56 protein-coding genes and 1 rRNA gene (1 of these 57 running past the window's edge) are annotated in these 57,671 nt (G+C 44.4%); 16 read left to right on the top strand and 41 right to left on the bottom strand.

Annotated elements, in window-relative coordinates:
• Positions 1–44: 44 nt before the first annotated feature.
• The 5 genes from KJ365_RS15420 to rluD form a co-directional block, all read right to left on the bottom strand.
• A 16S ribosomal RNA gene (locus KJ365_RS15420) occupies positions 45–1,580 on the bottom strand.
• 426 nt (positions 1,581–2,006) lie between these two features.
• Positions 2,007–2,840 carry a CDP-diacylglycerol--serine O-phosphatidyltransferase gene (gene pssA / locus KJ365_RS15425; protein ID WP_214452578.1) on the bottom strand — a complete coding sequence of 278 codons (834 nt, stop codon included), beginning with the start codon at positions 2,838–2,840 and terminating at the stop codon, positions 2,007–2,009.
• Between the two features lie 131 nt (positions 2,841–2,971).
• The gene (gene clpB, locus KJ365_RS15430) at positions 2,972–5,542 is read right to left on the bottom strand and encodes an ATP-dependent chaperone ClpB (protein ID WP_214452579.1); all 2,571 of its coding nucleotides are present in this window, start codon (positions 5,540–5,542) and stop codon (positions 2,972–2,974) included.
• Positions 5,543–5,687: 145 nt separating this feature from the next.
• Positions 5,688–6,482: a peptidoglycan editing factor PgeF gene (gene pgeF / locus KJ365_RS15435; RefSeq protein ID WP_214452580.1), complete on the bottom strand. Its 795-nt coding sequence runs from the start codon at positions 6,480–6,482 to the stop codon at positions 5,688–5,690.
• Positions 6,479–7,465, bottom strand: coding sequence for a 23S rRNA pseudouridine(1911/1915/1917) synthase RluD (gene rluD, locus KJ365_RS15440; RefSeq protein WP_214452581.1), 987 nt, complete (start codon positions 7,463–7,465; stop codon positions 6,479–6,481). The genes pgeF and rluD overlap by 4 nt, the downstream gene beginning before the upstream one ends.
• A 138-nt stretch (positions 7,466–7,603) precedes the next feature.
• On the opposite strand from rluD, the gene KJ365_RS15445 reads away from it, so the two are divergent.
• A complete protein-coding gene (locus KJ365_RS15445) occupies positions 7,604–8,368 on the top strand; it encodes an outer membrane protein assembly factor BamD (protein WP_214452812.1) in 765 nt (254 codons plus the stop codon).
• 52 nt (positions 8,369–8,420) lie between these two features.
• Here the strand turns inward: KJ365_RS15445 and KJ365_RS15450 are convergent, their stop codons facing one another.
• The 3 genes from KJ365_RS15450 to KJ365_RS15460 all read right to left on the bottom strand — a co-directional run bounded on the left by KJ365_RS15450 (position 8,421) and on the right by KJ365_RS15460 (position 10,410).
• The gene (locus tag KJ365_RS15450) at positions 8,421–9,107 is read right to left on the bottom strand and encodes a ChrR family anti-sigma-E factor (protein WP_214452582.1); all 687 of its coding nucleotides are present in this window, start codon (positions 9,105–9,107) and stop codon (positions 8,421–8,423) included.
• Positions 9,100–9,714: a sigma-70 family RNA polymerase sigma factor gene (locus KJ365_RS15455; protein ID WP_214452583.1), complete on the bottom strand. Its 615-nt coding sequence runs from the start codon at positions 9,712–9,714 to the stop codon at positions 9,100–9,102. Before KJ365_RS15455 ends, KJ365_RS15450 begins: the two co-directional genes overlap by 8 nt.
• Before the next feature lie 129 nt (positions 9,715–9,843).
• Positions 9,844–10,410 carry an LON peptidase substrate-binding domain-containing protein gene (locus KJ365_RS15460; protein ID WP_214452584.1) on the bottom strand — a complete coding sequence of 189 codons (567 nt, stop codon included), beginning with the start codon at positions 10,408–10,410 and terminating at the stop codon, positions 9,844–9,846.
• A 64-nt stretch (positions 10,411–10,474) separates the two neighbouring features.
• Here KJ365_RS15460 and KJ365_RS15465 point away from each other — a divergent pair, with 64 nt between their 5' ends.
• The 5 genes from KJ365_RS15465 to KJ365_RS15485 are packed head-to-tail and all read left to right on the top strand — an operon-like array spanning position 10,475 to position 15,001.
• Complete coding sequence (locus KJ365_RS15465; RefSeq protein ID WP_352109430.1) at positions 10,475–10,984, top strand: nuclear transport factor 2 family protein; 510 nt, start codon at positions 10,475–10,477, stop codon at positions 10,982–10,984.
• Positions 10,984–11,715, top strand: a complete 732-nt coding sequence (locus tag KJ365_RS15470; protein ID WP_214452585.1) for an SDR family NAD(P)-dependent oxidoreductase — start codon at positions 10,984–10,986, stop codon at positions 11,713–11,715. Before KJ365_RS15465 ends, KJ365_RS15470 begins: the two co-directional genes overlap by 1 nt.
• 1 nt (position 11,716) lies before the next feature.
• The gene (locus KJ365_RS15475; RefSeq protein WP_214452586.1) at positions 11,717–12,997 is read left to right on the top strand and encodes an NAD(P)/FAD-dependent oxidoreductase; all 1,281 of its coding nucleotides are present in this window, start codon (positions 11,717–11,719) and stop codon (positions 12,995–12,997) included.
• Positions 12,998–13,000: 3 nt separating this feature from the next.
• On the top strand, positions 13,001–13,729 hold the full coding sequence (locus KJ365_RS15480; RefSeq protein ID WP_214452587.1) for a DUF1365 domain-containing protein: 729 nt from the start codon (positions 13,001–13,003) through the stop codon (positions 13,727–13,729).
• A gap of 15 nt (positions 13,730–13,744) precedes the next feature.
• A complete protein-coding gene (locus KJ365_RS15485) occupies positions 13,745–15,001 on the top strand; it encodes an SAM-dependent methyltransferase (protein ID WP_214452588.1) in 1,257 nt (418 codons plus the stop codon).
• A 23-nt stretch (positions 15,002–15,024) separates the two neighbouring features.
• On the opposite strand, the gene KJ365_RS15490 is transcribed toward KJ365_RS15485, so the two are convergent.
• Entirely contained in the window at positions 15,025–15,954 is a 930-nt protein-coding gene (locus KJ365_RS15490) for a flagellar motor protein MotB (protein ID WP_214452589.1), read from the bottom strand.
• Positions 15,954–16,718 carry a flagellar motor protein PomA gene (gene pomA / locus KJ365_RS15495; protein ID WP_214452590.1) on the bottom strand — a complete coding sequence of 255 codons (765 nt, stop codon included), beginning with the start codon at positions 16,716–16,718 and terminating at the stop codon, positions 15,954–15,956. The genes KJ365_RS15490 and pomA overlap by 1 nt, the downstream gene beginning before the upstream one ends.
• A 233-nt stretch (positions 16,719–16,951) precedes the next feature.
• Between pomA and KJ365_RS15500 the strand changes: the two genes are divergently transcribed.
• Genes KJ365_RS15500 through dxs form a run of 3 tightly spaced genes read left to right on the top strand, consistent with a single transcriptional unit; the run spans position 16,952 to position 19,994 of the window.
• Positions 16,952–17,182 carry an exodeoxyribonuclease VII small subunit gene (locus tag KJ365_RS15500; protein WP_250884286.1) on the top strand — a complete coding sequence of 77 codons (231 nt, stop codon included), beginning with the start codon at positions 16,952–16,954 and terminating at the stop codon, positions 17,180–17,182.
• Positions 17,179–18,090, top strand: a complete 912-nt coding sequence (locus KJ365_RS15505; RefSeq protein WP_250884287.1) for a farnesyl diphosphate synthase — start codon at positions 17,179–17,181, stop codon at positions 18,088–18,090. Before KJ365_RS15500 ends, KJ365_RS15505 begins: the two co-directional genes overlap by 4 nt.
• 47 nt (positions 18,091–18,137) lie before the next feature.
• Complete coding sequence (gene dxs / locus KJ365_RS15510; protein WP_214452591.1) at positions 18,138–19,994, top strand: 1-deoxy-D-xylulose-5-phosphate synthase; 1,857 nt, start codon at positions 18,138–18,140, stop codon at positions 19,992–19,994.
• Here dxs and KJ365_RS15515 read toward each other — a convergent pair.
• The 10 genes from KJ365_RS15515 to lpxD all read right to left on the bottom strand — a co-directional run bounded on the left by KJ365_RS15515 (position 19,991) and on the right by lpxD (position 28,364).
• Positions 19,991–20,485 carry a phosphatidylglycerophosphatase A family protein gene (locus KJ365_RS15515; RefSeq protein ID WP_214452592.1) on the bottom strand — a complete coding sequence of 165 codons (495 nt, stop codon included), beginning with the start codon at positions 20,483–20,485 and terminating at the stop codon, positions 19,991–19,993. The genes dxs and KJ365_RS15515 overlap by 4 nt on opposite strands.
• A 6-nt stretch (positions 20,486–20,491) precedes the next feature.
• Positions 20,492–21,466 (bottom strand): thiamine-phosphate kinase, encoded by a 975-nt coding sequence (thiL, locus tag KJ365_RS15520; RefSeq protein WP_214452593.1) that lies wholly within the window; start codon positions 21,464–21,466, stop codon positions 20,492–20,494.
• Between the two features lie 2 nt (positions 21,467–21,468).
• A complete protein-coding gene (gene nusB, locus KJ365_RS15525; protein WP_214452594.1) occupies positions 21,469–21,891 on the bottom strand; it encodes a transcription antitermination factor NusB in 423 nt (140 codons plus the stop codon).
• Positions 21,891–22,367, bottom strand: a complete 477-nt coding sequence (ribH, locus tag KJ365_RS15530) for a 6,7-dimethyl-8-ribityllumazine synthase (RefSeq protein ID WP_214452595.1) — start codon at positions 22,365–22,367, stop codon at positions 21,891–21,893. The genes nusB and ribH overlap by 1 nt, the downstream gene beginning before the upstream one ends.
• Positions 22,368–22,466: 99 nt before the next feature.
• Positions 22,467–23,567, bottom strand: a complete 1,101-nt coding sequence (gene ribBA, locus KJ365_RS15535; RefSeq protein WP_214452596.1) for a bifunctional 3,4-dihydroxy-2-butanone-4-phosphate synthase/GTP cyclohydrolase II — start codon at positions 23,565–23,567, stop codon at positions 22,467–22,469.
• A 26-nt stretch (positions 23,568–23,593) separates the two neighbouring features.
• Positions 23,594–24,253: a riboflavin synthase gene (locus KJ365_RS15540; RefSeq protein WP_214452597.1), complete on the bottom strand. Its 660-nt coding sequence runs from the start codon at positions 24,251–24,253 to the stop codon at positions 23,594–23,596.
• A gap of 18 nt (positions 24,254–24,271) precedes the next feature.
• Positions 24,272–25,402, bottom strand: coding sequence for a bifunctional diaminohydroxyphosphoribosylaminopyrimidine deaminase/5-amino-6-(5-phosphoribosylamino)uracil reductase RibD (ribD, locus tag KJ365_RS15545; RefSeq protein ID WP_214452598.1), 1,131 nt, complete (start codon positions 25,400–25,402; stop codon positions 24,272–24,274).
• Positions 25,403–25,861, bottom strand: a complete 459-nt coding sequence (gene nrdR, locus KJ365_RS15550; protein WP_214452599.1) for a transcriptional regulator NrdR — start codon at positions 25,859–25,861, stop codon at positions 25,403–25,405.
• Positions 25,862–25,936: 75 nt separating this feature from the next.
• The gene (gene glyA, locus KJ365_RS15555) at positions 25,937–27,193 is read right to left on the bottom strand and encodes a serine hydroxymethyltransferase (protein WP_214452600.1); all 1,257 of its coding nucleotides are present in this window, start codon (positions 27,191–27,193) and stop codon (positions 25,937–25,939) included.
• A gap of 157 nt (positions 27,194–27,350) precedes the next feature.
• Entirely contained in the window at positions 27,351–28,364 is a 1,014-nt protein-coding gene (gene lpxD / locus KJ365_RS15560; RefSeq protein WP_214452601.1) for a UDP-3-O-(3-hydroxymyristoyl)glucosamine N-acyltransferase, read from the bottom strand.
• Between the two features lie 151 nt (positions 28,365–28,515).
• Between lpxD and ettA the strand changes: the two genes are divergently transcribed.
• The gene (gene ettA, locus KJ365_RS15565) at positions 28,516–30,180 is read left to right on the top strand and encodes an energy-dependent translational throttle protein EttA (RefSeq protein ID WP_214452602.1); all 1,665 of its coding nucleotides are present in this window, start codon (positions 28,516–28,518) and stop codon (positions 30,178–30,180) included.
• A gap of 102 nt (positions 30,181–30,282) precedes the next feature.
• On the opposite strand, the gene KJ365_RS15570 is transcribed toward ettA, so the two are convergent.
• Positions 30,283–31,632, bottom strand: a complete 1,350-nt coding sequence (locus tag KJ365_RS15570; RefSeq protein ID WP_214452603.1) for a M24 family metallopeptidase — start codon at positions 31,630–31,632, stop codon at positions 30,283–30,285.
• Positions 31,633–31,726: 94 nt separating this feature from the next.
• On the bottom strand, positions 31,727–33,091 hold the full coding sequence (gene radA / locus KJ365_RS15575) for a DNA repair protein RadA (protein ID WP_214452604.1): 1,365 nt from the start codon (positions 33,089–33,091) through the stop codon (positions 31,727–31,729).
• 148 nt (positions 33,092–33,239) lie between these two features.
• Between radA and KJ365_RS15580 the strand changes: the two genes are divergently transcribed.
• On the top strand, positions 33,240–35,684 hold the full coding sequence (locus tag KJ365_RS15580) for a PilZ domain-containing protein (protein ID WP_214452605.1): 2,445 nt from the start codon (positions 33,240–33,242) through the stop codon (positions 35,682–35,684).
• A 45-nt stretch (positions 35,685–35,729) separates the two neighbouring features.
• Here KJ365_RS15580 and KJ365_RS15585 read toward each other — a convergent pair whose 3' ends face one another.
• The 3 genes from KJ365_RS15585 to serB form a co-directional block, all read right to left on the bottom strand.
• On the bottom strand, positions 35,730–36,335 hold the full coding sequence (locus KJ365_RS15585; RefSeq protein WP_214452606.1) for a thioredoxin family protein: 606 nt from the start codon (positions 36,333–36,335) through the stop codon (positions 35,730–35,732).
• Positions 36,325–38,406: a protein-disulfide reductase DsbD family protein gene (locus KJ365_RS15590; RefSeq protein WP_214452607.1), complete on the bottom strand. Its 2,082-nt coding sequence runs from the start codon at positions 38,404–38,406 to the stop codon at positions 36,325–36,327. Before KJ365_RS15590 ends, KJ365_RS15585 begins: the two co-directional genes overlap by 11 nt.
• A gap of 95 nt (positions 38,407–38,501) precedes the next feature.
• Positions 38,502–39,587 carry a phosphoserine phosphatase SerB gene (gene serB, locus KJ365_RS15595; protein ID WP_214452608.1) on the bottom strand — a complete coding sequence of 362 codons (1,086 nt, stop codon included), beginning with the start codon at positions 39,585–39,587 and terminating at the stop codon, positions 38,502–38,504.
• 129 nt (positions 39,588–39,716) lie between these two features.
• Between serB and KJ365_RS15600 the strand changes: the two genes are divergently transcribed.
• The gene (locus KJ365_RS15600) at positions 39,717–40,310 is read left to right on the top strand and encodes a hypothetical protein (protein WP_214452609.1); all 594 of its coding nucleotides are present in this window, start codon (positions 39,717–39,719) and stop codon (positions 40,308–40,310) included.
• Here the strand turns inward: KJ365_RS15600 and KJ365_RS15605 are convergent.
• From KJ365_RS15605 to rpoE, 10 genes are all read right to left on the bottom strand, one after another.
• Positions 40,274–41,065, bottom strand: coding sequence for a TatD family hydrolase (locus tag KJ365_RS15605; RefSeq protein WP_214452610.1), 792 nt, complete (start codon positions 41,063–41,065; stop codon positions 40,274–40,276). The genes KJ365_RS15600 and KJ365_RS15605 overlap by 37 nt on opposite strands.
• Positions 41,066–41,073: 8 nt before the next feature.
• The gene (gene pdxH / locus KJ365_RS15610; RefSeq protein WP_214452611.1) at positions 41,074–41,715 is read right to left on the bottom strand and encodes a pyridoxamine 5'-phosphate oxidase; all 642 of its coding nucleotides are present in this window, start codon (positions 41,713–41,715) and stop codon (positions 41,074–41,076) included.
• 18 nt (positions 41,716–41,733) lie between these two features.
• Positions 41,734–42,639: a GTPase Era gene (gene era, locus KJ365_RS15615; protein WP_214452612.1), complete on the bottom strand. Its 906-nt coding sequence runs from the start codon at positions 42,637–42,639 to the stop codon at positions 41,734–41,736.
• A complete protein-coding gene (rnc, locus tag KJ365_RS15620) occupies positions 42,636–43,322 on the bottom strand; it encodes a ribonuclease III (RefSeq protein WP_214452613.1) in 687 nt (228 codons plus the stop codon). The genes era and rnc overlap by 4 nt, the downstream gene beginning before the upstream one ends.
• A gap of 2 nt (positions 43,323–43,324) precedes the next feature.
• The gene (gene lepB / locus KJ365_RS15625; RefSeq protein ID WP_214452614.1) at positions 43,325–44,191 is read right to left on the bottom strand and encodes a signal peptidase I; all 867 of its coding nucleotides are present in this window, start codon (positions 44,189–44,191) and stop codon (positions 43,325–43,327) included.
• On the bottom strand, positions 44,191–45,987 hold the full coding sequence (gene lepA, locus KJ365_RS15630) for a translation elongation factor 4 (protein WP_214452615.1): 1,797 nt from the start codon (positions 45,985–45,987) through the stop codon (positions 44,191–44,193). Before lepA ends, lepB begins: the two co-directional genes overlap by 1 nt.
• Before the next feature lie 224 nt (positions 45,988–46,211).
• Positions 46,212–46,688, bottom strand: a complete 477-nt coding sequence (locus tag KJ365_RS15635) for a SoxR reducing system RseC family protein (protein ID WP_214452616.1) — start codon at positions 46,686–46,688, stop codon at positions 46,212–46,214.
• Complete coding sequence (locus KJ365_RS15640; protein WP_214452617.1) at positions 46,681–47,742, bottom strand: MucB/RseB C-terminal domain-containing protein; 1,062 nt, start codon at positions 47,740–47,742, stop codon at positions 46,681–46,683. The genes KJ365_RS15635 and KJ365_RS15640 overlap by 8 nt, the downstream gene beginning before the upstream one ends.
• 12 nt (positions 47,743–47,754) lie before the next feature.
• Positions 47,755–48,330, bottom strand: coding sequence for a sigma-E factor negative regulatory protein (locus tag KJ365_RS15645; RefSeq protein ID WP_214452618.1), 576 nt, complete (start codon positions 48,328–48,330; stop codon positions 47,755–47,757).
• A 109-nt stretch (positions 48,331–48,439) separates the two neighbouring features.
• On the bottom strand, positions 48,440–49,018 hold the full coding sequence (gene rpoE, locus KJ365_RS15650) for an RNA polymerase sigma factor RpoE (RefSeq protein WP_214452619.1): 579 nt from the start codon (positions 49,016–49,018) through the stop codon (positions 48,440–48,442).
• Positions 49,019–49,208: 190 nt separating this feature from the next.
• Between rpoE and nadB the strand changes: the two genes are divergently transcribed.
• Positions 49,209–50,807: an L-aspartate oxidase gene (nadB, locus tag KJ365_RS15655; RefSeq protein ID WP_214452620.1), complete on the top strand. Its 1,599-nt coding sequence runs from the start codon at positions 49,209–49,211 to the stop codon at positions 50,805–50,807.
• A gap of 12 nt (positions 50,808–50,819) precedes the next feature.
• Here nadB and KJ365_RS15660 read toward each other — a convergent pair whose 3' ends face one another.
• Together KJ365_RS15660 and KJ365_RS15665 are read right to left on the bottom strand one after the other, a co-directional pair.
• A complete protein-coding gene (locus tag KJ365_RS15660) occupies positions 50,820–51,725 on the bottom strand; it encodes a MaoC family dehydratase (protein ID WP_214452621.1) in 906 nt (301 codons plus the stop codon).
• A 470-nt stretch (positions 51,726–52,195) separates the two neighbouring features.
• Entirely contained in the window at positions 52,196–52,456 is a 261-nt protein-coding gene (locus KJ365_RS15665) for an FAD assembly factor SdhE (RefSeq protein ID WP_214452622.1), read from the bottom strand.
• Positions 52,457–52,616: 160 nt separating this feature from the next.
• On the opposite strand from KJ365_RS15665, the gene ygfZ reads away from it, so the two are divergent.
• Entirely contained in the window at positions 52,617–53,555 is a 939-nt protein-coding gene (gene ygfZ / locus KJ365_RS15670) for a CAF17-like 4Fe-4S cluster assembly/insertion protein YgfZ (protein WP_214452623.1), read from the top strand.
• Positions 53,556–53,591: 36 nt separating this feature from the next.
• On the top strand, positions 53,592–54,077 hold the full coding sequence (locus KJ365_RS15675) for an FKBP-type peptidyl-prolyl cis-trans isomerase (RefSeq protein WP_214452624.1): 486 nt from the start codon (positions 53,592–53,594) through the stop codon (positions 54,075–54,077).
• A gap of 21 nt (positions 54,078–54,098) precedes the next feature.
• On the opposite strand, the gene KJ365_RS15680 is transcribed toward KJ365_RS15675, so the two are convergent.
• Together KJ365_RS15680 and nadE are read right to left on the bottom strand one after the other, a co-directional pair.
• Positions 54,099–54,440, bottom strand: a complete 342-nt coding sequence (locus KJ365_RS15680) for a P-II family nitrogen regulator (protein WP_214452625.1) — start codon at positions 54,438–54,440, stop codon at positions 54,099–54,101.
• A gap of 7 nt (positions 54,441–54,447) precedes the next feature.
• Complete coding sequence (nadE, locus tag KJ365_RS15685; protein WP_214452626.1) at positions 54,448–55,278, bottom strand: NAD(+) synthase; 831 nt, start codon at positions 55,276–55,278, stop codon at positions 54,448–54,450.
• A gap of 136 nt (positions 55,279–55,414) precedes the next feature.
• Here nadE and KJ365_RS15690 point away from each other — a divergent pair, with 136 nt between their 5' ends.
• The gene (locus KJ365_RS15690; RefSeq protein ID WP_352109432.1) at positions 55,415–55,978 is read left to right on the top strand and encodes a GspH/FimT family pseudopilin; all 564 of its coding nucleotides are present in this window, start codon (positions 55,415–55,417) and stop codon (positions 55,976–55,978) included.
• Between the two features lie 866 nt (positions 55,979–56,844).
• On the opposite strand, the gene KJ365_RS15695 is transcribed toward KJ365_RS15690, so the two are convergent.
• Complete coding sequence (locus tag KJ365_RS15695; protein ID WP_214452627.1) at positions 56,845–57,312, bottom strand: type IV pilin protein; 468 nt, start codon at positions 57,310–57,312, stop codon at positions 56,845–56,847.
• 61 nt (positions 57,313–57,373) lie between these two features.
• A protein-coding gene (locus KJ365_RS15700; RefSeq protein ID WP_214452628.1) for a PilC/PilY family type IV pilus protein crosses the window boundary here: on the bottom strand, positions 57,374–57,671 show its 3' portion. 3,797 nt of this gene lie beyond the right edge of the window; the window shows 298 of its 4,095 coding nt (coding positions 3,798–4,095); the start codon falls outside the window, past its right edge — the gene reads right to left on this strand; its stop codon occupies positions 57,374–57,376.

The following is a 57,671-nucleotide window of genomic DNA, read 5'->3' on the forward strand; positions in this document are numbered from 1 at the left end:
AATCTGTGTGAGCACGTCGTCAAAAACATCTACTAACTTTGTGGTAAGGAGGTGATCCAACCCCAGGTTCCCCTAGGGTTACCTTGTTACGACTTCACCCCAGTCATGAAACACAAAGTGGTAACCGTCCCCCCGAAGGTTAGACTAGCTACTTCTTTTGCATCCCACTCCCATGGTGTGACGGGCGGTGTGTACAAGGCCCGGGAACGTATTCACCGCAGTATGCTGACCTGCGATTACTAGCGATTCCGACTTCATGGAGTCGAGTTGCAGACTCCAATCCGGACTACGACGAGCTTTAAGGGGTCCGCTTACTATCACTAGTTCGCTTCCCTCTGTACTCGCCATTGTAGCACGTGTGTAGCCCTACTCGTAAGGGCCATGATGACTTGACGTCGTCCCCACCTTCCTCCGGTTTGTCACCGGCAGTCTCCTTAGAGTACCCAACTTAATGCTGGCAAATAAGGACAAGGGTTGCGCTCGTTGCGGGACTTAACCCAACATCTCACGACACGAGCTGACGACAGCCATGCAGCACCTGTATCTGGATTCCCGAAGGCACTAATGCATCTCTGCAAAATTTCCAGTATGTCAAGAGTAGGTAAGGTTCTTCGCGTTGCATCGAATTAAACCACATGCTCCACCGCTTGTGCGGGCCCCCGTCAATTCATTTGAGTTTTAACCTTGCGGCCGTACTCCCCAGGCGGTCTACTTAGCGCGTTAGCTTCGCTACTCACGGATTAAATCCACAAACAGCTAGTAGACAGCGTTTACGGTGTGGACTACCAGGGTATCTAATCCTGTTCGCTACCCACACTTTCGCACATGAGCGTCAGTCTTTGGCCAGAGAGTCGCCTTCGCCACTGATGTTCCTCCAGATATCTACGCATTTCACCGCTACACCTGGAATTCCACTCCCCTCTCCAAAACTCTAGTCTGCCAGTTCTAAATGACCATCCCACGTTGAGCGCGGGGCTTTCACATCTAGCTTAACAGACCGCCTGCGTGCGCTTTACGCCCAGTAATTCCGATTAACGCTTGCACCCTCCGTATTACCGCGGCTGCTGGCACGGAGTTAGCCGGTGCTTCTTCTGTTGCTAACGTCACAGCTAGCAGGTATTAACTACTAACCTTTCCTCACAACTGAAAGTGCTTTACAACCCGAAGGCCTTCTTCACACACGCGGCATGGCTGCATCAGGGTTTCCCCCATTGTGCAATATTCCCCACTGCTGCCTCCCGTAGGAGTCTGGACCGTGTCTCAGTTCCAGTGTGGCTGATCTTCCTCTCAGAACAGCTAGAGATCGTCGCCTTGGTGAGCCTTTACCTCACCAACTAGCTAATCTCACCTGGGCTCCTCTTCACGCGGGAGGAACTAGTCCCCCCTTTGACCCGTAGGTATTATGCGGTATTAGCCATCGTTTCCAATGGTTATCCCCCTCGCAAAGGCAAATTCCCAGGCATTACTCACCCGTCCGCCACTCGACATCATCTAGCAAGCTAGACATGTTTCCGTTCGACTTGCATGTGTTAGGCCTGCCGCCAGCGTTCAATCTGAGCCATGATCAAACTCTTCAATTAAATATCGAAATGTTCTTATTAAAAAGAACCAAATAAATTGTCGGTAGACACTCTTAACGAGTGCCCACACAGATTGTCTTGTTATAAATTGTTAAAGAGCAGTGCAACCTAACTTTCGTTCGTTGCCACTTAAGCACATCGAGTGTCTCTCAAGCGGGATGCGCATTCTACTTAAATGGCATTGAGTGTCAAGAAAATAATCTACTAAATGATAAAATAAATTTCCTTGCAACCCGCTTCACTAAAGACTTTTGCATCACTGGGTGAATGTGTAAACAAATTCAATTCAATGCCGCTTTGATTTGTCTTTGCGGTGAAGCGAGCGCGCATTCTACAGACATCTAATGATGGGTCAAGCTTCTTTTGAAAAAAAACATAAATTCTTTATTTAACGCTTATTTTTCGCTCAACCACATAAAATAAACACTACTTTGGGTCTTTCGATGCTTCATCATCGGTTTGCTTTTCCTGCACGACTTGCTTCGTGCTTTGTTCAGCCTCAAAATCAGCATCGACCTCTGCTTCACCGATAACATCTTCGAGTGTCACTTTATCAACGCTTCTAAATGTATTGAAAGGGCCGGCGACCGCGTAAAGTATAAATACGATAAACAATACTAACGAAGGCGCAGTAGCAACAATGATGAATACAAGAATAACCAGCAAAATTGCTACGAAAGGTACTTTCCCATTCCAGTCAACTTCTTTAAAACTATTGTATTTAAAGTTACTCACCATGAGCAGTCCAGACGCACCGGTTACCAGTGCTATAATGATTCCATAATCGTCACCCGACAGACCATAGTCCATACCGCACCATACCATGCCCGCGACAAGCGCCGCGGCAGCCGGTGAGGCAAGCCCTTGGAAAAAGCGCTTATCGGCGGTTTCTACCTGAGTGTTAAACCGCGCTAGGCGAAGTGCTGCGCCCGCTACATATATAAATGCAGCCAGCCAACCTATTTTGCCAAGATCTGTCATGCCGTAGTTATAAGCAACTAAAGCAGGCGCTACACCGAACGACACCATGTCTGCCATGGAGTCATACTCTGCTCCAAAAGCAGACTGCGTATTGGTGATTCGGGCTACGCGGCCATCTAAGCCGTCAAATATCATCGCAACGAAAATAGCCACAGCGGCACTTTCAAAGTTTCCGTTCATCGACATCACGACGGCATAAAAACCAGAAAACAAACCAGCGGTAGTCAACAAGTTTGGTAACAAATAGATGCCGCGGGGTTTATTTGTGGGTTCAGTCATAAATTCTCCTTTTCTATATTCTACCTTAAGTTGCTTCGATAGTTCACCTAGATGCGAGAACTTTATGATGCATTACTCAGATACGACTTATTGAATATAGTATAAACCCACTTTTGCTCAACCTACGCGTATTACTTTATTATCAACTTTTCATCTTCTACATCGATAGAAATAGTGTCAGACAACATCTCTTTATTAGACAGTAATTGCTCCGCTAAAGGGTTTTCAATATGCGTCTGTATCGCTCTTTTAAGCGGTCTAGCGCCAAACACAGGATCAAAACCAGCTTGCGCAAGCTTGTCGAGTGCTTTGCCAGAAATCTCCAACTTATATCCCATTTCATGTAAACGCTTGCGCAGACCCGCGAGCTGTATTTTAGCAATAGATCTAATTTGCTCTTGCTCAAGTGGGTGGAAGACGACTATGTCATCAACTCGGTTAATGAACTCAGGTCTAAAATGACTGCCGACCACTTCCATAACGCTGCCTTTCATCGCATCGTAGTTAGCTTCACCTGCTTGCGCTTGGATAATGTCTGAGCCTAAATTTGAGGTCATAATTATCAGCGTATTTTTAAAGTCTACGGTACGCCCTTGTCCGTCAGTTAAACGCCCATCATCAAGTACTTGTAGGAGAATATTGAAAACATCTGGATGGGCTTTTTCTACCTCATCTAACAGTATGACAGAGTAAGGCTTGCGTCTGACTGCCTCCGTAAGATAGCCACCTTCCTCGTATCCAACGTATCCAGGAGGAGCCCCCACTAAACGTGCAACAGAATGCTTTTCCATAAATTCAGACATATCGATGCGAATCAGTGCCTGCTCGGTGTCAAACATAAAGCTTGCTAAGGCTTTACAAAGCTCGGTTTTACCTACGCCTGTTGGGCCTAAGAATAAGAACGAACCAGTCGGTTTGTCTGGATCTGCTAGCCCAGCTCGTGAGCGCCGAATCGCATTTGAAACGGCCTTGACCGCTTCTTGCTGACCAACCACTCGCTTACCTAAGACTTCTTCCATGCTGACTAGTTTTTCTTTTTCACTTTCCAGCATTTTGTTGACAGGTATACCCGTCCAGCGCGACAGTACGTCTGCAATTTCCACATCGGTAACCTTATTTTTTACCAGTGTGTTTTCACTCATCTCATTCTCTGAGGCCTTTTCTAAACGCTGCTCTAACTCTGGGATCTTTCCATACTGCAGTTCAGACATTCTATTGAGATCAGATGCTCGACGAGCTATTTCCATATCAAGCTTTGCTTGTTCGAGTTCTGCTTTAATACCTTGCGTACCTTGCATCGCATCTTTTTCTTGCTTCCAAACCTTTTCTAACTCGGCAAATTTAAACTCTAGCTGCTCCCTTTCCAGCTCAATGGTTTGTAAACGCTTCAGGCTCGCTGCATCGGTTTCTTTTGCTAACGCTTGCTCTTCAAGTTTTAATTGAATGATACGGCGTTCGAGTTTATCCATCTCCTCTGGCTTTGAATCCATCTGCATACGAATACTCGACGCAGCTTCATCAATCAAATCAATGGCTTTATCTGGCAGTTGTCTATCACTAATGTAACGATGAGACAGTGTGGCGGCAGCAACGATCGCTGGGTCGGTAATATCAACCGAGTGATGCAATTCATATCGTTCTTTTAACCCCCGCAGGATAGCGATAGTGTCTTCAACAGAAGGTTGGTCAACCAATACCTTTTGAAAACGACGCTCAAGCGCGGCATCCTTTTCAATATATTGTCGATATTCATCAAGGGTTGTCGCTCCAACACAATGGAGCTCACCGCGAGCTAGCGCAGGTTTAAGCATGTTGCCGGCATCCATTGCACCCTCACCTTTTCCTGCACCTACCATGGTGTGCAACTCATCAATAAAGAGGATAACGCGGCCTTCTTCTTTCGCTAACTCATTTAATACAGCTTTTAAGCGCTCTTCAAACTCACCACGGTATTTCGCACCAGCAAGTAACGCGCCCATATCTAATGACAAGACTCGTTTATTCTTTAAGCCTTCTGGTACTTCGGAGTTGATAATACGTTGAGCTAGGCCCTCTGCAATAGCTGTTTTACCCACGCCAGGCTCGCCAATTAATACAGGATTATTTTTTGTTCTGCGCTGGAGCACTTGAATCGTGCGGCGTATCTCATCATCACGACCAATCACTGGGTCAAGGCGCCCTTGCTCAGCACGCTCAGTCAAGTCCATGGTGTATTTTTCGAGCGCTTGACGAACATCTTCCGCATTCTGGTCTGTCACTTTTTGACCGCCGCGGATTTTCTCAATACCCGCTTCTATTTGCTTTTTGTCGAGGTTAAGCTGCTTTAAAATGGTACCAAGTTGCCCTGTATCATCGACAGCCGCTAATACAAAGACTTCAGATGTAATAAAATCATCCTTTCTTTGCTGCGAAATTTTATCGCTCATGTTTAACAATTTAACCGTATCGCGACCAAGTTGCACATCACCACCAAAGCCTTGTATCTTTGGTAACTTATCAATTGCTTCAGCAAGTGCTGAGCGTAAACTATTCACATTCACCTTGGTTTGATCGAACAAAGGGCGCACACTACCGCCTTGCTGGTTTAGCAAAGCAGACATTAAATGCACGGGTTCTATGTATTGATTGTCGCGACCTAACGCTAGAGACTGCGCATCTGAGATCGCCAATTGAAATTTGCTCGTGAATTTATCTAATCGCATTTATGTTTCTCCAAAATACCTATACAGAAATAATGGGTACTCAAGGGTGTCATTTCAAGACAAAGGACTTGATTTCGATCAAATAATAAACGCGAAAGATTAAAAAGATATGCAATAGCGACCTTCCTCTAGCCGCACAATGCCTTTATAAATGCATGATTATAGAGGCCATACGACCGCACTCTTTATGACCTTTATGTTTGCTTTGGCGATATGAGAAAAGGTCATCTGAGCAATAGGTACATTGATCAGATAACTGAATGTTAGTTACGCCCAAACCGGTGAGTATGTCTGTAGCAATGCCTTGCAAGTTGACGTGAAACTTTTCAGTCTTGTCATTAAAACTTACATGCTTATTATGCTCAGCAAACATATATAAAATATCCTCGCCTATTTCGAAATGTTTCTGGCAAATGCTGGGACCAATCCAAACCGACAAATTATTTGGGTTTGCTTTGAGGCTGGCGATGGTATTTTGAATAATGCCCTCGGTAAGCCCGCGATAGCCCGCGTGAATTGCAGCCGTTTCAAACCCTTCTACATGAGCAATCATAATCGGCAAACAGTCGGCAGTTAAAATTGCTAGTGGTCTTCGCGCCTCAACTGCAAATACCGCATCGCATGGATTCGGGTAGTTGCCACTTTCGCTGTAAGGACTGACAACGGTTGAATGATTTTGAGCAATGAAGTGCAGAGGCTTCATTGGGCCTGTGTAGGCGTTTGCTTGAATCGTCGATGTGCTGTTATTGAGCGCAAAATCGCTTTTTTCTAAAAACGCTAACAAGCTGGCTCTATTTCTCTCTACTTTTGCTTCATCATCAGCAACATGAGTGGCCAAATTTAATGACGCATACGCGCCCGAACTCGCGCCATGATATCGAGTCGTGGTAAAACACAAAACGTTTTTTGCGAGCAAACGTTCAGGGTGTAACACTATCACGCGTTTTCTCCAAAACCATTTTCAATGCCATCTTCATTAAGTGCTGCAAGTAATGATGAAAAGTCTTCTGGTAGCGGGGCCTGCCATACCATAGTTTCACCCGTGGTTGGATGAACTAACGACAATTGAATTGCATGGAGCGCTTGGCGTTTAAATTCGCGCAACATACTGACAAAGGATTCGCTTGCATGTTTAGGTAATCGAGCTCGTCCCCCATACTGAATATCGCCCACTAGTGGGTGCTTAATATATGCCATATGGACTCGAATTTGATGTGTTCGCCCCGTTTCAAGCTTGAGTCGCAAATAAGTATGGGCTCTGAATTTCTTTTTCACTCGGTAATGAGTGACTGCGGGTTTGCCACTAGATGTTACTGCCATCAAGGTTCTTTTTGTTGGGTGGCGGCCAATATTTTCATCTACGCTTCCACCTGCGATGAGCTTGCCCATGACAACCGCTTCGTACTCGCGCCCCATGCTTCGAGCTTGCAGTTGGGCTACTAAATGCGTTTGTGCGGCCAATGTTTTAGCAACTACCATCAATCCAGTGGTCTCTTTATCAAGCCTATGCACAATGCCGGCTCGAGGAATATGCTCAAGTTCTGGAGCGTGCGCCAATAGTGCATTTAGTAAGGTACCGGACTGATTACCAGCACCAGGGTGCACGACAAGACCCGCTGGCTTATTGAGCACCAATATTTCAGAGTCCTCATAAACGACATCTAGCTCAATATCTTCTGCAGTATGATTGACCTGAACTTGCTGGTGGGCATTTATTGTGATGAGCTCACCGCCTTTCACTTTGTGTCGGGGGGTGTCTATCACATTTTCATCCACGCTCACGCTCCCAGCTAAAATCCACTCCTTTAATTTTGAACGTGAATAATCTGGGAACAATTGCGCAATGCATTGGTCTAGTCTTGTGTTAAATGCTTCTAATGGTATTTCGCCACTTAGCGAAATAGATTTGACTTGCTGATTCATAAACAACATCATTCGAGAACGTAGAGGCATTATAACAAGCAACGCGAATAAAAGTAGAAGTAAGTTTCTATGCCTGTTCGCACATAAATGTAGTAAAATATGCGAAAGCTTTCGCGGTATGAGAAAAACACTAAAATGATGGATTTGAAAAACTGGACGCTTGCCACCTGCATTGTAAGCGTTATGACACTTTCGGGCTGCAGTAGCTCGGATATGGATGAGCGTGAGATTATTGCTAATCAAGGCGCAAACGCTTTATACCAGCAAGCAAAACGCAATATGGATGTTGGCAATTTTTCTGCGGCGGCAGCTACTTTAAGTGCGATTGATTCACGCTTTCCATTTGGTCCGCTGTCTCATCAGGTGCAACTTGATTTAATCTACAGTTATTACAAAACTGGCAATGTTGAACAAACATTAGCCACCATTGACCGTTTTATTCGTCTAAATCCAAATCATGCTGATGTCGACTACGCAATGTATATGCGCGGCATTTCAAATATGGAGCAAGACAACAACCTGTTTCAAACCATGCTCAATGTAGACCGCTCTGATCGTGACCCTTCAAAATCGAGAGAAGCGTTTGAAGACTTTAGAAATTTAATCGAAAAGCACCCAGAATCAGAATATGCTGTTGATGCCAAGCAACGCATGCTCGCAATAAAAAACAGATTAGCGAAATATGAAATAGCGGTAGCGCGATTTTATATGAGACGCGAAGCATACGTTGCGGCTGCGAACAGAGGGCGCTATGTATTAGAAAATTATCCTGACACGCCTCAAATTCAGCCAGCGTTGGAGATTATGGTAGCAAGCTATGATGAGCTAGGTTTGGCAGAACTAAGAGAGAATGCCGTTAAAACACTTCGTTTGAACTTCCCCGAAAGTGAGTTTATAAGGTAGTGTACTTCCCTATTAAAAAAACCGCCTTCAGGCGGTTTTTTTCTTTCAATAATTATACTTTCGTAGACACTTTAAAATACAAATGACTTAGCGGGTTTATCAACTTTGCCCACCCTGACGTAAACTGCAACGGTTGGTCGATAACGCTAAACACTAAACATCCATCATCAGAATCCGACACCGGCGCATGGGTATTATCTTGGTTTAAGGACAAATAATCGCCTGAATCATAATGGTGAATGCCGTCAGAAAATGTTCCATCTATCACCAGCGTCAATTCATTGCCTATATGTGTATGCTCAGGAACTCCACCACCGTTTTCCATGTATATGAAATTTGCTAGGTTTTTGCCGCCCAAGGACACGGGAGCTTGCCAAAGTTTGCCCACTAAATGAGACCATGTACCAATGCTAGAGGCAACTCGTTGAAGACTCGGCGGAAGCGAGAATTCTTTACCATCAATGGAAACGACCTTTTGCGTGGCAGTAAATTTACGTTCTAGAGAGGTATGAGGTCTGCTGGTAATGGCGTCGAACATATTGCCCAACGCATTATCAATTTGCGCTTCGGTTTCTTCGCTAAAGGCTTGCTCAGCACAAGAGTTAATAAGCGCATCGACTTTTCGCCGACAGTGCGCGCACATATCGCAATGTGCTGAAACCAGCAGTCCTTCGTTTGGCGGAATTAGGCCTTCAGCAAAACTAACCAGCTTTTGGTTAGTTGGGTGAAATCTAATCATATTCTTTGAGCATTTCCTTTAAGCGCTGTAGTGCTAAGCGAGTTCTAGATTTAACGGTCCCAAGCGGGATTTCGAGTTCGTCTGCTACTTCTTGTTGCGATTTTCCAGCAATGTATATCGCCTCAACAACGGCTTTTTGTTTAGCAGGCAGGTTATCAAAGTACTGCCCTACTTGCTCAAGCGTGACTTTTTGATCCAGCGACGTTTCGTTTGGATCAGCGGTTTGCTCACACAGGACTGGCCATAAGTCATCAGAACATACATCTTCTTTACGATTTTGCAATTTGCGAAGCATGTCGAACCGTATGTTACGTGCAATTGTAAAAATCCACGTTGACGGAGAACCTTTATCAGAGTTAAACAAATGCGCTTTTTGCCAGACGTTAGACATTGTGTCTTGCACCAATTCCATCGCTAGCGCTTCGTTACCCATTTGTTTAAGTGCGTACGAGCGAAGACGTGGCGCGAAGTATCCAAACACCTTCGAAAAGGATACTTTGCAGCGCTTGGTTGCAACAGTATCGAGGTATGCAGACATCTCTGCAGCACAATCTTTAGGTTTAACAGTATCGCGTTTCTTGTCGTCCAACGGAATTCCAATAAGCATTAACTTCACCTTGTCGTATGCACTAATATAGTTTGGAATTGAGTATAGCGAAAGTTTTCACACCAAATAGTGAAATATATTTAATGTAAGTAATGTTGTGAATATCAACCTATGGGTTATGCGCTTGGACTATTCAATTAGCTGAGATAAATATTTAACCACCTTATCGCAATCTTGCTGGGCCATAAAGTGTTGTTTCTGCTCTGCATCAACAGGCAGTAACTCTAACCAGCGATTGACTACCCAAACCGGATCATCAAACTTCGTCGTGTCATACAAATCACTGACTTCTGGATATTTTTCGAAAATCTCTCTTAAGCGATCGTTCATAGGAGAGAGGTCTTCAATCAAGGATTCGCACGTCCATATGGTACTTGGCTCACACGTTGCGACACGTAGGTCATCAAATTGCGTCTCAACGTCATTAATCGCTACACAATGCTTTCCTTCAATAGTCACGCCTAACAAGCCGTCGTCGAGAATATCAAAGTCAATGACCTTACAATATGTACCAAGAGGAAAAATATGCGTGTTATTCGATTTATCCCCCGAATGATTAATCATACAGACTACAAACCCACCATCGGACTCACACACTTCTTTAACCATACGCGTGTAGCGAGGCTCAAAGATTCTTAACGCCATTCGACCCTCAGGTAGCACATGAGAAGACAAGGGAAACAGCGGGACTTTCATAGTTTCTGACCTAATTTGACATTTCTACCATTTGTACTAGTTGCATTGCGCTTTAGATCGTTAAGTGTCTCAATTAAAAAAAGTTAATTTGCTGATCTGGACTATACTGGCTGTAGTAAAAAATTTACACCATCCTAAAACACAGTATCTAATGAGTATTATTGACCAATTCAGCCGATTTTATACGGACCTCGCTACTATGCAAGTGTCTGAATTAGAAAATATTTATAGCACAGACGTCGTTTTTATCGACCCCATCGCTGAACACAACGGACTTGCTGCTGTAGAGCAGTATTTCTCAAAGCTACTCAAGAACGCGAAATATTGCGAATTTGACATACACTATAAAAATCCAGTCGCCGAACAAGGGTACGTAGTGAGCTGGACAATGAAGTTTACCTCGAAACGCATTAACAAAGGACGCCCTGTTGCGGTGGACGGTCTTACAATCATAAACATCCAAAATGATAAAATCGTGTTCCATCGGGATTACTATGATCTTGGGCAAATGTTGTATGAGCACATCCCGATGTTAGGCCGAATAATTAAAAAAATAAAAAGGAGCATGGGTTAATGAAACGAATACTCATCACGGGGGCAACCTCTGGAATTGGAGAGGCGCTAGCAGTGCATGCAGCGCAGCAAGGTCATACCGTCATTGCCTGCGGCAGAAATGAAGAAAAGCTAGCCGAGCTCGCTAAGCTAGACAGAATAGAAACGTGTAAATTTGATGCCAGTGACGAACAGGCAACGCGCGAAGCGCTTAAAGATATGCACTTTGATATAGCCGTAATTAACGCTGGAACCTGCGAATATGTTGACATTAGAGACGTTGAGCCTGACATGTTTAGACGCGTTTTTGAAATCAATGTATTTGGCGCAATCAACGTGACTTCAGCACTCTTGGAAACGGCTAAAAAAGGCGACAAAATAGTATACGTAGACAGCCTTGCACGCCTTCTCCCATTTACCCGCAGTCAGGCATACGGTGCAAGTAAAGCTGCCTTGAATTACATTGCCAAAAGTTTTGAAGTGGACTTGGCATCAAAGGGAATTTCCGTGCAAAGCATTTCACCTGGTTTTGTTAAAACCCCGCTCACTGATCGCAATGACTTTGCAATGCCCATGGCCATTAGCGCAAAACGAGCTGCACAGTACATGCTTGATGGCATATTGGGCAATCGCTCTAGCGTTTACTTTCCAAGAAGATTCAGCGCCTTTATCCGTATTCTCAACCTATTACCTGAATTCGTGCAGCGCAAGATGTGTATTAGCATGAAACAACAAACGAAAAGAAGCAAATAGAATGACAAAGAGAATTGCGATAATAGGGACAGGCATTTCCGGGCTGACATGTGCAAGACTGCTAAACGATGTAGCAGATATAAAAGTATTCGAAGCGAATGACTATGTAGGCGGCCACACCGCAACCAAGCAAGTCACCGTAGATGGAAAACAATATTCCATCGATACTGGATTTATAGTCTATAACGATTGGACCTATCCTAACTTTATCAAACTCATGACAAGTTTAGGGGTGCAAAGCCAAGAGAGTGAAATGAGCTTTAGCGTTAAAAATGACGCAACGAGATTAGAATATAATGGCAATACTCTAAATAGCTTGTTTTCACAGCGACGAAACCTTTTATCACCCTCTTTCTACCGACTCGTGTTAGACATTTTGAAGTTTAACAAAGTCTGCAAGCAAGCGATTGAAGATAAAATAGATACTGAAAACATCACGCTCATAAAATTTATTGAGCAGCACAAACTCAGCGATCAATTTATTCAAAACTATATTTTGCCAATGTGCGCAGCGATTTGGTCCACTAGCCTTGAGTCTTCAGCTAACTTCCCATTGAGCTTTTTCCTCAAATTTTTCAATAATCATGGCTTGTTGAATGTGACTAATCGTCCACAATGGTATACGTTGATTGGCGGTTCTAGCCAGTATATCGAGCCACTGACTGCTACCTTCAGAGATAAGATATTATTGCAGTGTCCAGTGACAAAGGTGTCTAAAACAGATACTGGATATCAGGTAAGTTCTACTGATGGCGTGCGGGAGTTTGAAGAGGTCATATTTGCGTGCCATAGTGATCAAGCATTAAAAATGTTGGACCTGAAAAGCTTCGAGGGTCCTCGCGCAAACGATTATGTAGAGGTGTTAGGAGCAATACCTTACTCCATGAACGAAGTGGTTCTGCATACCGACACTTCCGTATTACCTAAACGTCCATTAGCTTGGGCAAGCTGGAACTACAGTATCAAAGGGCAAAGTAACGAACAGCGCGCACCTGCCGCGGTTACCTACAATATGAACATACTACAGAGACTGCAAAGCGAAACTACATTTTGCGTAACGCTTAACGATACTCCCCGTATTGATGCCGACAAAATTTTAGGCACTTATTATTATGCCCATCCTCAATTTAGTCCGAGCATGGTATCTGCCCAACAAAAACGAGAGTTAATTTGTGGCAAAGATGGCATACATTTTTGCGGTGCATATTGGTACAACGGGTTTCATGAAGACGGTGTACGCAGCGCATTAGATGTTACAAAACGATTTGGGCAAGAGTTATAAACTATGATTGACACTGAAAGCGCAATTTACGAAGGTAGAGTCGCACACCGACGTGTTTACCCCAAAGTGCATGCTTTTGACTACCAAATTTACTTGTTTTGGCTAAAGTTATCGGAGCTCGACGTATTGTCTGAACAGGTAAAAGGGTTTTCTGCATCTGCAACAAAACGCGCGATTGTCAATTTCAAAAGGGAAGACTATTTAGGCGATGCCTCGATGCCACTCGAACAAGCGGTCTTGCAGCGCATCTCTGAGCTAAATGGTGCGCCCCTTGAAGGAGAAGTGTTTTTTCTCGGTCAAGTCAGAACCTTTGGTCTATATTTTAGCCCTGTGAATTTCTATTACTTGAGAGATGCTTCCGGTAAATTTACGCATATGCTAGCCGAAGTATCGAATACACCTTGGAATCAGCGTCATCACTACTTAGTTGATTTGAATGAACAAAACGACTGTGACAAAGCATTCCATGTTTCGCCGTTCAATCCTATTGATATGACCTATCACTGGAGAGTGGCGCAGCCAAATGAGCATTTACGTTTATTACTGAGCTGCAGCAAAGAAACTAAGCACTTTGAAGCGGCTCTAGATATGAAAAAGATACCTTTGACCAGTAAATCGCTACGAAACAGTTTATTGGTGATACCAAGTATGACAATCAAAACGATTGCCGGCATTTACTGGCAAGCATTAAAGCTATTTGTAAAACGCGTACCCATATATACGCATCCATGAACTAAGGAATAATCAATGTCACATGGTGAACAAACCTTTCAACCAGCTGAATCACTCTCTTTATGGGAGAAGACCTGCCGTTCGTTGTTTATAGGTGCACTGAAAGACCTGCCAGAAGGCTGTTTGACGATACAAGAGCACGGGCAGACCGTCGCGGTTCTCGGAGATAAGAACGCTGACCTTCAGGCGATTGTAAATATTTTAAACCCAGCAGCTTATCCTAAGTTGTTGTTAGGTGGGAGTATCGCATCTGGCGAAACCTACACTGACAACCTGTGGAACACTCCGAACCTAACCAATGTCATACGGATTTTTGCACGTAACTTACCCACGCTTGATGTATGGGAGAAACGTTTTAAATGGCTGACTATGCCAATGAATAAGCTAAAGCACATTGCGAACAACAATTCCCAAGCTCAAGCTAAGAAAAATATTGGCGCGCATTATGATTTAGGCAACAAGCTATACGTGAAGTTTTTAGACCAGTCGATGATGTATTCATCTGCGATTTATCCTGATCCCGACGCTTCATTGGCGCAGGCACAGCAAAACAAGCTCAAAACCATTTGTGATAAATTGCAATTACAGCCTAGCGACCATCTTTTAGAAATTGGCACTGGCTGGGGTGGATTAGCGGTTTATGCGGCTAAACACTATGGTTGTAAGGTAACCACCACTACTATCTCAGAAGAGCAATATGCCTGGGCGCAAGAGTGGGTACAAAAAGAACAGCTTACAGAACAAGTAACACTCTTAAAGAAAGACTATCGTTTGTTAGAAGGTACGTATGACAAGTTGGTGTCAATTGAGATGATTGAAGCGGTGGGCAAGAAGTATTTGTCTAACTTTTTCAGCAAATGCTCATCACTGCTAAATGAAAATGGCCTGATGTTGCTACAATCTATTACTATTGATGACCGAAGATATGACAGCTATGGCGACAGCGTAGATTTTATTCAAAAGCATATTTTCCCTGGTGGTTTTTTACCCTCTCAACTGGCGATAAACCAGCACCTTAAAAAATATACTGACTTCTCAATCCGCGATGTTCATGACATTGGTCTAGACTATGCGCAAACACTGAAAGATTGGTACGAAGCGTTTAGCCAACAAAAATCAGCTCTGCAAGAAGACGGTTACGACGAGCGTTTTATGAGAATGTGGCAATACTATCTGAATTACTGCGAAGGTGGCTTTTTAGAGCGTGTTATTAGCACTGTGCAGTTAGTGATGGCAAAACCTCAGCATAGAGACTACATGTCACGCGGCTAAGGTTTTCGCTCACTCAATAGACCCTATGTACTAGGGCCCATGATGGATATTGGGTCAGAGTATTTAGGGTCCCCTTGCGTGATGGTGATTTCAACCCTTCTATTGCGCGCTCTTGCATCTGCCGTATCTTCAAGATCAACCGGCTCGTTCGACGCTTTGCCAATCACGCGCATGCGAGATTCGTCAAAGTTAGGCGCTAAACGCAATTCTTCTGCTACTGCAACCGCTCTTTGAGCAGACAAGTCCCAGTTTGAGCGATACAACTCATTGGATATTTGAACGCCATCACTGTGCCCAGAAATTTCAATCTGTCCAGGCATGTCATTAACCAAGGTGCCTAACTGACGAATAACAGGCACAAATTGGGGCTGCAAAAAGGCTGAGCCCGCCGAAAACGAACCATTTTCACGTATTCGGATAACGATTTGCTGACCTAAATTCTCCACATCAACAGCACCGTCTTTTATTTCTTTTTGCAATAGTTCTTGGACTTTTTTGAGCTGCTCTTCAAGCTGTTCTTTATCGCTTGCTGCTGCGCCCGCAGACGCCTGTTGATTTGCAGTATTTGGCGCTTGTCCACCACGCAACTCACCAGGCTGAGTTTGACGTCCACCGGCAGAGTCATCTTCACCTTCTTGGAAGTTCAGCATCGGCTTAGTAATTTCTTGCGTGACCTGTTGTACCGTTTCAATGGGTGTTGGATCGGGTTTGCCGGGCCTAAATTCTAAGGCAACAATACTCGTACCCTTGGGAATATCTTTTAACTCTATTTTATTTTGAACACCAAACGCGAACTTCATTGAGCCCGCTATTTGCTTAAACTTTTTCACATCCATTTCAGAAAATGATAGGAGCAATACGAAAAAGCACATTAGAAGTGACATTAAGTCAGCGAATGTTCCCATCCATGCAGGCAGGCCTTCCGGCGGGCATTTAGGGCATTCGTCTTCCACTACTCTTTCTCCTCAGTCGAGCCGCGCTTGCCTTCAGCTAGATAGCCTTTAAGTACACCTTCAATTACACGAGGGTTTTGACCATCAGCGATGCCTAAGATGCCGTCAAGAATGAGGCATTGATTGAGTTTTTCTTCTGCCGCACGCACTTTCAGTTTAAATGCAATCGGCAAACATACGATATTCGCTAACATTGCACCATATAAGGTAGTTAATAGTGCTACCGCCATGGCAGGACCGATTGCTTTTGGGTCATCCATGTTTGAAAGCATCGCAACTAATCCAATCAGCGTACCAATCATTCCCATCGCGGGTGCAACATCCCCTAGGGATTTAAAAATAACGGCGCCCGCATCGTGGCGTTCACTGGTGTTAGAGATATCTTTTGCCATTGTGGTGCGAACCACCTCAACATCATGGCCGTCAACCAGCATGTCTACGCCTTTTTGCATGAAGCTGTTGTCGATTTCTGCTTCTTCGAGCGCTAAAAAACCGCCTTTGCGAGCGGCATCAGCCATTTCTACGACTTTTTGAATAAGTTCTTCCGGTGACTGAATTTTAAACGCAAAGGCTTTACCGGCTATTTTTCCGGCACCTAAAAATTGTGCAAGGGGATATTGCATGAGCACAACAAAGGTAGAGCCACCAAATACAATAAGTACAGACGGTACGTTAAAGAATATATTTAGGTCGCCACCAAGGACCATCGCCATGACGACAAAAGCAAGCGCGCCTATTAGGCCGATTAGCGTTGCTAAATCCACGGTTTACTCCTCTGCCAATTACAAATGCTTGAATGATGTATTTCTGTGTTAATGTTAACGGCAAGTCTGCTTGATACTTTATGTCAATTTAGATTCCATTTAATATTTTGACGATTCACAGTTGATGCATCGCTTGAGTTACACATAAACACCGCATATCAGCCTTTTGATATTGAATTTACCCCCTAGGTTCGGTATTGTTCACGGCAATTAAATAAAGGTATATTTCAACGATGAGCGCCGAAGAATTAAGCTTTGAACAAGCAATGGAAGCACTAGAAGATATTGTCAGTAAAATGGAACAGGGCGACATTACACTAGAGCAGTCTTTACAAAGCTTTGAGAAGGGGATCGCCCTTGCAAGAAGAAGCCAAACACTGCTTGAGCAAGCGCAACAAAAAGTGAAAATTCTTACCCAAGACGGTCAAGTCGAAAAGCTTGATGACTTTCAAGTACCCGATTGACCGCACTACTCATGCAAGAAAGCCTTCAATTCCTGCAAACACAGTCAAAGACTGAACTTATTGAAACGTTCAGGGATTATGTGCGCATAAATGATTTGCCTGAATCTAAATTACTTGATGCCATGCACTATGCATTGCTAAATGGTGGCAAACGTATGCGTCCACTATTAGCGAATATTGTTGGCACAATGCTCAATGCACAAAACCAAGACATTAATGCAGTGTCGCTCGCGATTGAATGTATTCATGCCTACTCGCTGGTGCATGATGACCTGCCAGCCATGGACGATGATGCGCTCAGGCGAGGCGAACCCACATGTCATATTAAATTTGATGAAGCCACCGCTATACTCGCCGGCGATGCCTTACAAACAAGTGCATTCGAAGTACTAGCCACCTTGCCAATGAGTGATTTTGCCTCGGGTAAACGCGTTGAAATGGTGCGAGAGCTAAGTCAAGCAAGTGGCGCGAAAGGCATGTGTTTAGGCCAAAGCCTAGATCTTATTGCCACCAATGAGACTATCGATTTTGATGCGCTTACTACCCTTCATCAACTCAAAACAGGTGCTTTGCTTGCCTGTGCAGTGCGCATGGGTGCGATGATAAGCCCCATAACAACCGAAGAAGATTTATTAACGCTATCGACATTTGCAGCTCATATAGGCATTGCGTTTCAAATTCAAGACGACATACTAGATGTCACCACCGATACCGCTACCCTTGGCAAACAGCAAGGCTCTGATGAAGCAAATAATAAAAGTACCTTTGTCACCCAGCTCGGACTCGATGGCGCAAGAAAGGCTTTGAATGAACATCATCATCAAGCCAAACAAGCTTTGACATCGTTACCGTACGATACCCATTTACTTGAAATGTTCAGCGATTATATGATCACGCGAACTTTCTAGTTACTTTAACCATATAAGAATTTAACGAAGTAGAAGATAACCCTTAAATGACCCTTGATCTAACGCATTACCCACACTTGGCAAAAGCAAATATTCCCAGTGAACTTCGCCAGCAGCCAAGACATAAGCTCACACTAATTGCCGATGAGCTTCGTCGCTTTTTACTAAACTGCGTAAGTCAAAGTAGTGGTCACTTTGCATCTGGATTGGGTACGGTCGAACTAACTGTGGCGCTGCACTATGTATACAACACGCCCTTCGATCGACTGATTTGGGATGTGGGTCATCAGGCCTATCCTCATAAAATCCTCACGGGGCGTCGTGAACGAATGACGACCATAAGGCAAAAAGGCGGTTTACATCCTTTCCCTTGGCCCCCAGAGAGCGAATATGACACCTTCGCGGTTGGGCATAGCTCTACTTCTATTTCAGCTGCATTGGGAATGGCAATTGCGGCTGAAAAAGAAAACAAAAATCGTAAGGTCGTTGCCGTGATTGGTGACGGTGCATTAACAGCCGGCTTGGCATTTGAAGCGCTCAACCATGCAGGTGATATTAATAAAGATTTAGTTGTGGTTTTAAACGACAACGAAATGTCTATTTCAGAAAATGTCGGCGCGCTTAACAGTCACCTAGCTCGATTACTTACCGGATCGTTTTTCAATTCTATCCGTGATGAAGGCAAAAAGATTTTAAGTAACTTACCTCCCATTAAAGATTTAGCAAGCCGTGCAGAAGAACATATCAAGGGCATGGTTGTGCCGGGTACAATCTTTGAAGAATTGGGCTTTCGCTATATTGGACCAATAGATGGTCACGATGTCGATACCATGGTTGAGACTTTAAGCAACATGCGTAAGATTTCTGGACCACAAATTTTGCATGTGGTGACTAAAAAAGGGAAAGGATACGAACAAGCTGAACAAGACCCAATAAAATGGCATGCAGTACCTAAATTTGATCACACTACCGAAGCATTCCCGCCTAGCGCACCGAGTAAACCTAGCTTCTCCGCTATTTTCGGAAGTTGGTTGTGTGATATGGCGCAAGCCGACAAAGACTTAGTGGCTATTACCCCAGCCATGCGCGAGGGGTCTGGACTGGTTTCGTTTTCACAACGCTTCCCAGACCAATACTTCGACGTGGCAATCGCTGAGCAGCATGCCGTTACGCTCGCTGCTGGATTGGCAAGAGAAGGTAAAAATGCCGTTGTTGCTATTTACTCCACGTTTTTACAGCGTGCCTACGATCAACTGATTCATGATGTTGCCATCCAAAACTTACCTGTCTTATTTGCCATTGACCGCGCTGGTATTGTGGGGGCCGACGGACCAACCCACCAAGGCGCGTTTGATATTAGTTATTTAAGATGTATACCAAACATGATCATCATGACGCCAGCAGATGAAGCGGAATGTCGCAATATGCTGTATACCGGCCATAAAGCAAATCAACCTGCTGCCGTTCGTTATCCGCGCGGCGCTGGTATCGGTACTAAGCCCGGCATAGGCATGGAAGAAATTCCTCTTGGAAAGGCGAGAGTAATTCGCAAGGGCGAGAAAACCGCCATTCTTAACTTTGGTACCCTGTTTGGTGAAGCAGAAAAGGCTGCCGAAGTACTCAATGCCAGTTTAATTGATATGCGCTTTGTTAAGCCCATTGATGAACATGCCATCTTAGAAGCAGCAAAAGAGCACGACTTACTGGTAACCTTGGAAGATGGGGCTATTGCAGGTGGCGCGGGGAACGCGGTTACGCAAGTTTTACAAGAACATAAGACACTATGTCACGTTCTTCATTTGGGCTTACCTGATGAGTTTATTATGCAAGGGACGCAGCAACAAATGTATGCAGAGTTAGGCCTAGATGCAGATGGAATAGTCGCAAAGGTAAAAGCGTTCTAGAAAAGTGGAAGATAGCCTGTTGAGACAATAAGATGCAAACAAAGACAGGCTAGTGCACCAGCAATAATGTCGTCAATCATGATTCCAAAGCCACCATGGACTTTTTGATCTAAGACTCGAATCGGCCATGGCTTTAAAATATCAAAAAAGCGAAACAGTAAAAAGCCTAGCAATAGTGTTAACGGAGTAATAGGCAGCGCGATAAACACGACCATCATTCCAGCAATTTCATCCCATACGATTGAACCGTGATCATGTAATCCAAGAGCGTCAGACGTTTTTTGACAAAACCTCACCCCAATTACGCAACAAAATACCGTTACCGCTAGGTAGCCCACTTCAGGTAAGAACGACATTGCGATCAGCAAAGGCACGGCAGCAAGAGAGCCCCACGTGCCCGGCATAAAAGGAATTAACCCGCTTCCAAACCCTAGACCTAAGAAATGGTCAGGCTTTAACAATGATACTCGCTGTCGGAGTTGCTTATCCATATGTCATCAAAAGTGTAAATATCCCTTTTCTTCAATATTCGCAAAAGAAAAGGGTTGCTCGTTTAAACGAAGGTCAATTTTACCCTGAGCTCCAGTTATTTGACCGATACAAGTACACGGTAAATTGTAGCTTGCCATGGCACTTTCCATACTCACGCGTTGCTCTTCAGGAACAGTAAACAACAGCTCATAATCGTCACCGCCAGTGCATGCAAACTCTAGAGCCTGCTCGAGGTTTGATATACTTTTCCCCAATGCTTCTGAAATCGGTAGCTTATCTAGATGCACCAGCGCTCCTACTTCAGAAGCCTTAATGATATGCCCTAAATCTTGTAGCAAACCATCTGAGACATCGATACAGGAGGTAGCGATGCGACGTAGCGTTGTTCCTGCTAATATTCTTGGAGTTGGAAAATAGTGACGAGTTGTCAAATCTTCAGCATATTGACTAGAGGCCGCTTCTATTTTCCCCTGCAAAACAGCCAGTCCTGCTGAGGCATCACCTAACGTTCCGGTGACAAACAACCAGTCGCCGGCTTGGGCACCCGAGCGGGTTAACACACTTTCTGGGGGTACAAAGCCTTGAGCGGTGATAGTGACCGCAAGAGGACCCTTTACAGTGTCGCCACCGATGAGCTGAATCGAGAAGTATTCAGTCAGTTTTTTAAGTTCATCTGAAAATGCCAATATCCATTTTTCATCAGCATTGGGTAAGGAAAGAGATAGACTAATCCATGAGGGCTCTGCGCCCATTGCAGCTAAATCACTGAGGTTTACTGCAATCGCTTTGTGAGCAATGGCTTGTGGTGTTGCATCCGCAAGGAAATGCACCCCTTCAAGAAGGGTATCGGTGGTAGTTACTAAGTACTGCCCAGGCGGCACCATGGTGATTGCCGCATCGTCACCAACCCCAATGATAACGTCTTTTCTGACATAGTTGGGGCTTGAAAAGTAATCACGTATCAAGCTAAATTCGTTCAAACCTATCTTCTTTCGTCTTTTCTAAGTGTTTTTACGGCTTTATCTAATGCGCCGTTAATAAATTTGTGACTCTCTTCGGCGCCAAAGGTTTTGGCAAGCTCTATCGCCTCATTGATCACCACTTTAAATGGTGTGTCGATACGTTCGATTAACTCAAAAGTAGCTAAGCGCATAATAGACTTTTCGATAGGATCTAGCTCTTCTGGCAGCCTACCTAAATACGGCTTGTAGGCGGCATCTATTGCTTCAGGATCAGCATCTACGCCATGAAGAATGGCTTGGAAGTATTCCATGTCGACTTGAGACATGTCATTTGAGGTTGCCATAGCAAGCTCAACCTGACGCATCTCATTGCCACTCATTAGGTAGCTATATAATGCTTGTAAGGCCAGTGTTCTGGCCTTTTTTCTGGCGGCTGGTTTCACTATAAAGACTCGTTTAACGCAGCGACTACGTTCACCATTTCTAGTGCAGATAGCGTAGCTTCAGCGCCTTTATTACCGGCTTTAGTACCAGAGCGCTCGATTGCTTGTTCAATGCTGTCGGTAGTAATCACCCCAAAGGCAACTGGAATACCCGCATCAAGTGATACTTGAGCGAGGCCCTTATTACATTCTCCAGCCACAAAATCGAAATGCGGCGTTCCGCCTCTGATCACTGCGCCTAATGCGATAATGGCATCATAACCGCCTTTTTCGGCAACTTTCTTAGCTGCTAATGGTAATTCATAGGCACCTGGCACTCGAATCACGGTAATGTCGTCAGGATTGACTTCACCATGACGCTCAAGTGTATCAAGCGCACCTTCCAACAAACTTTCTACAACAAAGCTGTTAAAACGAGCGACGACAATCGCAAATTTCTTACCCGTAGCGCGTATATTACCTTCAATGACGTTCATGCATTAAGCTCCTATAAAAATCGGCGCGAAGTATAGCATACTCAAGACGCGCAATTGATGTTTTTTGTATCGGTATTATTGACCGTACTAAAACCAATATTAATCGTGTATGTATTCAACCACTTCCAAGCCATATCCAGACAACGCAGAATATTTAACAGGCTTGCTCAACAAGCGCATTTTCTTGATGCCTAAGCTTGCAAGAATTTGGCTACCCACACCCACGGTTCTAGACGATCCTTGCCATGTTTTGCCCTTAGCAACTTGGTCTTTATCTTCAGCTTCAAACTGCTTTACTTGCTGCTCAATGTCTTCACGCTTGCCTAAAAACACCAGCACACCACCTTCATCATGGATGCGTTTCATTGCATTTTGCAAAGGTAAGGAACGGTTTATCGCTCTTGTTGAACCAAGTAAATCGCTCAAAATATTTTGTAGATGCACACGCACCAATGTCGGTTCATCTGCCGATATTTCGCCTTTTTTAAGGGCGAAATGAATTTGATTATCAATCACGTCTTTGAATGTGATCAGCTCAAAATCACCAAACTCAGTAGGGAGATTGCATGTGGCAACTTTCTCGATAGTCGTTTCATTTAGATTTCGATATTCAATCAAGTCAGCAATTGTACCTATCTTGAGGTTGTGCTTTTCGGCAAACACTTCCAGATCAGGACGTCTTGCCATGCTACCGTCTTCTTTGAGGATTTCGACAATGACCGCTGCTGGCTCACACCCTGCTAACCGTGCTAAATCGACACCCGCTTCTGTGTGTCCTGCACGATTTAACACCCCACCCTCTTTTGCGATTAGTGGAAAAATATGACCTGGTTGCACAATGTCATCTGCCACTGCGTCTTTAGCCACCGCCGCTTGTATGGTAATGGCTCTGTCTGCAGCTGATATCCCTGTTGTCACGCCCTCTCGCGCTTCGATTGAAACAGTAAAATTAGTTGAAAATTGTGCGCTATTTTGATCGACCATCAAGGGCAACTTTAAGCGTCTGCAGCGCTCTGTAGTCATGGGCAAGCACACTAATCCGCGGGCATGTGTGACCATAAAGTTAATCGCTTCTGGAGTAACATGCTCTGCTGCCATGATGAGGTCTCCCTCATTTTCGCGATCTTCATCATCCATTAAGATGACCATTTTACCGAGCTTGATATCGTCGATGATTTCTTGCGTGCTGTTTAATGCCATACTACTGCCTATTAAAATTCAAATGACTATTTCAAATAACCATGTTCTGCTAAAAAGCTCATGCTGATGTCTTCGCTGTTATCTTGCGCAGCGCGCTCACCAAGCATGAGGCGTTCTAAGTACCTTGCGATTACGTCAACCTCTAGGTTTACCGACGTACCCACTTTATAATCGCCAATCACCGTTTCTTTGAGGGTGTGAGGAATTAACCAAAGCATGAAGCTTGCGCCTTTTACTTCGTTTACCGTTAAGCTCACGCCATCAACCGTAATCGAGCCTTTATGAGCAATATACTTTGCCAGCTCATCAGGGGCTTTGACCCACACTTCTACATAACGGGTGTGCTCATTTATACCGATCACCTTGCCTACGCCGTCAACGTGACCAGATACAATATGACCACCAAAGCGACTGTCTGGGCGCATGGCTTTTTCTAGGTTGACTCTGCTACCGTTTTGGTAATGCGCAAAGCCTGTGTATTTAATTGTCTCGGCCGATACGTCGGCACGATAGTAATTGTCACCTTTTTCTACCACAGTTAAACAAACACCATTGGTTGCGATGCTATCGCCTAGATGCACGTCAGACATATCCATTTTGCCGCTTTGTACGGTCAATCGAATATCTTGCCCTAAGTCATCTAATGAGGTGATTTTACCGACCGCTTCAATAATTCCCGTGAACATATTACCTCGTATAATGCTTTATTTATGCAACTTGCAGGTTAGCTTGATGTCGCTGCCGACCTGCACAACAGACGTTATTTCGCCACTTAATGCTTGTTCCAAGCTGGTTTTCACCGGTGTTGATAATAACTCTCTTGCGCCACCACCCAAGAAGATTGGCGCTAAGTATAGTACACATTCATCGACTAACTGGTTTTCAAATAATGCACCAGCAAGCTTAGCGCCGGCCTCAACCCATATATAATTGATGTCTCGTTGAGCTAAATCATCCAACATGTTTTCAAGATTTACACGGGGCTGCTCGCAGGAGCTTTGTACTTGCAGGGTATGTTGATTATTGAGCTGTGCGTTGTGCTTAAGGTTGTAAACCAGATTCGGATGGCCATCTTGGAAGAGTTTTAGCCCGCTGTGGAGTAAATTTTTACCATCAACTAAAACCCGTACTGGTTGCTTTTGTCGCGCTAAAAATGCACTAGCGATATCGCTTGGCAATTCGTTTGGCCTGACGTTTAGGCTTGGGTTGTCAGCCAGTACGGTGCCCGAGCCAGACAAAATTGCGCAGGCTTTGGCTCGCTGTATCTGCACATCGGCTCTAGCTTGCGCAGAGGTAATCCATTGACTCTTACCATTTTGCAAAGCGGTTTTGCCGTCTAAACTCGCTGCAAGTTTGACCACAACATACGGCCGACTGCGACGCATTCGTTGGTTAAAGCCTTTATTTAAATCATCTGCCATGGCTGGCATCAGGCCGCTATCAACCTGTATGCCTGCATCCTCCAATAGTTTTATCCCTTTGCCACAAACCAGAGGATTAGGATCGGTTGCGGCAACCACTACACGTGTAATCCCAGCCTCAATGAGCGCTAAGGCACATGGCGGCGTTTTACCATGATGTGAACATGGCTCAAGCGTCACATATGCGGTAGAGCCTTTTGCCCGCTCCCCAGCGGCTTTTAGCGCATGGACTTCAGCATGTTCAGTACCCGCTCTAATATGAAAACCTTCGCCGACGACTTCATCGTTACTGCTCACTATCACGCAGCCTACGCATGGGTTTGGCGTAGTTGAATACTGCCCTTTTTCAGCCAGCGCTAATGCTCTTGCCATGTACGCAGCATCTTGAGGAGAAAAGGCCTGGGTTACCGGCATTTACTGAGGCTCGTTTGAAAGGCGAGCAATCTCTTCACCGAATTCTTTTACATCTTCAAATGAGCGATAAACCGATGCAAATCGCACGTAAGCGACTTTATCAAGCTGCTTTAAGGCATTCATGATCAGTTCACCCACAAATTCGCTTTTCACTTCACGCTCACCGGTAGCTCTTAATTCAGCTTTTATTCTAAACACGCATTGCTCAATGGCCTCGATACTGACGGGGCGTTTTTCTAACGCACGTTGCAGGCCCGCCATCAGCTTTTCTTCATTGAATGGCTCTCTAGTGTTGTCACGTTTGACAATTCTGGGCATGACGAGTTCGGCGGCTTCAAACGTGGTAAAGCGCTCGGCACATTCTAAACATTGACGACGACGCCTGATTTGCGCGCCATCAGAAACAAGTCTTGAATCAATCACCTTCGTTTCTTGGGCCGAACAAAATGGACAATGCATGTCGATTCCTTAAAAAGCCATAATGAAAAAGCCGGCATACATCCGGCTTTACATGCGATGAGCTACACCAATAATTTAGCCGTAAACTGGGAACTTCTCACATAATTCAACTACTTCGCCGCGCACTCTATCAATCACAGACGTATCGCCCATGTTATCTAAAATATCGCAAATCCACGTTGAAACTTGCCTCGCTTCAGCTTCAGCAAAGCCTCTGCGCGTGATCGCTGGCGAACCGATACGTAAACCACTGGTCACGAAAGGTGAGCGCGGGTCATTCGGCACAGAGTTTTTATTTACCGTAATGTTTGCACTACCAAGTGCCGCATCCGCATCCTTACCGGTAATATCTTTATCAATTAAATCGAGCAAAAACAAATGGTTATCCGTACCATTTGAAACAACCTTGTACCCTCTTTCTTGCATTACCGCTACCATTGCCTTGGCATTTTTCAACACTTGTTTTTGATACACTTTGAAATCATCAGAAAGCGCCTCTTTAAAAGCAACCGCTTTTGCCGCAATCACGTGACATAAAGGTCCGCCTTGATTGCCAGGGAATACTGAACTGTTGAATTTTTTATATAAGGTTTCGTCGCCGCATGAGGATAGAATAAGACCGCCTCGAGGACCTGCTAATGTCTTATGCGTAGTGGTTGTTACTACATGAGCATGTGGGATGGGGCTTGGATATTCACCTGCTGCGACAAGACCGGCAACGTGAGCCATATCAACTAACAAATATGCACCAACTTTATCGGCGATTTCACGGAATTTGGCCCAATCCACTATGCCCGAATACGCCGAAAAACCACCTATAATTAGCTTAGGCTTATGCTCAAGTGCTAAAGCTTCAACCTGTGCATAATCGATAATACCTGTTTCTGGGTGCAGGCCATACTGCACTGCATTGTACGTTTTACCCGAAAAGTTCACGTGTGAACCATGAGTAAGGTGTCCGCCATCTGCTAAGCTCATGCCTAATACTGTGTCATTTGCTTCAATCAGCGCCATAAACACAGCGGTATTTGCTTGAGAGCCTGAATGCGGTTGGACGTTAGCATATTCAGCACCAAATAATTCTTTTGCGCGGTCAATAGCGAGCTGCTCTGCAATATCGACGTATTCACAACCACCGTAATAGCGTTTGCCTGGATAACCCTCAGCATACTTGTTGGTCAGCTGTGACCCTTGAGCCTCTAATACGCGCGGGCTACAGTAGTTCTCTGAGGCGATAAGCTCAATGTGGTGCTCCTGACGCTGCTTTTCTTTTGCCATCGCGTCTGCTAGTTCTGGATCAAACTCACCGATTGTCATATTGCTAGATAACATGTCTTTCCTCTCTGTGGGACTAATGATTAGCGCATAAATATGCTGATGGTCTTATTCGCGATGCGTATTTTATCCCATTTACAGGCTTTGTATAGGGCGCGAGGCAAATTTGTGCATCAAAGGCGTCAATCATCCGTTGCCGCACTCCTTTTTTGAATTAATCGCCTCGGCTTTCGAGTGCCTTGACGCGTTGGTAAAGCTTATCGATAGAGCGTAACTGCACCGCATTTTTTTGCCATTCTCGAGTTGGAGCGCTGGGTAGGCCAGAAGAGTAAACTCCTGGTTTTGTAATACTTTTAGTGATCATCGTAAACCCAGTGATCTGCACGTTATCACAGATATCGATATGACCATTAATTGCTGCGCACCCTGCGATAACCACATGTTTACCGATATTCACACTTCCTGCGATGCCTGTATTGCCGCAAATGCAGGTGTAATCGCCGATGGTGCAGTTGTGAGCAATTTGCACTAAGTTGTCGATAATACAATTTTTGCCAATCACTGTATCTTCCAACGCGCCTCTATCAATACAGGTGTTTGCTCCAACTTCGGTATCTTCACCTATGCGCACACCGCCGGTCTGAGGGATTTTAACCCAACGGCCTTTGTCGTTGGCGTAGCCAAATCCGTCAGAACCAACGATGGTGCCGCTGTGAATCGACACTCTATCGCAGAGGGTGACCCCATGGTAAATCGTGACATTTGCTCGCAAATTGCAATTTTTGCCTAAAATACTGTTTTCACCCACAAAGGTGTTAGCGCCAATGCGGCTGCCATCACCAATGACCGCCCCTTTGCTGATAACCGCTCCGGGCCCTACCCCCACATCGCTGCCTATGGTTGCTTCTGGGTGAATGGATGCTAGCGCTGAGATTTCTGCTGATTGAACAGGTGTAGAATCAAGTAATTGAGATACTAGTGCAAAACCCACATAGGGATTACTGTGTAAGATTGCATTACCCGAAAAATTCTCTGCCTGTTCAGGCGTTAGAATGACCCCACCCGCCTCAGTCGTTGCTAAGTCACGTAAATATTTACTGTTGGTCAAAAATGAAAGCTGATGAGACTTTGCATTGCCTAAAGCGGCAAGTTCAGAAATGTGATGCTGAGGATCGCCCACCACTTTACCATCAATATGGTCTGCAATCGTTTGCAACGAATAACTCATGTATTTTACCTTAAATAGATGGCAACTCGGTATTTGCCGAAGGTTAATTATGATTAAAATTTTAGCATAAATATTTGTGGTGTAATCAAAAGAATATCTACATTACAATAGAGCTCGAGACACCCTTTTATTTCACAACAAAGAGACATCAATGGCGCAATTCGTATACAGCATGCATCGAGTCGGTAAAATCGTTCCACCGAATCGTCACATCCTTAAGAATATTTCTTTAAGCTTCTTTCCTGGAGCCAAAATTGGCGTTCTGGGCTTAAATGGCTCGGGTAAATCAACACTGTTAAAAATTATGGCTGGGCTTGATACCGATATTGAAGGTGAAGCAAGACCACAACCAGGCTTAAAAATTGGGTATCTGCCACAAGAACCAAAGCTCAATGAAGAAAAAGATGTTCGTGGCAATATTGAAGAAGCCGTTGAAGATGTTGTGTATGCCCTCAAGCGATTGGATGAGGTCTATGCAGCCTATGCTGAAGCTGACGCAGACTTTGACGCATTAGCGAAAGAGCAAGGCGAGTTAGAGGCGATTATTCAAAGCAAAGATGGCCACAATTTGGACAATGCACTTGAACGTGCTGCAGACGCGTTAAGATTACCCCCTTGGGATGCCGATGTAACCAAGCTTTCTGGTGGTGAAAAACGACGTGTGGCACTTTGTAAGCTGTTGCTAGAAAAGCCAGAAATGTTATTGCTAGACGAACCAACCAACCACTTGGACGCAGAGTCAGTTGCATGGTTAGAGCGCTTTTTACATGATTACGAAGGTACAGTGGTCGCGATTACCCACGATAGGTACTTCTTAGATAACGTAGCAGGTTGGATATTAGAGCTAGACCGCGGCGAAGGTATTCCGTGGGAAGGTAACTACTCTAGCTGGTTAGAACAAAAAGATGAGCGCTTAGCACAAGAAGAGCGAAGCGAAAATGCTCGCCAAAAGTCAATTAAACAAGAGCTTGAATGGGTGCGTAGTAACCCCAAAGGGCGCCAAGCAAAAAGTAAAGCGCGTATGGCGAAGTTTGATGAACTGAATACTAACGACTATCAAAAGCGCAACGAAACTAATGAGCTCTTTATCCCGCCTGGTGAGCGTTTAGGTGAGAAGGTCATAGAAGTGAGTCATTTGAAAAAATCCTACGGCGATAGACTGTTAATCGATGACCTCAGCTTTAAAGTGCCGAAGGGCGCAATTGTGGGCATCATTGGCCCTAACGGCGCGGGTAAATCAACGTTATTTAGAATGATTAGCGGTGACGAATCACCTGACTCAGGCACCATTGATATTGGTGAAAGTGTACACCTCGCCAGTGTTGATCAGTTCAGAGACCATATGAATGAAAGTGCGACGGTATGGCAGGAATTATCAGATGGCTTGGACTTAGTGAAAATCGGTAATTTTGAGTTAAACAGCCGAGCTTATTGTAGCCGTTTTAACTTTAAAGGAACCGATCAGCAGAAGTTCATTAAAGACTTATCCGGCGGTGAGCGAAATCGTGTGCATTTAGCAAAACTGCTTAAGGCTGGCGGCAACACCTTGCTACTCGATGAGCCGACCAACGACCTTGATGTTGAAACCTTAAGGGCCCTTGAAAACGCAATACTCGAGTTCCCAGGTTGCGTTATGGTGATTTCGCATGACCGGTGGTTCTTAGACAGAGTCGCGACCCATATCATGGATTATCGCGATGAAGGTAAAATCAATTTTTACGAAGGTAACTACACCGAATATGCGGCATGGCTCAAAGATACCTATGGGCAAGATGTGGTTGAACCTCATCGCTTGAAGTATAAAAAGATTGGTTAATGCGTTTCAACAAGCGTTCAATTGCTAGACATTAAGCATCAAATAAAAAACGCCAGCGAATGCTGGCGTTTTTACTTATCCATCAGTGCTTTACGCTGACGATTAGCGAATCAGGTGCCATTGCGTTTGTCGACCAGCCAAATACCAGACCGTATTGCCATCAAACACTGCGCTTTGCTCTAACTTAATTTGTACCCATTGGTTATTCCACTCTGGGATTCGAGTAGCAATGTTTCCTTCAATCGCATATCCGGTGTTCGGATAGAGTTTCCAGTCACCTTGCACAGGTGTTGGCCCTTGATTATCCCACATACCAATAGTTGGGCCGCTTGCATGACCTACAAAGCCAAGTGGATGAGTATATGTGCTGCTCTTTATCCCCTCTGCATTGCTCTGCTCAATGGTATTGGCAAGTATCTCGTTACCTGTAAGACCGGTTTTAAAGTTACCGGTTAAAATATCTTGCCATCGATTACCCACCCCAAGCGCCACTTTAAATCCTTCCGGGATATCTGTTTCGCCCATTTTCAGAACGTATGCCATTTCTTGGGTATCTGTACATAAGTTAAGATAACAAATGCCTACGTCTGTATGCAACACATCACCGGGTAATATTAAGCGGTTATCAATGCCCATAAACACATCATCTTCGCTAGTGGCGTCCCCCTCGCGTTGAATGTTGACGTAAGGCTGAAACCATGGACGCAACTGAAGCTCCTCAAAACGCTCACGAATATACCATGCAACATCATTTGTAGTAGTGGCCCCTGGGGTGACCACTTTGTTCGAAAACGCTTCTGCTATAACCCCCCTGGCTAAAGCAACTACTTGAGGATAAATGGCAAGTTCCATTTGGCTTCTTGTTTCAAGCCAGCGAACCACTAACTGCTCTGCGCTAACAATGCGCTGCTGATACTTTTCAGATAAATTAGCCAGTAACTGCTGTTGCAGTCCTACGCTCAAACCATCAGCAAGCGCCCAATCTTTACTGATATTCACACCTATGCGCTTAGGATCTCGCTCGGCGATGACTTCAGCTAAACGCTCCCACTGCTGCGCTTTAGTGCCACCTTCCCAAACAGTTGGGTAAATGTCGCCAATAGGATATCGACTCACACTAAAACGCTCTACGCTGCCATCGGCTTGCTTATGGAACACTAACAATGTAGTGCGCCTGGCTGCAAAGGTAGGTTGTGGCACCAAGGTGTAAAACAGTCGATCTTCGCCGTATTCACGGTTGATCACTAACCACATATCGATGTCTGCCTCTTCCATCAGCCTTGGCAGCAAATTATCTAAGCGGTCTACCAACATTTCGTTAATGGGTGTTATGCGCTCCTTAAAAGACAGCACATCGGGCAAGGCTTGAATCTGGCGGCCTTGTGAGAAGCCTGGGTTGGCAAGGGCTTGAAAACCAAAGCCGATAAGAAACACTAGCAGTAATGATCGCATGAAAATCGCTCAGTAATGAAATAACAAGGCTCAGAATAATACACCTAGTTGGGCGATTCAATATGTGCACATTTTACGTAAGTGTTGAAGCACTTTATAAAGCTTCTAAAGCCTCTGCTAAGCTTGCTACGGCTATAATTTCTAGCCCTGCAATATTTTGTTTTGGCTGATTTGCTTTTGGTACGATAGCACGATTAAATCCATGCTTTGCCGCTTCGCTTAAACGGTCTGTTCCATTGGGCACGGGGCGAATCTCACCTGAAAGTCCAACTTCACCAAAAGCAATTAACCCTTGTGGCAACACTTGACTACGAAAACTAGACAGCATCGCTAATAGCACTGCAAGGTCTGCGCTAGTCTCACTCACCTTTACGCCTCCCACGACATTTACAAACACATCTTGATCGTGCATTTGCACGTTGCCGTGGCGGTGCATAATGGCAAGTAACATAGCCAGTCTATTTTGATCTAAACCTACCGCCACCCGACGCGGGTTCGATGTTTGGCTATGATCAACCAGGGCTTGAATTTCGACCAACAAAGGCCTTGTGCCCTCCCAAACCGACATCACGATGCTACCAGGAGATTGTTCTTGTTGACGATTGAGAAAGATAGCCGACGGGTTGGAGACCTCTTTCATCCCTCTCTCAGTCATGCCAAATACACCAAGCTCGTTAATAGCGCCAAATCTATTTTTTGTGCCACGAAGGGTACGAAAACGTCCGTCTGATTCGCCCTCAAGCATCATTGAGCAATCGATACAGTGCTCTAGAACCTTCGGCCCCGCCAAGCTGCCATCTTTAGTGACATGGCCCACAATAAACATGGCGATGTGATGTTGTTTAGCAAAGCGTGTTAGTGCGGCAGCGCATTCTCTTACCTGAGACACGCCCCCTGGCGCCGATTGAATATCGGCCATATGCATCACTTGAATGGAGTCAATCACCATAACCGCTGGTTTGTGCTGAAGCGCTAAATGACAAATGCTCTCTACATTGGTCTCAGCAAGTAGCTGTAACTTGTCGTCTGGCAATTGCAGACGTTTCGCTCTCATCGCCACTTGTTGCAAAGACTCTTCGCCGGTCACATAAAGCGCCGAGCCTTGCTGAGCTAAATAACACATGACTTGCAAAAGTAAGGTACTTTTACCTGCACCCGGAGACCCTCCAATTAACACAGCAGATCCTGGAACAATCCCTCCCCCTAGCACCCTGTCTAGCTCTTTAAAGCCAGAAGTAAAACGTGGAAGCGCGGTTAAATCGATGTCTTTTAACACTTCAACTTTGGCGGTGGTTTTGCCCGCAAACCCGCTTCGTGCCGTCTGCAATGAGGTTGCAGCGGTTTGTACTACAAATTCAGATAAAGTATTCCAAGCATTACAATCTTTGCATTGCCCTTGCCACCTAGTATGTTCAGAGCCACACTCTGAACAAACGAATGCCGTTTTCTTTTTTGCCATGTTTGTCTTTTTCTTTTAATTACACATCGAGGATTATTGTTTCGCAGAAAAGCAACAATTGCTCCCTCTACGCTATAGTTTTACCTTGAGTTTCCGATACAGACTATATACTAACATCATACGTGAAGAGCAAACTTCTTTATTATTTATGACACCTGATTTAGCCCCCTATAAAGAGCTTATCCGCACTCTCGCTCCCTTGGTCAATCGAAGTGATTTTAATAGTGACTTTGAAGAACGCACGAAGAAAATGTCTAGCGAAATGCGTTTTTTGCTCAAAATGGAAATCAAACGTCTGGCTAAACCCTGCATTCGCTCAGTCGATCTTCGAGCAAAAGTCAAAGATGAATGCCGTCTTTATAGCTATCAAGGTATCGAACATTATCTGCATATTAATGGCATTTTGCACTTTGAGAAACTGGTCAAGCGATACGGCCAATATACCTTTGGTGTTTACGAAGGTATCTTAGAGTTTGCCCAAGCAGAAAAACAAAAATATGCACTGCAAGAAAGTATGGGTAGCTCTGGCATCACAGAAATCGCGGAGCCAGAAAAACAGTATATTACCCCTTGCCAAGAACTCTTGAATTACCCTATACGCAAAGAAGAAAGACTTAACTATGTCACGCAGATTGAAATCTTTTTTGAAGATCATTCAAGCATACATGCGGCAACATCCGATGTCTCATTACATGGGCTACGAATCCGTCTCAAAGACCTAGCGGATTTGCACTTGCTTAAAACCTTTGAACCTATCTCGATTGTGTTTAGAAGCGTTGAACGATCTGCTGGTATTTCACGCACTCCAATTTCTTATCAGGTGCTTGGTGTAAGTGGTGAGGGTTCTCGAACCAGCATTCATCTGCTAAGGAAATATGACGAGCAACACAAAGCGTTTGATGATTTCGTAAATACCTTATTTAAATTACATAAACGCAGATACAAGGTGAATTTAGACAACGTCGAAATGGCCGTTGGCACCAAAATTTACGAACAAAGCTTTATAAATAGTACCCCAAGTCTTCCGGTATATGTGACGCGCAATAAAGACGCTTCGTTTCATGCAAGTTACGTTAGCGTCAATGGATGTGGTAAACGCATTTTAGATTATTGGACTGATGAGCAAAAGCAACCGGTTATTGGTTATCTGCTAAATCCGAAACGATTGGCAACGCTGGTGAATAACAATGGCTCATGCCCAAACATGGTCGTGTATTGCTTTCATCACATAAAAGACGAAAAAATTTATTTTTACTCTGCCTCTAAGCAGGAGCTTGCTGAGCATCCCGAACTTGCAGAAACCTTTTTAAGTTATGGCTCGAGAAAAGTCAGTTGGAGAGTCTATCATCTAGCATGTTCCGACATTTTACCTAATCAAGGTGTTTCGCCAACTTCAATACCAAATGGAGTCAGCAAAGAAATTGATCGCTTGAATAAGTCACCTTCGCCGAAACTTCAAGGAAAACTTGGTAAGTTAAGCAACATGATTTCGGTCACCGACATCACCAATGATGCTGGCCAAGAGTGCTATCAAAAGCGTGCGTTAAACAAAGATTTGATAAAAGACCTTAAAGTTTTTGGTCACCCTCGCAACAAGCCCCCAGTCCTTGTGGAGGCAATGCGACATCGCCAAACCGAGTTGCGGCGTCAGACCCGTTATGTCCTGCGCACAGCAGTCGTTATCAAAAGCGCTAACGATTACCTTGAGGGCGTAACAGAGGATGTTTCGGTGAGCGGTTTAAAGCTAGAGCTTGATGAAGAGTTTATTCACCGACTCAACAGCAAGGTGCATGTCAGTTTTAGTAAGCTAGATGAAATCACAGATAGTTTCGACCTGAATAACCTGCAATACCGGGTCAAGCACATTAGCTACGATAAAAAAGTCCTTCATCTTGAAGCCGTTTCAGAAGACGAAGCAAGTGAAGCCGAGCAATTCTTCTCAGAACTCATTAGCAACAACATTGATCGCCTTCCTGCGCTAGAACATCGAGAGGAAGTGGCAGGATTGAGTCATGCTCTTAGAGCCATCCATGCAAAGACGACTCCGCAATTCTGTGCTTATATAGAGAAGAAACAGCAGGGGTTTTTGCCCGCCATGGCAACCATGAACCCATTGAGAGCGGCATGGATGCGAATGCTACATGACACCGATAATTTAGCCACCGTAAACCTAGGCTGGCTTTATCAAGACAACGATTTACCGCAACCGTTTTTGAAGCATTCTTTGAAAATGTTACGGATAGACCCTCGCCCCATCAGCACCGAAATTTATATTTCGTATCGCTCTGGCGAAGTCAGTCATATTTCACCGATTACCGCAAAATGGCAATATCAATTACCTAGTCATCACGCACAAAAAATGTTTATCGAACAAGCTCAAAAGCAAGGCGAGTTTTTTGCATTTAGTGTGAATATCAATAAAGCATTAAAACCCGATTTAGAGCACCTAGAACAAGAGCTTCTTTATTTAGGTCAACATGCAATTCACAAAGCGACGTATTTTGAAGAGCGGATGTGGGATATTGCAGGGTGTGTATTTCTGACCGATATTACCGATGAATTTCGCTTTAGATACAGCAGCGAAGACTCATAAAAAAGGGCGTATTACAACGCCCTTTTCACTCCAACTAGTAAGTCATTAGCTTTGGTATTTAATTGAGCAACCGTATGGAGGAGTCAATTTCTTCTCAATGTCGTTTCCAGCCAAAAGTGCACTTAGACCAACATCTACAAAGTTTTCTGCTTTAGGAATATCTGCAGGGTTAGCTGATTTAATACTGTCTATTCCGCCAGCATATCGAAGCTGGCCGGCTGGGTCGATAATGTACATATGAGGCGTAGTTTTTGCAGAATATTTTTTACCCACTTCACCGCTGGTATCAAATAAAACATGCTTAGGTGCGGCATTACGACTAGCCGTTAACTCGTCGGCCTGCTCTGCGGTTACATAGCCTTGCTTGCCTTGTGCAGACGAAATGATTGATAACCAAACCACATCCTGCTCAGCATACTTGCGCTGTAAGCCCTGCATGTTGTCACTGTTGTAATGTTTAACAACGTAAGGACATTCATGGTTGGTCCACTCTAACACGACGTACTTTCCTTGATAATCCGACAAGGACACAGCCTCACCCTGAGTATTCATTAAGGTAAAGTCTGGTGCCGGTGCATCAACTTTAATGCTCGCTGACACACTGAGCGAGACGCCGAGTGCTAATGCAGCGAAAAATTGTTTAATTGACATGATTTAGCTCCTGTTTGGCTTTTGTAATAGCATCTATTACAGTATTTGTAGTTAATATTTGCGGTAAAACCTGTTTGCTCTTATTGCCAGCATATACAACATATAGTGGTACGCCGGCGCGTTCATATTGGGTTAAATATTCAAAAATTTCGGCGTTTTTATTTGTCCAATCACCCACCATGTATGTCACATTTTCTTGCGTCAACGCTTGCTTTACGTCATTGCTTGATAACGCGACCTGCTCATTTACCTTGCATGTGATACACCAGTCTGCGGTCATATTTACGACCACAATCTCATCATTATTGCGAAGTGTCGCCAACTGCTGCGGATTGAAATCGACATAATCACTGCTTTGCTCTGACGCTCCTTGCCCCTTGAGTCCTTGAACATTCGGGGATACCGACAACCACAGCGGAAAAACCATTGAAAATATTAGTCCGATACTCACGAGCACTTTTACTACAGGCTTAGTCGCATGCCCTAGCAACCAAATAAACATGCAAAACAAAATTAGCATAATGAGCAGAACAAACTGCAGTTGTGAGCCCATTTGCCCTGCGAACACCCAACATAACCAAGCGACAGTGGCAAACATAGGGAACGCTAAGAAATGCTTAAAACGCTCCATCCAAGCGCCAGGTTTAGGTAGCCATGAAATCGCTCTAGACCATGTAAACAACAAAGTAAGCGGGAGTGCAAAACCTAGTGCTAAAGCATTAAATAGCAGCAAGGTCACTGGGGGCTCACTAACAAATGCAACACCAAGGGCTGCGGCCATAAAGGGCGCCGTGCACGGAGACGCGACAATAACCGCCAGGGCACCGGTAGAAAAGTTAGACATAGCACTTTCACCGCTTACCAGACTATTGCCCACGCCTGCAAATCTTGAGCTAACGGCAATAGCGTCTAACAAAATCAAGGCGATAAACGTAAATAAGAAGGCCAATAAAACCACGACTATCGGCTCTTGCATATGGAAGCCCCAGCCAATCTGTTGGCCGCCCTGCTGTAATGCAATAATCAACAATGCAAAAGCATTAAAGCAGGCTAATACACCAAATAAATATGCAAGTTTGTGCGAAAGTTTTTGCGAAGTTGCCTGAACCGCCATCCCTTTTATCGACAATATAGGCAATACGCATGGCATTAGATTCAATATTAGGCCACCAGCAAATGCCATCAGCACAAATAGCCAAAGTGACGTATCGGTCGCTGCGCTAGCAGAAATCCCCGCCGCGCCACTACTTAAATGCCCTTCAACATAGTATCCACGGGTACCGTCACTTATTAGCCAATCGAGACGCTCTGGTTGGTCGTAAAAATAGTCTGAACGAGGGATGACTAATTGCACCGAGTCATCCATCGACAGCACTTGCTGCGAAGCTGCATGCTGTATGACATCACTTCTAAATGGATACAGTGTCCATTGCTGCCCGCTGAGTTGTGACACCTCAAACACCAGATTGTTTTCAGTAATTTCAAACAGACCGCTTTTCAATTCTTCGCTAGGCAACAGCATCTTGGTTTGTTCAAAGAGGCCTGCTTGTGGTGTGTCAGCGCCATTTGGCGATACGGGTATGTCAATGACCAGCGTGGCCCAACCTGGAATACAATCTTCTTTGCACACTAACCATGATATATCTGCACTTATTTGCAGGGCGTCAGTGGTAGCAAGATCATCAGGAATGCTCACCGGCACCATTAAAAGGTTTGCCCCCTCATAACCGTAGTTAACTAGATGCGCAACCTCAATGGCAGTAGGCAGGGGCCACTGAATATCGCCAAATGCTAGCGGAGCATCCGTTTGCCATGAAATAGTGGGAGCCTCGCCGGAATCCCCAGGATTTCGCCAATAAGTGTGCCAATCTTGTTCAGGCTCGAATAATACTCCGAGCAAAACCTCAGTGCCCGGCACTAAAGCCGTTTTGTTAGCCAAAAGGGACACTTGAATATGCGGGCCAGTCGCAGTGTACGATGGCAACGCGTCTTGTTCTTGGGCATGTGATAGCGCGCTAAACAACATCACAGACAAAGCGATAACAGCTGCACGCCAACGAATTATAATCATTTTATCTAACACCATTTGTTACACCATTAAACCCAAGGGATGATACGATTTATCACTTGGTTTAGATTTGATTCACTTATTTAAAAATCGCTTTTTTAGCGCAGCGAGTACAATAAGCCCTCAAAGCCACAAACATTGATTGCAGCGTGTGCCGCCTCTGCCACTTTTGGCTTTGCATGATAGGCAACCGCGCCGCCTGCCGCTTGCATCATGTGTAAATCATTTGCCCCATCGCCCATGGCTACAGACTGCTTGTGTTCAATACTGTAGGCAACAGTAAAATGCTTTAACATTTGAGCCTTTGCCTTGGCATCAATCACATCCCCGACGACTTTACCGGTTAATACACCGTCTACGACCTCCAACTGATTACTGACCGCCGCATCGAGCCCAACGAGATGTTGAATATAATCTGCAAAAAATGTAAATCCGCCAGATGCTATGACCAACTTCCAATTTGCACGCTGTAATGTGTCGACCGTCGCAACAAAGCCCGGCATAAACGGTAGTCGATCGCGAATGGCGTATAACTCGTCTAGCGCAACACCTTTTAAACATGCAACACGCTCATAGAGGCTTTCGGTAAAGGCAATTTCACCGCGCATTGCGCGCTCAGTCACTTCTGATACTTTGTCTTTGACACCGGCTAAACCTGCAATTTCATCAATACACTCCATCGCTATCACGGTACTATCCATATCCATCACCAATAAACCTGGATGACCAAGACTGGCATCTAATTTAGGGAGAATGTCGATATGTAATGACTGACTAAGTGCGACAAGTTCTGCTGGGCTTGCATCTATTGAAGTATTTGCCCATACATCGCAGACTGTTGCACCAAATTTTCCCGAAAAGGCATTAAGCCTCACCGATAGCTTGGTTTGCACCGGAAAAAGGCGCTGTAACACATTTGCCAATACGCTAAGCGAGAGTGCTTGCCCAGCAATGGTAAGACGAAGGTCTGCAGATGGTTCTTCTGCAAGGCTATGCAGCGATACTGATGTGGCCGCATCGTCTAGTACAAGCGGCAAATCGAATGACACTGCAGTGTGACCCACTTCACAATAGATAGAGGGCTGTTGCTCAAAACATCGATGCAAAGTGCTTAACTGATGATCGCTCGTTAGTGCCGATACTGGCACACTTTGAGCAGCCTGAATGAAATGTCTGTGAAGCATGGTTAAATTTCATGTTAATAAAGTCTTGGATGCATAATACTGATTTGCTTTGACGAGTAAACTAACCCTTGGCAAATATTTATTTTTCCTCTAAGGTCTAATGGTCCTTAACACAATGGTAATGCATCTATGACAGCGGCAATTGGCTCACCCATGAGTGCCATTTTAAAACGGATCAGCACTTTACTGTTGCTGGTGTGTTCTATTGCGATTGCCATTAATCTCTACATTATGCATTCTGAAAATGCGCGACAATGGTACGAGATAGAGTCAGAACAACTTGGCCGTAGCCTGACCATACAAGCAGCAAGACTTCTCTCACAACCCCTATCGCAAGAGGATAACGACCTTACGCAACAATACATTGCCTTGTTAAATGACGGCATGTTTATAGAAGGGGCAGTGGTCTTTGACAATTTGGGGGTGCGCATATCAAGCATTAATAATGCCCCCTCAGTGGTCGATATGATCTCGCAAGGAAACTACGCACCGCTCGTATTTGTAGAAGACATACAGCACGACGGGCAAACTTTGGGCTACATTAAGCTCATCCTCAATCGAGATGAAATTATTCGTCATCACGAGCAATTCAATCGTAGTCAATTCACGCAAACCTTGCTTGTCATTGTGCTAGCGATGCTCATTGCCGCACTTGCTACACGGCTTTTTTATAAAGTGAAGCGCAATTACGATATCGACCCTGATGAGAGCAAACTCTTATAATTGTTTGAGGTAACCTGCCCGACTTCGTCGCGACTTATTCCTTTTAGCTCAGCCAATGCGCTAGCAACTTTTGGGAGTTGGGTCGGGGAATTGCGTTGCCCTTGAAACCCGCATAGGGGCATGTCAGGTGCATCGGTTTCTAACAACAGATGTTTCAAATCGATATCCACTATCGCATCTCGTGTTTTTTTGCCTCTTGGATAGGTAATGGTGCCACCTATTCCTAAATAAAAACCCAAATCAATATAGGTTTGTGCTATTTGTTGGCTGCCTGAGAATGCATGAATTACCCCTCGGTGCTGATGTTTAGCCTGCTTTATCATGCGAATTAACTCATTGTGAGACTGGCGATGGTGAAGCACAATGGGCAGTAAAAATCTGCGGGCAAGTTCAAACTGAGCATGAAGTACTTCAATTTGAAATGCCATAGGGATATCGATACTGCCATCGAGCCCGCATTCACCAATGGCCGAGATATGCTGGCGATGCTGCGCGATAAAAGCCGTCATCTTGTCAAGATATTGAGGCCATACCGAAGGCTTAATTTCATGTAAAAAATAAGGATGAAAGCCCGCGCAGATATCAAGCATCTCATAACGGCGTTTGAGTGATAAAAGCTTATCCATCCTAGATAAGGATAAACCCGGTACGAGTATTTTATTGACGCTGAGGGCCAGCGCGGCCTCTAGCACCTTGTCGCGATCAGCATCAAAATCGGGTAAATCAATATGACAGTGGCTGTCTGCAAACCCCATCGACGTTACTACGGCATTAAACGCTGGGTTTGCCAGCTTTGCTCGCCATCTAGGGTATATTCAAACCTGTCATGTAAACGGTGCTCCCCACCCTGCCAAAACTCCATGCGATGCGGTTTGACCAAATACCCACCCCAAAAATCGGGCAGTGGTATGTCCCCTTTCGAGAACTTTTCTTTCATTTGATGAAACTGCGTTAGCAATAATTCACGGGTAGAAATTGGCTGACTTTGTTGGGATGCCCACGCACCTAGTTGACTGTCTTTAGGACGCGAGAAAAAATACTTAGCATCTTGAGCGCGAGACAGCTTGTGAGCAGTGCCACTAACGCTGACCTGTCGCTCTAAAAAGTACCACGGGAAATGCAATGAAATACTGCTGTTACCTTTTAGATCTTTGGCTTTATTACTCCCGAGGTTGGTATAAAACACAAAACCCTCTGATGAAACGTCTTTGAGCAGAACAATACGTTGGCTTGGTCGGTTTTGTGCATCCACAGTGGCAACGGTCATGGCATTTGGATCAGGTAACTCTGCATCAATTGCATCTTTTAGCCACTGTTGAAACAAGTCGATTGGGTTTTGCGTTAGTGAAGACTCACTTAAACGTCCTAATGTGTATTCTTTTCTAAATTCATGTAGCGCTTTCATTTCGTCTCGCCCTTCAATCTATACTTGAAAATCACCGTCATATCCTAGTGAGCGCAAGGCACGTTCGTCGTCTGCCCATCCAGATTTCACTTTCACCCATAGCTCAAGAAATACTTTATTATCAAATAAGGCTTCCATATCTTTTCTCGCCTCTGCACCCATGGTCTTTATATGTTTGCCACTTTTACCTATTACCATGCGTTTTTGGCTTTCTCTTTCGACCAAAATTAATCCGTGGATATGATATACGCCAGTAGCCGTGAGCTTAAACTGTTCGATTTCTACCGTGACAGAATAAGGAAGTTCATCTCCAGTAAAGCGCATAAGCTTTTCACGAATGATTTCGCTTGCCATAAAACGACTGGAACGGTCAGTGATATAGTCTTCGGGGAAGTAAAAATCACTTTCAGGCAAGTTCGATAATATTAATTGCCTTAAGTTTTCAATCTGCTTTCCCTGCTTGGCAGACACAGGCAATATGTTGGCAAAATCGTGCTTTTTGTTCAGTTCGCTCAGAGTATCGAGCAACAGACCTTGGTCGGGCACTTTATCGACTTTGTTGACGACTAACCAACATGGCAGTTTAGATTGCTTAATTTTATTGAGAACAAGTTCGTCGTCTTCGGTCCAACGCGTTCCTTCAATGACGAAAAGTACCAAGTAAACATCACCTAAAGTGCTGCTAGCAGCCCTATTCATCACTCGATTAATTGCTCGCTTCTCTTCTGAATGAAGGCCAGGCGTATCGACATACACAGCTTGTTTGTTGTCAAGTGTGTCGATGCCCATAATACGATGGCGGGTCGTTTGCGGTTTGCGAGAGGTAATACTGACCTTTTGACCCAAAATTCTATTCAGGATGGTAGATTTTCCTACATTCGGCCGCCCTACTATTGCAACCATACCGCTATGGGTTTTTGTCATTTATGAATTTTCTCTAAAATAGTTTTCGCTGCTTCTTGCTCTGCAATTCGACGGCTTTTGCCTTTTGCACGCTCAGCAAGCTCTAAAGAAGCGACTGTACATAACACTTCAAAGATTTGCGCATGATCTTTGCCTGTGATGTTAACCACTTCGTAGTTTGGTAGGTCGATCTGTTGCGCTTGAAGATATTCCTGTAACTGTGTTTTGTTGTCTTTAATTTGTAAATTTGGGTCAAGATTGATAATGCGTGATGCAAACAAGTTTTCAATGGTCGTGCGCGCAGACTCTAAACCTGACTCAAGATAAATAGCGCCGAGTAAAGCCTCCACGGCATCTGCCAAAATAGAATCCCGACGATGTCCGCCGCTTTTCATTTCACCAGAGCCTAAACGAATAAACTCCCCAAGCGACAACTCTCTGGCAATGGCAGAAAGCGTTTGCCCTTTGACCAACATTGAGCGCATGCGCGTCAATTTACCCTCAGGCTGCTTAGGGAACTTTAAATATAGTACTTCAGCAACACATAGCCCTAATATTGCATCACCCAAAAACTCCAACCTTTCATTGTGAAGCTTACCGGCACTGCGGTGAGTAAGAGCCTGCTCTAGCAAGCTTTTATCTTGAAATTCATAACTAAGCGCTTTAAATAGCGGTTGGTAGTTTGGCGCATTTAAAGTGGTCATGACTAGTGAATAGAACCTACTCTCTCAAAACGCACTGATGACGGGAACCACGTTGGTAATATATCTTCAGGCTTTCTATCAAAGTCAAAACTCATCCAAATGAAGGTGGCTTTACCCACTAAGTTCTCTTCAGGTACAAAACCCCAAAAGCGGCTGTCTTGGCTATTGTCGCGATTATCGCCTAAGACAAAATAATGCCCTTCGGGTATATCGTATTTATAAGCGGCAGAAGAACTCGTCGGATTGCGAAGAATTTGATGATCAAGATCACCTAACGTTTCTGTAAATAAGTCCAGAGCAACGCCATTTTGTCTGTAGGGAGAATCGCCTTCTGATTTCAATTGCACAGGCTGAGGACGATCGCATAGCTGCCCAGGCTCACACGGTGCTTGCACGAATACTTGTTTGTTACTGTAGATAATAGTTTCACCTGGAAGCCCTACAACACGTTTGATGTAATCAATGTTCGGATCCAATGGATATTTAAATACAACAATATCGCCCCTTTGTACGTCGCCAGTATCAATCATCTGAGTGCGAGTAACAGGATCTTTGAGCCCATATGCAAACTTCTCGACCAAAATAAAATCGCCTTCTAACATCGTTGGCATCATAGAGCCAGAGGGTATTTGAAAGGGCTCATAGATAAATGAGCGAAACACCATGACACCAAAAAATATTGGGAAGAACTGTTTGCAGTTATCTACCAACCAAGGCAATTCGTCAGTACTGGCATCAAAGTTTACTTGCTCTGATGAACCGTTGCTGGCGCTTGCATTTTTGGGCGCAAAAAAAAGTGCGTATGCCAACCATATTCCACCGGTGATAGCACTCATCACAACCAACAATATCGAAAAGTAATTCGCCATTAATTATCAACCTTTAATATCGCTAAGAACGCGTCCTGTGGTAACTCCACGTTACCTACTTGCTTCATGCGTTTCTTACCTTCTTTTTGTTTCTGCAAGAGCTTCTTCTTACGACTGATGTCTCCACCATAACATTTCGCAATAACGTTCTTGCGAAGTTGCTTGACCGTGCTTCTTGCCACAATATGGTTACCAATTGCCGCCTGAATGGCAATATCAAACATCTGACGAGGAATTAGTTCACGTAACTTTTCAACTAAATCACGTCCACGATACTGCGCATTGTCTTTATGCGTAATCAGCGCTAACGCATCTACGCGCTCACCATTGATTAAGATATCAAGGCGCACCATGTCGGCCGCCTGAAATCGAGTAAAGTTATAATCCAACGAGGCAAAACCGCGACTGGTAGACTTTAGCTTATCAAAAAAGTCTAGCACCACTTCTGCCATTGGCATATCGTAGGTTACTGCAACTTGCTTGCCATGATAGGCCATATGCGTTTGATGTCCGCGTTTGGCAACACAAAGCGTGATAACGTTTCCAAGATATTCTTGCGGAACAAGAATATTCGCCGTCACGATAGGCTCTCGTATTTCTTCAATATCATTAATCGGCGGCAATTTAGAAGGATTATCTACTTGCAGCGTCTCGCCTTTGGTGGTGACGACTTCGTACACTACGGTTGGCGCGGTGGTAATTAAATCAAGATCGTATTCACGCTCTAAACGCTCTTGAATGATTTCCATGTGTAACATACCCAAGAAACCAATTCTAAAGCCAAAACCGAGGGCTGCTGAGCTCTCTGGCTCGTAAAATAACGATGCATCATTGAGGCTTAGCTTAGCCAATGCATCTCTAAAATCTTCATAATCGTCTGAGCTGACCGTAAATAGGCCTGCATATACTTGCGGCTTTATCTTTTTAAAACCCGGTAACATTTTCGCTGCCGGACGTTTTGCTAGTGTAATGGTATCGCCTACAGGAGCACCGTGAATTTCTTTAATACCTGCGATAACAAAACCAACCTCGCCCGTACGTAGGACTTTGGTTTCGGTTTGCTTGGGTGTGAACACGCCAATTTTGTCTGCCTGATGCACGACACCATTGGACATAATTTGAATTTTATCTTTGGTGTGCAATTCACCGTTAACAATGCGCACCAAAGACACAACGCCTTGGTAATTATCAAACCATGAGTCGATGATAAGCGCTTCTAGAGGCGCTTGCGCGTCACCTTTTGGTGGAGGGATACGTCTAACGATTTCCTCAAGAACATCTTCGATGCCAACGCCTGTTTTTGCTGAACAGCGCACCGCTTCAATTGCATCTATACCCACGATGTCTTCGATTTCTTCTGCAACGCGGTCTGGCTCAGCCTGTGGCAAGTCAATTTTATTTAGGATGGGCACCACTTCCATATCAAGGTCGATGGCAGTATAGCAATTCGCTAGCGTTTGCGCTTCAACACCTTGGCCAGCATCTACAACAAGCAAAGCTCCTTCGCAGGCTGCAAGAGAACGCGACACTTCATATGTGAAATCAACGTGTCCAGGCGTATCGATAAAGTTTAGCTGATAAGTTTCCCCATCCTTCGCTTGGTACATCAAGGTAACACTTTGCGCCTTGATAGTGATCCCGCGCTCGCGCTCAATATCCATAGAGTCAAGGACTTGCTCGGCCATTTCTCGGTTAGTTAAGCCTCCGCAGTGCTGAATCAATCGGTCTGAAAGTGTCGACTTCCCGTGATCGATATGGGCAATAATACTGAAGTTACGAATATTCTTAAGCTGCATAAATGACTAATGTTCCTGACACTACAACGCGACGGTTAAACCCATGAAAATCATGTGTTTGTGATTAAATTGGTATGGTAAGCAATTGCGCTCCCTATTGAGTACGCGGATATTACCGATTTCGGTGCTAAATTGCGACAAAATCCGCGTTTTTATGACCTTTTCGACCTCAAATCTCAGAGATTGTTGTAGTGAGATTGTTACAGCTTGTGTCTAGATAAAAATCATGACAGCTTTTTCAACGGGATTTCATGCTTTCTGGTAATTATAGCTTCGTTGCTAGCGCCCAAAAATATCGGTGCGAAGCTTACCGATTGACGTTTGATATGACGTGATACTAGCCAATAGGTAGCAAACGTCATAGCAAAGCTACCCAATATCACTAACGGCTCAGGCAAGGTGAAAACATGAAAGCCAATACTCGCTGTTGCGATAAGCGCGAGTAATGGGCATATATATAGCACCATCGATGCCCATAATAATTGTTGCTCGGGTATCCCTATTTTTACACTTTGCCCCACTTTTAGTGGATCGGGGACGGCAATCTTAACGTGTTCAGGTTTAGGGGAGAAAGTTTTTGCAACAAGCCCTGTGCCACAGTTATCCTGTGCAACGCAGCTTCCGCAGGTCGTTTTTACTTTCGTTTCGACCCATGCATAGCCTGGCTCAGTTGCGACGACTGTGCCCATTTCTTCAATCATCTTGATTATCCACAATGACAATGGACTCAGCGATTTTTTCAGCAGTCACGACAGGGATTTCACCAACCACCGTCACCTGCACACGCCCATCTGTCTTAGAAATCACTGCATGACTGCCAGTTGCAACAGCTAGGTCTTCTTGAAACGCTTCGTTGGCATTCATGACATATACCGACACGTCCACTAATCCGTCAGACAGCAACATATATTCTGTCATTTGCCCGGTGCGTTGAATTCGATGAACATCTTGCTTCAACACGCGCATGCCCACAGGTAAATATCCAGCTTGCCACAATAACTCACGAGAGCTCTGCGCATTACTGGTAGATACTTGTGGCAACTGGTCTACAGAGAAATTTGAAAACACCTGATTGACGCTTTGAGAAACCGTCAGTTGTGTTACCTGAATTTGCTCCAACAAACTACCGTCTAAGTCATACATATCTAGCTTCAACAAAAGGCCCGTTTGCTCATCAAGCCATAGATGATAACTAAATCTGGTTTTATCCTTACTAATCACGCGTATTTGCTGCGCCATGCGTGCTGAAACGCGATTTCGGCCCATCAACAGAACATCATACGCCGCTGATAAATCAAAGCCCTCGTATATAAACGCTTGGGGAATGGGGCCTTGCACATGACTACCTTGCACACTATATGGTGCATAGCCGGGTTCAAATATGCTTAATCGCCCCATATGAGCAACTTGCTCAAAGCCTGGGCCATTTAGCAAGCTTAGCTGTTCAATGGGTGATTGATTGGGCATAACGCCTCTGCGCCACATGTACGGCATAGTCTCGCGCTGATTGGCAGAGACCACAAATATGATTTCAAATGCACTATTTTGGGTATTTTCTACCAGTCGTTGCATCCAAGATTCAGCAGACAGCGGGTTAAACGTGCTTGTGTCGTCTTGTGAGTCAACACTCTCGGCACTTTCTTGTGTGGGTGAGGCAACTTGTTGCGAGATTTCTTGCGCAGAAGTGTGAAATACAAAACTAAAAAAACCAACAAGTGCGATACATAACCGCCAGTGCTGGTTTTTTGCTGACAACTGTTTCATCGCCTATGGTTGCGCAGTGTCGTCTTCGTTTAAGCTTTTCTCTAACGTCTGTTTTAACTTCAATTGACGTTGGTGATCTTCAATCAAGGCGTTTATATGTCGGCGTTGTTCGAGAAGTTGCTGCATTCTGTCTTGCTCAATAGTACGAGACTGTTGCAAGCTAACCGGCGATAGACCACCTTGCGGACCAATTACAGGAGGCGCCGTCGTAAAGGGTTGCGTTATCTCAGGCTGGTTTACCGTTTGATACCCAAATATGACCATCGCGGTAACACTAGCCACCATCGCTAATTGACTGCTTTGCTTAACTATCGGGATGACCGCAGAAACCACTGGCAATTCTTTCCAAGTACGTTTTGGCGCCACAATCGCTAATTCATTTTCAAGCGCCGCAGCAATATCTTGGCTGACATCAAACTTTACATCTGAAGACATGTCATTGCGAAGTAAATCGCGAGTGAGGTGATAGCTTTTCCATTTTTGCTGCAAGAGTGGGTCGTCAATTTTTGAAACTGCTTGTGCGACGTCATCACACTCACCGTCAACCATTGCCGAAATTTTCTCAAATTCTTGTGTCATACACCTTTCCTGCTTTAAAAGCCTTGCCTGCTGTTGTTCGACCACAGTGCTAGTTTACCTAACTTTTAACCTGCACCCAATACTAATTTTGATGTGACCTTTAACCTTACTAATACTCTGTTAACGGCACAATCACTTTATCTATTGCTTCTCGAGCTCTAAAAATACGTGACCTAACGGTACCCACAGGGCATTCCATCACGGCCGCTATTTCTTCATAACTCAACCCTTCAATTTCACGAAGCGTTATTGCTGCTCGCAAATCGTCAGGTAATGCCTCTATTGTTGCAAACAGCTTCTTTTGAAGCTCATCGGACAATAGTTTTCGCTCTGGTGATGCATTTTCTTTCAATGCATCACTACCATCATAATAATCCGCATCTTGCGCATCTACATCGCTAGCAGGCGGTTTTCTGCTTTGGGACGTAAGGTAATTCTTTGCGCTATTTACGGCAATTCGATATAGCCATGTGTAAAACGCACTTTCGCCTCTAAAATTTGGCAACGCCCTATAGGCCTTTATAAACGCTTCTTGAGTAACGTCGGCCACATCCCCTGAATTCTTTACATAGCGTGAGACAATATTCATCACTTTGTTTTGATGTCTCACTACAAGAAGGTTAAATGCGTTCTTATTGCCTGATTGAACCATTTTTACCAATTCTTGATCTGTATTTTGCTCGCTCATTAAAGCCATTACTCCTTTATTGCTTAATACTATGGCTCCGGCAAGTGTATGTATTGACCGACACAATCTGATTAAGTTCGAAATATTATAAGTATTATATAAAAATAATCGAGCGATTGTATTTTTGCACCAAAACACTAGTATTACGTTCTTCTTTATTAGAACTTATTTGTTTGGACTTACTTTCACTATGGCAGACACAATAGAACATCGTTGCGACCTTCTGGTAATAGGTAGCGGTGCCGCTGGGCTGAGCTTAGCCCTCAAAATGGCCGAACACTGCAATGTCATCGTGCTAAGTAAGAGCGATATTAATGAGGGCAGTACTCGCTATGCACAAGGGGGCATTGCCGCTGTTTTTGACGATGATGACAGCATAGAAAGCCATATTGCGGATACTTTAAACGCTGGCGCCGGTATTTGTGACGAGAATGTGGTGCGATACACAGCCGAAAATGCCAAACGAAGCATGCAATGGTTGATCAGTCGAGGCGTGCCCTTCGATCAAGAGCAAGATGAGCATGGCAACCCACGTTTTCACCTGACACGCGAGGGCGGACATAGCCACAGACGCATTTTACATGCTGCTGACGCTACCGGTGAAGCGGTGCAAAGCACGCTATCTGATAATGTAACACAACACCCCAACATCCACATTTTTGAACGATACAACGCCATTGACTTAATCAAGGCCAATAAATCAGACCAGCGCTGCATTGGTGCATATGTATGGAATCGTAAGAAGACCCGTGTAGAAATTATTCGTGCACGATTTGTGACCTTAGCAACTGGTGGCGCGAGCAAGGTCTATCAATATACGTCTAACCCAGATGTATCGAGCGGAGATGGCATTGCTATGGCTTGGCGTGCAGGATGCAGAATTGCAAACATGGAGTTTAACCAATTTCATCCCACTTGTTTGTATCATCCCGATGCGGGGAATTTCCTAATCAGCGAAGCACTTCGTGGCGAAGGTGCATTTTTATGCCATGCAGACGGCACACCGTTTATGCACAAGTTTGATGAACGTGGTGACCTAGCCCCTAGAGATATAGTCGCTCGCGCTATCGATTTTGAAATGAAGCGCCTCGGCGCAGATTGTATGTACTTAGACATTAGCCATAAACCCACAGACTTCATAGTAAAGCACTTTCCAAACATTTATCGAAAATGCCGCTCCTTAGGCATTGATATCACACGACAGCCTATCCCTGTAGTGCCTGCGGCGCATTATAGCTGCGGTGGCGTAATGACCGACCTAAACGCCAAAACCAATCTAGAAAACGTTTACGCCATTGGTGAGGTTGCTTATACCGGTTTGCACGGTGCCAACAGGATGGCCAGTAACTCCTTGCTAGAATGTGTTGTATTTGCTCATGCATGTGCTAATCATATTTTAGCGCATTTTGACGAACCCCATAGCCAATGCACTATTCAGCCATGGGACGAGAGCCGAGTTATCGACTCAGATGAAGAGGTTATTATTCAACATAACTGGCATGAGCTGCGTTTATTTATGTGGGACTACGTTGGCATTGTTAGAAGTGATAAGCGCCTTGAACGAGCGATGCGAAGAATCAACCTGTTAAAACAGGAGATAGATGAATACTACAGTAACTTCAAGGTTAGCAATAATATGTTAGAGCTGCGTAATTTGGTATGCATTGCGCAACTGATAGTGACTTGTGCAATGATGAGAAAAGAAAGTCGTGGCCTTCATTACAACCTCGACTATCCAAATTTGCTTGAAAATGCAGGCCCAAGCATCATTCAAAAGCCACTGAAATAGCGCCTTATATGATTATTTTTCAAGTGGTGTGATACAACCAATTAAGTGAGGATTAAATCGGTGATGAGCGCTTGGCTTCTCACTGAATAAACTAAAGTCCAAGCTGTTATCTTTACATGCTTTTACCGTGCACTCGACATCCACCGGCAATACAATCGGTTGTTTGAAAAGCGCCTTTATAGATACATTGGTTCGCAAATCAATTTGATGTGAACGCTGTAAAGCAGATAGCGCCAAGGCGTGTGAGTACATACCATGGGCAATGGCGCGCTTGAAACCGAATAAACGTGATGTCAGTGGCCATAAATGGATAGGGTTGTAATCTCCCGAAACCCTTGCATATTTACGCCCAATATTTTCACTAAAGTTAAGTTTTGTAATGCGCGTTGAATTAGCCACGACTTCCGGAGTCAGTGTACAATTTTGCAGCAGCGTGGCATCAGTGAACTTACTGAGTCCCTCTTCAAACAAAACCTTACGGGTTCTCGCTAGATAATAGCTCGTGGCTTTTAATGCAACGGTACCTTGCTTACTCGCATCTGAATGAATCTCAAACACATAACCACGCTTATGTGAATAAATGCGGCCAAAGTAAGTGTTTAATTCTAATGTGTCGTCTTTTTTAGGAAGTTCAAACACATTAATACGATTGGCTAAATGCACCAAACCTAGCGCTTTAAACGGAAAAGGTGTTTGCGTCATCATGCTAAGTTGCATGGGCAAGGTCAAGGTTTGAATATAATTGGGATGAACCTGATTTTCTTCGCCAGGAAGCCAATTCACCAAAGCATGATAGCTCTCATAATGCTCAGGCGAAATAGTATGCAGCTTTCGCAATGTTTCTTGCGGCATTTGAGGCGCAGTTTTCGCATCATAGTCCGGGCGATAAATGGCGGCTTTTGCTAGCAATGTTAACATAGGGCTATCTACACTCCTTTTGCATCGAGGTACCAAACAATATGACGATGAAACGCTCGAAATGCGCGTGAGTTCATTTGCCACTTGGTAAAAAAATACCGTTGCACATCACAACTTTGCTGCTGCGGCTCACTGCGTATCAATTCAAGCCATACGCCAAACGAATTGGCCTTTGATTTTTTACCGATCATATAAGCGACCGATGCTCCACCCTGATACAAAATAATATTATTATTTTCATGATTTAAGCTGAAGTATAGTAAAGAGTTTGATGTATGCCAGTGATAGTGAGTCAAAGCAGCAAAATATAGTAGCGGCACAAAAAATAGGGATAAAAAGAATAAAGACAAGCTAGTCTGAACACTGAGAAACAACACGAGTAGCATGCAGATGGCGGTATTGACAAGCATTAGCCAGAAATTTCCGTCATCCTTGACGAAGATAGATATCATAAAAAAAGCAGTTGCTTATTAACTTGCGCTTAACTTAACACGTGAGAGCACAGTTGATACCATCTCAGAAAATTCTGGATCCTGACAGGTTTGGTGCCCCATAAACCACGCGAAAAGGTCTGGGTCATCACATGTCAATAAACGCTCAAACGTCACTTGTTGTTGCTCCGTAAGATCATCAAACGCTTGCTCGACGAAAGGTAACAATAAAACATCTAATTCAAGCATGCCGCGGCGGCACGCCCACTTTAATCTTGCAATTCGTTTTGCGTCAAACATAGTAACTCCTTGAAACAGTGCGCAGAGACTAACATAGTTTTTTATTCGTCTGTACTGGACTAAAGTAGACAGACAAAAAATTCTTCTTCTACCCTTGTAAAGATATATCTTCACCCGCACGTTCCTTACTTAACCAAGGTGCTTTTAGCAAAGGAAAAGTATGGCTTCGTTTTTAGTAAATCTGGCTTCGCGTCATCTAGTGAGTATCAGTGGCGAGCAACGTGATGAGTATTTGCATGGTCAACTTACCGTCAATACCAAACAATTTGACGCAAAAAAAGCACGCATAACTGCCCATTGCGACTTTAAAGGCAAAATGTGGTCAGTGTCTATATTGTCTGCGTTTGCACAGAGTTATCATATGCTGATGCCCCAGGCCAGTGCAAAAGAAACATTGACTCAACTGAAAAAGTACGGGGTTTTTTCAAAAGTCGCTATCGAAGATACAACCGCCCAATGGCGCATCTTAGGTGGGAGTGGCGAAGCGGTGAATGCATCTCTACAAACATTATTTCCTGATCTCACGAACGAACACTTAGGCGTAACCAGTAACACATTTGGCCAAGTCATCACGTTCGACGATACAACTGTGAGATATCTAGTGACACTTAACGAACAAGGGTTTATTCGTCTGAGAGACGCTTACGCTGACAGCATTGGCGACGACGAAACTGTCTTTGAGCTACTGGAAATTGAAGCCGGACTTGCCTTTTTACAAGACAATACCGTTGGCGAGTTTGTGCCTCAAATGCTCAATCTACAAGCATTAAACGCAATCGATTTTGACAAAGGTTGCTATATGGGGCAAGAAGTTGTTGCGCGCACAAAATTTCTCGGTAAGAACAAACGTGCTACTTATATTTTAAGCAGCGATAAATCGCTCCCACTTGACACCATTGCACCTGGTGCGACACTTGAAAAGTCTGTCGGTGAGAACTTCAGACGGGGTGGAACGCTATTGACAGGAGCAAATGGTGAAAATGGCAGCAAGGTTTTAGCGGTGCTGGCGAATGACACTCAAGTAGGTGATGTGTTACGCTTAAAAGACTCTGGTGAGCAATTAACTGTTTTACCACTTCCGTATTCATTAGAAAATTAGCAAACGGCCGGCAAGACGGTCTATTGGAAACATAATATGCAAATAGCCGACAACCTAGTCGTAACGCTACACTACACCGTAAAAACAGCCGAAGGCGAAGCCATTGATTCTTCTATAGACAAAGAGCCTATTTCGTTTATTCAAGGCACTAAATACATGATCGCAGGTTTAGAAGACGAACTTTACGGAAAAGAAAAGGGCAATACCTTCGAGGTGACTATCGCGCCAGATAAAGCTTACGGGGAAAGACATGACCAACTGGTACAACAGGTGCCAGTGAGTATGTTTGAAGGCATGGATGTTGAAGTGGGAATGAGCTTCAGAGCCACCACAGACGAAGGCGAGCAATCCGTGACTATCATTGACAAAGATGATGAACACGTCACCGTCGATGGTAATCATCCACTGTCTGGTTTAACGCTGGTTTTTGATGTGTCGGTTGAAGATATTCGCGAAGCCACCGCAGAAGAGTTAGAGCATGGCCATGTTCATGGCCCTGGCGGTTGTGGTCACACGCATTAATGAAAAGCAGGCGCTCCCAACTTAGGTCAGCGCCTCTTCATTTTGTTCACCCGTTCTAATACGAATGGCTTGTTCAACATTGTAAACAAAAATTTTACCGTCCCCGATCTTACCTGTGCGTGCCGCTTCGGTGATAACCTCAACAGCTTGGTCTACCAAATCATCAGACAAAACAATTTCGATTTTTATCTTTGGCAGGAAGTCGACTTTGTATTCAGCCCCCCGATACAACTCTGTGTGCCCTTTTTGACGCCCAAACCCCTTTATTTCTGTGATCGTAAGCCCAGAAACACCAACGGCAGAGAGACCCTCTCTAACATCGTCTAACTTAAAGGGTTTAATAATTGCTTCTATCTTTTTCATAGGATTATCACTCTGCGTCGTAAATAGTAGGGATAGGAATACGTTTATGTTGCGTCCGCTGATATATAGCAATTAGTTTTGCATCAGCTTGGTCATCATGGCTCTTTCCTTCGAGAAAGTCATCTATTTGTTCATAGCTTAATCCAAGTGAGGCTTCATCAGCAAGCTGTGGATTCAAGGTTTCTAGGTCAGCGGTTGGCGCTTTATTGATAATCTTTTCTGGCGCCCCCAAAAATCCAGCAATTTGTCTGACTTGGCGTTTACTTAAGCCAAACAAAGGCGCCATATCGCATGCGCCGTCGCCGTATTTAGTATAAAAGCCTGTGATATTTTCAGCCGAGTGGTCAGTACCCAACACTAATCCTTGTGTTAGCCCCGCGATATCATACTGAATTGCCATTCGGGTTCGCGCCTTTGCATTTCCTTTTACAAAATCATCAAGTTGTCGATCGCTCACAGATTTGCCAATCGCTTTAAGGGCCGCGGTAGCACTATCATGAATGGCGTCGGCGCCTGGCTTCACATTTGCGGTAAGTTGCAAAGATGGCTGAATAAAATCGATGGATAATTGCGCATCTTCTTCATCTGCTTGCGTACCATACGGCAGTCTTACCGCGATGAACTGATATTGCGCATCCCCTTGATTGAGTTCGTCTACGGCCAACTGCGCTAATCTCCCAAGCGTGCATGAATCAATTCCGCCGCTAATTCCAAGCACTAGTGTTTGCAACCCTGACGTGAGCAATTGTTGTTTAATGAATGCTACCCGTCGTCCAACCTCAAAAGCGGGGTCTATACTTGGGATAACTCTCATTTCTTGTATAATGGCTTGTTTCAAGGTACTTATCCTCTGAGTAATTTAATATATGTGGTGGCATGCAACAGGTATCAATAAAACTATCAAAGTTTACGATTGTATACCTTAACTGGAACAAAATAATATATAGTGTACTCGCTAGAAATGGGGGATTGAAGTGATAAATAATCTGGGCGGGAAAAAACGTCAACAAGGCGTGACATTATTAGAGATGATGATTGCGCTTGCGGTATCTGCAATAGTGCTAACACTCGTTGCGCCAAACGTTCAAAACATATTGACCAAAAATCGAATTACCGCCGAGATTAACGAGATGAGTGGTTTGTTGCAATTCGCTCGTTTTACTTCAATTGACCAACGCACAACGACCATCGTTTGTCCGTCATCTGATTTTGAGACGTGCAGCAACGATTGGGACGCGCCAAAAATCGTCTTTATCGATGCTAACGGCAACGATAGCCGAGACAACGACGAACCCTTGCTTCAAAGCTCTCAAAATATATCTAGAAACAACAACATGACGAGCACTGCGAATCTTATACGCTTTTTAGATATAGGCGGAACCGACACGCCTGCAACTATCACCCTATGTCCAGATTCTAACGAAGCGACATATGCCCGCGCTCTTTTCGTAACTTTACAGGGCCGTTCACGCATCAGTACTGACGCGAATAACGATGGCACCCATGAAGACGCCGATGGCGACAACATCACTTGTTAACGGTTTTCCGTTGCGGGCTTTGTTTATTTAAAAACGCTTTCCCATTATTCGGCCACACATATTACGTTTCGATATTTAAAAGAAGCCGCTTGACGTCCAAAAAGAAAAGTAAGGCCAGTAGCTAAATTTAAGTGCAGAATGTGCAAGCGATCACGAGATTAGACCTTTTCTTTTTTTGTTCTAATTTGCCTATCGATGCACCAAATGATAAGCCCTATTACCGCAACAATCGATAGCTCAACCCAAAGTTGAAATGAAAAAAATCGATTCATAATAAACGCAGTTAAAAAACCGCATAACATGAGAAGAAATGACCTCATATTCCGTACCTCTTTATGGTTAGATAGAGCACCGCAGTGCTCTATCGGTTAGTTATCAATAAAGCAGATTAAACTTTTCTCGATTATTTAAAAAATAATCATTGCTATCAGAAAAGTCCTGCTGAGACCAAAGCACTCCATCATTATAGGCATCACCACTAAAAACATAATCTAACGCTTTTCCCGCAGCGTAACCTAATACAAAGTTTGCCACTCCACCATCGATGTTGGTGAGTTGTTCCTATTTAAACTCTTTCATATTTTTCATTCCTTTGATTAACTTGCACAATTACAAGTCACTTAATCATAATGTTCAGACCCTAATTATTAAACTGCCACTTTGTTCGGCATTTCCCTTTTACGATATCCAGCATTTGCATTCTACTGAAGAAAAACGGTGCTTAACTAGACGCCTTCGCAGGCTACGCTTGTGATTGCGAACCGGTTTAGCATTTTTCTTGCTACGCAGAAGATACAAAACAACTGACAATAAAAAGGGCCTGCACATAAATATGCAGGCCCTTTAAAAACGTTAATAATAAACGACTAACAGCTCCAGCAAAACTCATTTGCAGCAATGGCGCCACTGTCGTCTTGGTCCCAAGCTTTGCGACCATCGCTAAATATGACAATAATGCCGTCATCTTCAACCGGCGTGCCGCTAACCGGCGTTGCCACTAAGCGATACGTTAGTCCATTAGCGCCAACTTCATCGATAGACAAATCGTATCTTCTATCGGCTGGCTGTTCAGTTGCAGGTGAGTAAGTTGCAAAAATAGCGGGAGCACCAGTATCAGAGCCTCCAGCTGCAGCGCCAGCATAACTCATGTTTGCTGCGCTATGGCGCTCCATTGCAGACGCAAAAGCCATCAGGTCTGCCTGGGCAGCACTTCGTGCACTTGACACTATCATACTCTGGTAACTTGGATATGCGATTGAAGCGATAATACCCACTATCGCTACTACCACCATCAATTCGATGAGTGTAAACCCTTTTGTGTTGCGCTTATTCATGAACTCTTAACCTTATTCAAACGCAGCTAAGGCCTTATTAAACCTTGGCTGCTGAGTGCCGCTATTGATTACGTTCTATTTCCGTTTTCCACGATTCTTTCCTCACCCGCTCAAAGCGCCCATAAATATTCTGCGCTAAACATTCAAAGTCAGAGGTACACGCGTTTTCGTTGCCATCGGCGTCTGTTGTAATAGCCGCTGATACACATTCTGCCCCTAAACAAACCACAGGGTTAGTAATCTTGGGAAATAAAACTCGTGTATCGGGGGCGATACCGGTTTGTGCTAAATCAGCTGAGCGGTCCGCACGATCTCTCTCACCATTTTGATTCAAATCAGTGAGCGAGTTACCGTTAAAC

The organism is Glaciecola sp. XM2, from assembly GCF_018595715.1.
In the GTDB taxonomy this organism is placed as follows: domain Bacteria; phylum Pseudomonadota; class Gammaproteobacteria; order Enterobacterales; family Alteromonadaceae; genus Glaciecola.

Excerpts from the sequence above, each read along its gene's own strand:
- pssA (WP_214452578.1), bottom strand. The coding sequence starts at position 2,840 with ATGACTGAACCCACAAATAAACCCCGCGGCATCTATTTGTTACCAAAC.
- clpB (WP_214452579.1), bottom strand. The coding sequence starts at position 5,542 with ATGCGATTAGATAAATTCACGAGCAAATTTCAATTGGCGATCTCAGAT.
- rluD (WP_214452581.1), bottom strand. The coding sequence starts at position 7,465 with ATGAATCAGCAAGTCAAATCTATTTCGCTAAGTGGCGAAATACCATTA.
- KJ365_RS15445 (WP_214452812.1), top strand. The coding sequence starts at position 7,604 with ATGGATTTGAAAAACTGGACGCTTGCCACCTGCATTGTAAGCGTTATG.
- KJ365_RS15450 (WP_214452582.1), bottom strand. The coding sequence starts at position 9,107 with ATGATTAGATTTCACCCAACTAACCAAAAGCTGGTTAGTTTTGCTGAA.
- KJ365_RS15455 (WP_214452583.1), bottom strand. The coding sequence starts at position 9,714 with ATGCTTATTGGAATTCCGTTGGACGACAAGAAACGCGATACTGTTAAA.
- KJ365_RS15460 (WP_214452584.1), bottom strand. The coding sequence starts at position 10,410 with ATGAAAGTCCCGCTGTTTCCCTTGTCTTCTCATGTGCTACCTGAGGGT.
- KJ365_RS15470 (WP_214452585.1), top strand. The coding sequence starts at position 10,984 with ATGAAACGAATACTCATCACGGGGGCAACCTCTGGAATTGGAGAGGCG.
- KJ365_RS15475 (WP_214452586.1), top strand. The coding sequence starts at position 11,717 with ATGACAAAGAGAATTGCGATAATAGGGACAGGCATTTCCGGGCTGACA.
- KJ365_RS15480 (WP_214452587.1), top strand. The coding sequence starts at position 13,001 with ATGATTGACACTGAAAGCGCAATTTACGAAGGTAGAGTCGCACACCGA.
- KJ365_RS15485 (WP_214452588.1), top strand. The coding sequence starts at position 13,745 with ATGTCACATGGTGAACAAACCTTTCAACCAGCTGAATCACTCTCTTTA.
- KJ365_RS15500 (WP_250884286.1), top strand. The coding sequence starts at position 16,952 with ATGAGCGCCGAAGAATTAAGCTTTGAACAAGCAATGGAAGCACTAGAA.
- dxs (WP_214452591.1), top strand. The coding sequence starts at position 18,138 with ATGACCCTTGATCTAACGCATTACCCACACTTGGCAAAAGCAAATATT.
- KJ365_RS15515 (WP_214452592.1), bottom strand. The coding sequence starts at position 20,485 with ATGGATAAGCAACTCCGACAGCGAGTATCATTGTTAAAGCCTGACCAT.
- ribH (WP_214452595.1), bottom strand. The coding sequence starts at position 22,367 with ATGAACGTCATTGAAGGTAATATACGCGCTACGGGTAAGAAATTTGCG.
- ribBA (WP_214452596.1), bottom strand. The coding sequence starts at position 23,567 with ATGGCATTAAACAGCACGCAAGAAATCATCGACGATATCAAGCTCGGT.
- KJ365_RS15540 (WP_214452597.1), bottom strand. The coding sequence starts at position 24,253 with ATGTTCACGGGAATTATTGAAGCGGTCGGTAAAATCACCTCATTAGAT.
- ribD (WP_214452598.1), bottom strand. The coding sequence starts at position 25,402 with ATGCCGGTAACCCAGGCCTTTTCTCCTCAAGATGCTGCGTACATGGCA.
- nrdR (WP_214452599.1), bottom strand. The coding sequence starts at position 25,861 with ATGCATTGTCCATTTTGTTCGGCCCAAGAAACGAAGGTGATTGATTCA.
- glyA (WP_214452600.1), bottom strand. The coding sequence starts at position 27,193 with ATGTTATCTAGCAATATGACAATCGGTGAGTTTGATCCAGAACTAGCA.
- lpxD (WP_214452601.1), bottom strand. The coding sequence starts at position 28,364 with ATGAGTTATTCGTTGCAAACGATTGCAGACCATATTGATGGTAAAGTG.
- ettA (WP_214452602.1), top strand. The coding sequence starts at position 28,516 with ATGGCGCAATTCGTATACAGCATGCATCGAGTCGGTAAAATCGTTCCA.
- KJ365_RS15570 (WP_214452603.1), bottom strand. The coding sequence starts at position 31,632 with ATGCGATCATTACTGCTAGTGTTTCTTATCGGCTTTGGTTTTCAAGCC.
- radA (WP_214452604.1), bottom strand. The coding sequence starts at position 33,091 with ATGGCAAAAAAGAAAACGGCATTCGTTTGTTCAGAGTGTGGCTCTGAA.
- KJ365_RS15580 (WP_214452605.1), top strand. The coding sequence starts at position 33,240 with ATGACACCTGATTTAGCCCCCTATAAAGAGCTTATCCGCACTCTCGCT.
- KJ365_RS15585 (WP_214452606.1), bottom strand. The coding sequence starts at position 36,335 with ATGTCAATTAAACAATTTTTCGCTGCATTAGCACTCGGCGTCTCGCTC.
- KJ365_RS15590 (WP_214452607.1), bottom strand. The coding sequence starts at position 38,406 with ATGATTATAATTCGTTGGCGTGCAGCTGTTATCGCTTTGTCTGTGATG.
- serB (WP_214452608.1), bottom strand. The coding sequence starts at position 39,587 with ATGCTTCACAGACATTTCATTCAGGCTGCTCAAAGTGTGCCAGTATCG.
- KJ365_RS15600 (WP_214452609.1), top strand. The coding sequence starts at position 39,717 with ATGACAGCGGCAATTGGCTCACCCATGAGTGCCATTTTAAAACGGATC.
- KJ365_RS15605 (WP_214452610.1), bottom strand. The coding sequence starts at position 41,065 with ATGGGGTTTGCAGACAGCCACTGTCATATTGATTTACCCGATTTTGAT.
- pdxH (WP_214452611.1), bottom strand. The coding sequence starts at position 41,715 with ATGAAAGCGCTACATGAATTTAGAAAAGAATACACATTAGGACGTTTA.
- era (WP_214452612.1), bottom strand. The coding sequence starts at position 42,639 with ATGACAAAAACCCATAGCGGTATGGTTGCAATAGTAGGGCGGCCGAAT.
- rnc (WP_214452613.1), bottom strand. The coding sequence starts at position 43,322 with ATGACCACTTTAAATGCGCCAAACTACCAACCGCTATTTAAAGCGCTT.
- lepB (WP_214452614.1), bottom strand. The coding sequence starts at position 44,191 with ATGGCGAATTACTTTTCGATATTGTTGGTTGTGATGAGTGCTATCACC.
- lepA (WP_214452615.1), bottom strand. The coding sequence starts at position 45,987 with ATGCAGCTTAAGAATATTCGTAACTTCAGTATTATTGCCCATATCGAT.
- KJ365_RS15635 (WP_214452616.1), bottom strand. The coding sequence starts at position 46,688 with ATGATTGAAGAAATGGGCACAGTCGTCGCAACTGAGCCAGGCTATGCA.
- KJ365_RS15645 (WP_214452618.1), bottom strand. The coding sequence starts at position 48,330 with ATGACACAAGAATTTGAGAAAATTTCGGCAATGGTTGACGGTGAGTGT.
- rpoE (WP_214452619.1), bottom strand. The coding sequence starts at position 49,018 with ATGAGCGAGCAAAATACAGATCAAGAATTGGTAAAAATGGTTCAATCA.
- nadB (WP_214452620.1), top strand. The coding sequence starts at position 49,209 with ATGGCAGACACAATAGAACATCGTTGCGACCTTCTGGTAATAGGTAGC.
- KJ365_RS15660 (WP_214452621.1), bottom strand. The coding sequence starts at position 51,725 with ATGTTAACATTGCTAGCAAAAGCCGCCATTTATCGCCCGGACTATGAT.
- KJ365_RS15665 (WP_214452622.1), bottom strand. The coding sequence starts at position 52,456 with ATGTTTGACGCAAAACGAATTGCAAGATTAAAGTGGGCGTGCCGCCGC.
- ygfZ (WP_214452623.1), top strand. The coding sequence starts at position 52,617 with ATGGCTTCGTTTTTAGTAAATCTGGCTTCGCGTCATCTAGTGAGTATC.
- KJ365_RS15675 (WP_214452624.1), top strand. The coding sequence starts at position 53,592 with ATGCAAATAGCCGACAACCTAGTCGTAACGCTACACTACACCGTAAAA.
- KJ365_RS15680 (WP_214452625.1), bottom strand. The coding sequence starts at position 54,440 with ATGAAAAAGATAGAAGCAATTATTAAACCCTTTAAGTTAGACGATGTT.
- KJ365_RS15695 (WP_214452627.1), bottom strand. The coding sequence starts at position 57,312 with ATGAATAAGCGCAACACAAAAGGGTTTACACTCATCGAATTGATGGTG.